The sequence below is a fragment of the Leeuwenhoekiella parthenopeia genome, assembly GCF_020782115.1.
Lineage (GTDB): Bacteria > Bacteroidota > Bacteroidia > Flavobacteriales > Flavobacteriaceae > Leeuwenhoekiella > Leeuwenhoekiella parthenopeia.
The window spans coordinates 1-57,671 of the sequence record NZ_JAJGMW010000001.1 but is presented as its reverse complement, the minus strand read 5'-3'; the positions used below and the strand labels follow the sequence as shown (position 1 = coordinate 57,671).

General features: G+C 41.2%; 53 protein-coding genes (1 of these 53 running past the window's edge). 30 read left to right on the top strand and 23 right to left on the bottom strand.

Annotation, left to right across the window (positions count from 1 at the left end):
* Window positions 1–1,045 carry the 3' portion of an aldose epimerase family protein gene (locus LLW17_RS00265; protein WP_228228261.1) on the top strand. The gene continues 140 nt to the left of window position 1, outside the view, so the window shows 1,045 of its 1,185 coding nt (coding positions 141–1,185); its start codon lies beyond the left edge, outside the window; the stop codon is at window positions 1,043–1,045.
* 71 nt (window positions 1,046–1,116) lie between these two features.
* On the opposite strand, the gene LLW17_RS00260 is transcribed toward LLW17_RS00265, so the two are convergent.
* The 7 genes from LLW17_RS00260 to LLW17_RS00230 form a co-directional block, all read right to left on the bottom strand.
* Window positions 1,117–2,346 (bottom strand): acyloxyacyl hydrolase, encoded by a 1,230-nt coding sequence (locus LLW17_RS00260; protein WP_228228260.1) that lies wholly within the window; start codon window positions 2,344–2,346, stop codon window positions 1,117–1,119.
* A 114-nt stretch (window positions 2,347–2,460) separates the two neighbouring features.
* Complete coding sequence (locus LLW17_RS00255; RefSeq protein WP_228228259.1) at window positions 2,461–3,030, bottom strand: YdeI/OmpD-associated family protein; 570 nt, start codon at window positions 3,028–3,030, stop codon at window positions 2,461–2,463.
* Between the two features lie 3 nt (window positions 3,031–3,033).
* Complete coding sequence (locus LLW17_RS00250; protein WP_228228258.1) at window positions 3,034–4,728, bottom strand: M1 family metallopeptidase; 1,695 nt, start codon at window positions 4,726–4,728, stop codon at window positions 3,034–3,036.
* Entirely contained in the window at window positions 4,664–5,122 is a 459-nt protein-coding gene (locus LLW17_RS00245) for an RES family NAD+ phosphorylase (RefSeq protein ID WP_228228257.1), read from the bottom strand. Before LLW17_RS00245 ends, LLW17_RS00250 begins: the two co-directional genes overlap by 65 nt.
* Window positions 5,122–5,610 carry an Xre family toxin-antitoxin system antitoxin gene (locus LLW17_RS00240; RefSeq protein WP_228228256.1) on the bottom strand — a complete coding sequence of 163 codons (489 nt, stop codon included), beginning with the start codon at window positions 5,608–5,610 and terminating at the stop codon, window positions 5,122–5,124. The genes LLW17_RS00245 and LLW17_RS00240 overlap by 1 nt, the downstream gene beginning before the upstream one ends.
* Window positions 5,611–5,661: 51 nt before the next feature.
* Entirely contained in the window at window positions 5,662–7,017 is a 1,356-nt protein-coding gene (locus tag LLW17_RS00235; protein ID WP_228228255.1) for a M28 family peptidase, read from the bottom strand.
* Between the two features lie 36 nt (window positions 7,018–7,053).
* Window positions 7,054–9,258: a bifunctional alpha,alpha-trehalose-phosphate synthase (UDP-forming)/trehalose-phosphatase gene (locus tag LLW17_RS00230; RefSeq protein ID WP_228228254.1), complete on the bottom strand. Its 2,205-nt coding sequence runs from the start codon at window positions 9,256–9,258 to the stop codon at window positions 7,054–7,056.
* 105 nt (window positions 9,259–9,363) lie between these two features.
* Between LLW17_RS00230 and LLW17_RS00225 the strand changes: the two genes are divergently transcribed.
* Window positions 9,364–11,166, top strand: coding sequence for a glycoside hydrolase family 15 protein (locus LLW17_RS00225; RefSeq protein WP_228228253.1), 1,803 nt, complete (start codon window positions 9,364–9,366; stop codon window positions 11,164–11,166).
* A 35-nt stretch (window positions 11,167–11,201) separates the two neighbouring features.
* On the opposite strand, the gene LLW17_RS00220 is transcribed toward LLW17_RS00225, so the two are convergent.
* Window positions 11,202–12,275 (bottom strand): hypothetical protein, encoded by a 1,074-nt coding sequence (locus LLW17_RS00220; RefSeq protein ID WP_228228252.1) that lies wholly within the window; start codon window positions 12,273–12,275, stop codon window positions 11,202–11,204.
* Between the two features lie 93 nt (window positions 12,276–12,368).
* On the opposite strand from LLW17_RS00220, the gene LLW17_RS00215 reads away from it, so the two are divergent.
* The 4 genes from LLW17_RS00215 (at window position 12,369) to uvrB (ending at window position 19,080) form a co-directional block, all read left to right on the top strand.
* Window positions 12,369–13,268 carry an ABC transporter ATP-binding protein gene (locus tag LLW17_RS00215; protein ID WP_228228251.1) on the top strand — a complete coding sequence of 300 codons (900 nt, stop codon included), beginning with the start codon at window positions 12,369–12,371 and terminating at the stop codon, window positions 13,266–13,268.
* Between the two features lie 8 nt (window positions 13,269–13,276).
* Complete coding sequence (locus tag LLW17_RS00210) at window positions 13,277–14,107, top strand: ABC transporter permease (protein ID WP_228228250.1); 831 nt, start codon at window positions 13,277–13,279, stop codon at window positions 14,105–14,107.
* 95 nt (window positions 14,108–14,202) lie between these two features.
* A complete protein-coding gene (locus tag LLW17_RS00205; protein WP_228228249.1) occupies window positions 14,203–16,935 on the top strand; it encodes a T9SS type B sorting domain-containing protein in 2,733 nt (910 codons plus the stop codon).
* A gap of 144 nt (window positions 16,936–17,079) precedes the next feature.
* Complete coding sequence (uvrB, locus tag LLW17_RS00200; RefSeq protein ID WP_228228248.1) at window positions 17,080–19,080, top strand: excinuclease ABC subunit UvrB; 2,001 nt, start codon at window positions 17,080–17,082, stop codon at window positions 19,078–19,080.
* Window positions 19,081–19,148: 68 nt separating this feature from the next.
* Here uvrB and LLW17_RS00195 read toward each other — a convergent pair whose 3' ends face one another.
* Together LLW17_RS00195 and LLW17_RS00190 are read right to left on the bottom strand one after the other, a co-directional pair.
* The gene (locus tag LLW17_RS00195) at window positions 19,149–19,871 is read right to left on the bottom strand and encodes a LytR/AlgR family response regulator transcription factor (RefSeq protein WP_228228247.1); all 723 of its coding nucleotides are present in this window, start codon (window positions 19,869–19,871) and stop codon (window positions 19,149–19,151) included.
* Window positions 19,864–20,919: a sensor histidine kinase gene (locus tag LLW17_RS00190; RefSeq protein WP_228228246.1), complete on the bottom strand. Its 1,056-nt coding sequence runs from the start codon at window positions 20,917–20,919 to the stop codon at window positions 19,864–19,866. Before LLW17_RS00190 ends, LLW17_RS00195 begins: the two co-directional genes overlap by 8 nt.
* 186 nt (window positions 20,920–21,105) lie before the next feature.
* Between LLW17_RS00190 and LLW17_RS00185 the strand changes: the two genes are divergently transcribed.
* A complete protein-coding gene (locus LLW17_RS00185) occupies window positions 21,106–21,453 on the top strand; it encodes a MotA/TolQ/ExbB proton channel family protein (RefSeq protein ID WP_228228245.1) in 348 nt (115 codons plus the stop codon).
* Window positions 21,454–21,569: 116 nt separating this feature from the next.
* Here the strand turns inward: LLW17_RS00185 and LLW17_RS00180 are convergent, their stop codons facing one another.
* From LLW17_RS00180 to LLW17_RS00160, 5 genes are all read right to left on the bottom strand, one after another.
* Window positions 21,570–22,628: a nucleoid-associated protein gene (locus LLW17_RS00180; RefSeq protein WP_228228244.1), complete on the bottom strand. Its 1,059-nt coding sequence runs from the start codon at window positions 22,626–22,628 to the stop codon at window positions 21,570–21,572.
* An 88-nt stretch (window positions 22,629–22,716) separates the two neighbouring features.
* Window positions 22,717–23,238, bottom strand: a complete 522-nt coding sequence (locus tag LLW17_RS00175; RefSeq protein ID WP_228228243.1) for a plasmid pRiA4b ORF-3 family protein — start codon at window positions 23,236–23,238, stop codon at window positions 22,717–22,719.
* Between the two features lie 32 nt (window positions 23,239–23,270).
* Window positions 23,271–24,302: a COX15/CtaA family protein gene (locus tag LLW17_RS00170; RefSeq protein WP_228228242.1), complete on the bottom strand. Its 1,032-nt coding sequence runs from the start codon at window positions 24,300–24,302 to the stop codon at window positions 23,271–23,273.
* Window positions 24,303–24,346: 44 nt separating this feature from the next.
* A complete protein-coding gene (locus tag LLW17_RS00165; protein ID WP_228228241.1) occupies window positions 24,347–25,774 on the bottom strand; it encodes a CCA tRNA nucleotidyltransferase in 1,428 nt (475 codons plus the stop codon).
* Between the two features lie 6 nt (window positions 25,775–25,780).
* Window positions 25,781–26,368 (bottom strand): L-threonylcarbamoyladenylate synthase, encoded by a 588-nt coding sequence (locus LLW17_RS00160; RefSeq protein ID WP_228228240.1) that lies wholly within the window; start codon window positions 26,366–26,368, stop codon window positions 25,781–25,783.
* Window positions 26,369–26,797: 429 nt separating this feature from the next.
* Between LLW17_RS00160 and LLW17_RS00155 the strand changes: the two genes are divergently transcribed.
* A complete protein-coding gene (locus LLW17_RS00155; RefSeq protein WP_228228239.1) occupies window positions 26,798–27,574 on the top strand; it encodes a glycosyltransferase family 2 protein in 777 nt (258 codons plus the stop codon).
* 2 nt (window positions 27,575–27,576) lie between these two features.
* Here LLW17_RS00155 and LLW17_RS00150 read toward each other — a convergent pair whose 3' ends face one another.
* Complete coding sequence (locus LLW17_RS00150) at window positions 27,577–28,524, bottom strand: WaaS/CpsH family glycosyltransferase (RefSeq protein ID WP_228228238.1); 948 nt, start codon at window positions 28,522–28,524, stop codon at window positions 27,577–27,579.
* Window positions 28,525–28,609: 85 nt separating this feature from the next.
* Between LLW17_RS00150 and LLW17_RS00145 the strand changes: the two genes are divergently transcribed.
* On the top strand, window positions 28,610–29,365 hold the full coding sequence (locus tag LLW17_RS00145; protein WP_228228237.1) for a lipopolysaccharide kinase InaA family protein: 756 nt from the start codon (window positions 28,610–28,612) through the stop codon (window positions 29,363–29,365).
* Here LLW17_RS00145 and LLW17_RS00140 read toward each other — a convergent pair.
* A complete protein-coding gene (locus tag LLW17_RS00140) occupies window positions 29,362–30,189 on the bottom strand; it encodes a glycosyltransferase family 2 protein (RefSeq protein ID WP_228228236.1) in 828 nt (275 codons plus the stop codon). The two genes, LLW17_RS00145 and LLW17_RS00140, sit on opposite strands and share 4 nt — an antisense overlap.
* On the opposite strand from LLW17_RS00140, the gene LLW17_RS00135 reads away from it, so the two are divergent.
* Window positions 30,180–30,992, top strand: a complete 813-nt coding sequence (locus LLW17_RS00135; protein ID WP_228228235.1) for a glycosyltransferase family 2 protein — start codon at window positions 30,180–30,182, stop codon at window positions 30,990–30,992. The genes LLW17_RS00140 and LLW17_RS00135 overlap by 10 nt on opposite strands.
* Window positions 30,993–30,995: 3 nt before the next feature.
* Entirely contained in the window at window positions 30,996–31,814 is an 819-nt protein-coding gene (locus LLW17_RS00130; RefSeq protein ID WP_228228234.1) for a hypothetical protein, read from the top strand.
* Here the strand turns inward: LLW17_RS00130 and LLW17_RS00125 are convergent.
* Entirely contained in the window at window positions 31,799–32,851 is a 1,053-nt protein-coding gene (locus tag LLW17_RS00125) for a glycosyltransferase family 9 protein (RefSeq protein WP_228228233.1), read from the bottom strand. The two genes, LLW17_RS00130 and LLW17_RS00125, sit on opposite strands and share 16 nt — an antisense overlap.
* A gap of 10 nt (window positions 32,852–32,861) precedes the next feature.
* Window positions 32,862–33,677 carry a 2,3,4,5-tetrahydropyridine-2,6-dicarboxylate N-succinyltransferase gene (locus LLW17_RS00120; protein ID WP_228228232.1) on the bottom strand — a complete coding sequence of 272 codons (816 nt, stop codon included), beginning with the start codon at window positions 33,675–33,677 and terminating at the stop codon, window positions 32,862–32,864.
* A gap of 283 nt (window positions 33,678–33,960) precedes the next feature.
* On the opposite strand from LLW17_RS00120, the gene ruvX reads away from it, so the two are divergent.
* From ruvX to LLW17_RS00095, 5 genes are all read left to right on the top strand, one after another.
* A complete protein-coding gene (gene ruvX / locus LLW17_RS00115; RefSeq protein WP_228228231.1) occupies window positions 33,961–34,368 on the top strand; it encodes a Holliday junction resolvase RuvX in 408 nt (135 codons plus the stop codon).
* Between the two features lie 44 nt (window positions 34,369–34,412).
* Window positions 34,413–35,000, top strand: a complete 588-nt coding sequence (gene def / locus LLW17_RS00110; protein WP_228228230.1) for a peptide deformylase — start codon at window positions 34,413–34,415, stop codon at window positions 34,998–35,000.
* Window positions 35,001–35,120: 120 nt separating this feature from the next.
* Window positions 35,121–35,666, top strand: a complete 546-nt coding sequence (locus LLW17_RS00105) for a DUF5606 family protein (RefSeq protein ID WP_228228229.1) — start codon at window positions 35,121–35,123, stop codon at window positions 35,664–35,666.
* 161 nt (window positions 35,667–35,827) lie between these two features.
* Entirely contained in the window at window positions 35,828–36,601 is a 774-nt protein-coding gene (gene mazG / locus LLW17_RS00100; RefSeq protein WP_228228228.1) for a nucleoside triphosphate pyrophosphohydrolase, read from the top strand.
* A 176-nt stretch (window positions 36,602–36,777) separates the two neighbouring features.
* The gene (locus LLW17_RS00095) at window positions 36,778–37,731 is read left to right on the top strand and encodes a sterol desaturase family protein (protein WP_228228227.1); all 954 of its coding nucleotides are present in this window, start codon (window positions 36,778–36,780) and stop codon (window positions 37,729–37,731) included.
* A 401-nt stretch (window positions 37,732–38,132) separates the two neighbouring features.
* On the opposite strand, the gene LLW17_RS00090 is transcribed toward LLW17_RS00095, so the two are convergent.
* Complete coding sequence (locus LLW17_RS00090; RefSeq protein WP_228228226.1) at window positions 38,133–38,888, bottom strand: helix-turn-helix domain-containing protein; 756 nt, start codon at window positions 38,886–38,888, stop codon at window positions 38,133–38,135.
* A gap of 270 nt (window positions 38,889–39,158) precedes the next feature.
* On the opposite strand from LLW17_RS00090, the gene LLW17_RS00085 reads away from it, so the two are divergent.
* From LLW17_RS00085 to LLW17_RS00060, 6 genes are all read left to right on the top strand, one after another.
* Complete coding sequence (locus LLW17_RS00085) at window positions 39,159–39,554, top strand: YbjN domain-containing protein (protein WP_228228225.1); 396 nt, start codon at window positions 39,159–39,161, stop codon at window positions 39,552–39,554.
* A gap of 12 nt (window positions 39,555–39,566) precedes the next feature.
* Window positions 39,567–40,286, top strand: a complete 720-nt coding sequence (locus LLW17_RS00080) for a PspA/IM30 family protein (RefSeq protein ID WP_228228224.1) — start codon at window positions 39,567–39,569, stop codon at window positions 40,284–40,286.
* 2 nt (window positions 40,287–40,288) lie between these two features.
* Window positions 40,289–41,002: an OB-fold-containig protein gene (locus LLW17_RS00075; protein WP_228228223.1), complete on the top strand. Its 714-nt coding sequence runs from the start codon at window positions 40,289–40,291 to the stop codon at window positions 41,000–41,002.
* A 15-nt stretch (window positions 41,003–41,017) separates the two neighbouring features.
* Window positions 41,018–43,084 carry a flotillin family protein gene (locus LLW17_RS00070; protein ID WP_228228222.1) on the top strand — a complete coding sequence of 689 codons (2,067 nt, stop codon included), beginning with the start codon at window positions 41,018–41,020 and terminating at the stop codon, window positions 43,082–43,084.
* Window positions 43,085–43,259: 175 nt separating this feature from the next.
* A complete protein-coding gene (locus LLW17_RS18905; protein WP_350355185.1) occupies window positions 43,260–43,403 on the top strand; it encodes a GIY-YIG nuclease family protein in 144 nt (47 codons plus the stop codon).
* Window positions 43,404–43,802: 399 nt separating this feature from the next.
* Window positions 43,803–48,713 (top strand): DNA repair ATPase, encoded by a 4,911-nt coding sequence (locus LLW17_RS00060; protein ID WP_228228221.1) that lies wholly within the window; start codon window positions 43,803–43,805, stop codon window positions 48,711–48,713.
* Here the strand turns inward: LLW17_RS00060 and LLW17_RS00055 are convergent, their stop codons facing one another.
* Window positions 48,714–48,878, bottom strand: a complete 165-nt coding sequence (locus LLW17_RS00055) for a hypothetical protein (protein WP_228228220.1) — start codon at window positions 48,876–48,878, stop codon at window positions 48,714–48,716.
* 117 nt (window positions 48,879–48,995) lie between these two features.
* On the opposite strand from LLW17_RS00055, the gene LLW17_RS00050 reads away from it, so the two are divergent.
* Window positions 48,996–49,505: a GyrI-like domain-containing protein gene (locus LLW17_RS00050; protein WP_228228219.1), complete on the top strand. Its 510-nt coding sequence runs from the start codon at window positions 48,996–48,998 to the stop codon at window positions 49,503–49,505.
* A 366-nt stretch (window positions 49,506–49,871) separates the two neighbouring features.
* On the opposite strand, the gene rlmH is transcribed toward LLW17_RS00050, so the two are convergent.
* On the bottom strand, window positions 49,872–50,345 hold the full coding sequence (rlmH, locus tag LLW17_RS00045; RefSeq protein WP_228228218.1) for a 23S rRNA (pseudouridine(1915)-N(3))-methyltransferase RlmH: 474 nt from the start codon (window positions 50,343–50,345) through the stop codon (window positions 49,872–49,874).
* A gap of 216 nt (window positions 50,346–50,561) precedes the next feature.
* On the opposite strand from rlmH, the gene nadC reads away from it, so the two are divergent.
* The 4 genes from nadC (at window position 50,562) to priA (ending at window position 55,431) form a co-directional block, all read left to right on the top strand.
* Window positions 50,562–51,419, top strand: a complete 858-nt coding sequence (gene nadC / locus LLW17_RS00040) for a carboxylating nicotinate-nucleotide diphosphorylase (protein ID WP_228228217.1) — start codon at window positions 50,562–50,564, stop codon at window positions 51,417–51,419.
* Window positions 51,420–52,418 carry a YihY/virulence factor BrkB family protein gene (locus tag LLW17_RS00035; RefSeq protein WP_228228216.1) on the top strand — a complete coding sequence of 333 codons (999 nt, stop codon included), beginning with the start codon at window positions 51,420–51,422 and terminating at the stop codon, window positions 52,416–52,418. It begins immediately after the preceding gene.
* A 61-nt stretch (window positions 52,419–52,479) separates the two neighbouring features.
* Entirely contained in the window at window positions 52,480–52,908 is a 429-nt protein-coding gene (locus LLW17_RS00030; protein WP_228228215.1) for a DUF2147 domain-containing protein, read from the top strand.
* 69 nt (window positions 52,909–52,977) lie between these two features.
* The gene (priA, locus tag LLW17_RS00025) at window positions 52,978–55,431 is read left to right on the top strand and encodes a replication restart helicase PriA (protein WP_228228214.1); all 2,454 of its coding nucleotides are present in this window, start codon (window positions 52,978–52,980) and stop codon (window positions 55,429–55,431) included.
* A 53-nt stretch (window positions 55,432–55,484) separates the two neighbouring features.
* Here the strand turns inward: priA and LLW17_RS00020 are convergent, their stop codons facing one another.
* The gene (locus LLW17_RS00020) at window positions 55,485–56,186 is read right to left on the bottom strand and encodes a LytR/AlgR family response regulator transcription factor (protein ID WP_228228213.1); all 702 of its coding nucleotides are present in this window, start codon (window positions 56,184–56,186) and stop codon (window positions 55,485–55,487) included.
* Window positions 56,187–56,392: 206 nt separating this feature from the next.
* Between LLW17_RS00020 and rpsF the strand changes: the two genes are divergently transcribed.
* The 3 genes from rpsF to rplI are packed head-to-tail and all read left to right on the top strand — an operon-like array spanning window position 56,393 to window position 57,497.
* Window positions 56,393–56,731 (top strand): 30S ribosomal protein S6, encoded by a 339-nt coding sequence (gene rpsF, locus LLW17_RS00015; protein WP_228228212.1) that lies wholly within the window; start codon window positions 56,393–56,395, stop codon window positions 56,729–56,731.
* A gap of 2 nt (window positions 56,732–56,733) precedes the next feature.
* The gene (gene rpsR / locus LLW17_RS00010; protein ID WP_009780627.1) at window positions 56,734–57,033 is read left to right on the top strand and encodes a 30S ribosomal protein S18; all 300 of its coding nucleotides are present in this window, start codon (window positions 56,734–56,736) and stop codon (window positions 57,031–57,033) included.
* A gap of 14 nt (window positions 57,034–57,047) precedes the next feature.
* Window positions 57,048–57,497: a 50S ribosomal protein L9 gene (gene rplI, locus LLW17_RS00005; RefSeq protein ID WP_228228211.1), complete on the top strand. Its 450-nt coding sequence runs from the start codon at window positions 57,048–57,050 to the stop codon at window positions 57,495–57,497.
* The last annotated feature ends 174 nt before the right edge of the window (window positions 57,498–57,671 follow it).

Genomic DNA, 57,671 nt, shown 5'->3' with positions numbered 1-57,671 from the left:
TTTCGGGATGTTTCAGGATAGTATTCCGGTAGCCAAATATGCTTTGGTTAACGCAAACGGAATGCAGGTAGATATCATTACCTACGGAGGGATCATCACCAGCTTAAAGGCTCCAAGTAAAGACAGCACTTTTCAGGATGTGGTTTTAGGATTTGACAGTCTGGATAAGTATGTGGAAGGTTCGCCTTATTTCGGCGCAATCATTGGCCGCTACGGAAACCGTATTGCCAAAGGTACTTTTGAACTTGAAGGTCAGACCTATCAGTTACCGGTGAATGATGGTGAAAACAGTCTTCACGGGGGTACTGCCGGTTTTGATAAAGTGGTTTGGAATGCCGAAGAAGTAAAAGACGGCGATAATGTAGGTTTAAAACTTACCTATTTAAGTCCTGACGGGGATATGGGATATCCCGGGAATCTGGAAACTACCGTAACCTATACCTTACAGGCAGACAATACCCTGATGGTGAAATACGAAGCAACGACTGATAAGCCAACTGTGGTAAATCTTACCCAGCATTCGTATTTCAATCTTTCCGGGGATTTTGACAAGACTATTTTGGATACCGAAGTGATGATCAATGCAGATCAGTACCTTCCGGTTGATGCCGGTTTAATCCCTACCGGAGAGCTTCGACCTGTTGCTGGGACTCCTTTCGATTTTAATACACCGAAGAAAATCGGAACCGAAATCAACGCCGAAGACGATCAGTTGAAAAAAGGCTTGGGCTATGACCATTGCTGGATTTTAAATGGAACCGGCGGAGAAATGACATTAGCAGCTACTGCTCTTGATCCCGAAAGCGGAAGATTTATGGAAATTATGACCACCGAGCCTGCGATTCAGTTCTACACGGGGAATTTCCTGGATGGAACCCTTACACAAAAAGACGGTGAAGGTACCTATGCCTACCGAAGTGGTTTTTGTTTAGAAACCCAACATTATCCTGATTCACCAAATCAGGCTGATTTTCCTTCAACGGTTTTAAAACCCGGAGAAAAATACGAGACTACCACTTCTTTTAAATTTTCGGTAAAAGAATAGCTGTAAATAATTTCAAAGCAAAAGCCCGCTTCAATTTAGAAGCGGGCTTTTTTATACTGAAGGTTTTCGTTTTACTTAAAATTGAAGTTATAAACGTAACCCAGACTGATTTCGGTAAAATCTGCCTGACCTAAATTGGCATTGATGTGTCCACCCAGGTACACATTATTCCTTCGCGGTTTTGCTGTTGACCATAGGTAGTATTTAAGGCCCATACGTGCCGAAACGGTACGTTTAAATTCGTAATACCAGTCCAGATTTTTATAGGCCAGTTCGGTTGGAGGCTCCTCATACTGAATGATATAAGAGTAGGATTTATTGATGCGGTAATCGAGCGCATAAAAAGGTTTGTAAATATTCAGGCCAACATTTACCTCAAAGCCCACGTGATTCATCAACAATTCACCGGACCCAAATACACCAAGATTGGTGGCATAACCGTAGGGATTATTCTTAAATTCGGGATAGTTTTCCTGAGTAAGCCTGTTATCAGATTCAATAAAATCCTGATAGTCTTTATAATATCTGTAGTAGGCACCCACGCCGATTTTAAAGGTGTTGTTAATGACTTTTCCGTATGCGAGATTAAGATTATACACCGGCTTTTGCGTATTGAATAGGGGAGCTAAAACGCGTATTCCCAGTCCGGTTTCGGCGTTCAGATAATTGTAGGTAGAGCGCTTAAAGCTTGTAGAATCTGTCTGTTTTTGGGACTCTTCAATCGTGGCATAATTAAGCTGTGCCGAAATTCCACCCATAAAAGAATTCAAACCCTGGTTTGGAAGGCGGGTATGGCCGTTTGAATTGTGGATGTATCCGAAGCCCAATCGCCAGTTTACTTTGCTGTTTGGCGTAAGCCCGTAATACATAAAAAGTTTGAAATTCCAGTTGAGGTGTGTACTGATCGCCCTATTGTATTTATTGGTTTCAAGGTCATAAGTTTCGGTAAAATAGGAGGCACCGGTACTTACCTGTACATTAAGATCATTAAATGTTTCCGGTAGCAATTGAAACTCAGCAAACGGAAGCACCGAAATCCCGTAGCCTAAAGCTTCGGGATTACCCAAGTCGATAAGCCCCAGACTGACGCCTGTTTTGGGTCGGTTGAGCCGGTATGCCCACTCGTCTTCGTTATCGGCGTTGGTATTACCCAGGCTGAGGTAAAGCGATTTTTGCAGATCGGTCTCCGGAAATTTATAATTGGAAGGAGAGGTGACGCCTGCGTTTAATTCGGTCGTAAAAAAACATGAATACAGGTGATTTTTTGATTGGTCTTGAGCTTTACCTGAGTTTTGGAACATCAGGTAAAGTACTAGTGGGAGTAAATGTCTGTAATACAAGGGACTATAATTTGTGCAAATAAGCAACTTTTAGAGTTTAGAAACAATCTAAAATGTTAAAAAGTCCCAATGGCTTTAGCCGCGCTGCTTTTTATTTTGAGCGCAAAGCATCACAATTTCTTCAACCCGTTTTTGACGGGTTTCCTCCCGCTTAGCCTGATTGAGCCAATACAGGTAATTTTTGCGATACCCTTTTGCAAACGAATTATAATTATATAGCGCCTCCGGGTTTTTATCAAAAGCTTCTCTTAAATCATCAGGAATAACACCGTTTTCGACATCGTCCAGTAAAGACCACGAACCGTTTTGTTTTGCAGTTTCAATAGCTTCAAGCCCACTGCTGTGCATAAATCCGGCTTCGGTAAGTTGGGTGACATAATCCTTATTAATCGCACTCCAGCCGCTATTTGGGTTGCGCTTGCAGAAATATTGCTTTCTGCGTTTATCGTCAATTTTTCTAACGGTACTATCTATCCAACCGTAGCAAATAGCAACCTGCACCGCTTCTTCCCAGCGCATACTTTCCTCTTCACTATCTACTTTATAAAAAATCAATTCAACACCCTCACTATTTGCATAATTTTCGTGCAACCAGGTTCTCCATTCAGTCGCGTTTTTAAAGTAATGTAAAGGCCTTTTAGACATGCATTAATTGACTTTTTTGCTTTTTATGTAAAAATTGCGGTCTACTGCTACCTCGTCAATAGGATTTTTGAATTCTTCAGTTTTCCATTCAGCAGTGGGATAAATCCAGCTTTCGCTATCATTTATCTGAATTTTTACAGGCATATCAAAACCATCAACGATATCTAGGTATCTGAATTTAAGTGTTTTGTTCTCTATTTCGTATTGCAATAAGGGTATTTGAGTCGTACGTAAATATTGATCCCAGAATTGGGTTAAATCAATCCCGCTTTGGTCACTGATGTATTTTTCAACCTGTGCTGAGGTCACGGTTTTGTGATAGAACTCCTTATTTAAACCGCGTAGAATTTCGCGCCATTTTTCATCATCTTCAATAAGCTGTCGTACGGTGTGTAAAACGTTTGCACCTTTATAATACATATCACCACTACCTTCATAATCTACGCCATAAATACCGATGGTGGGGCGGTCGTTGCGTATAGCATTGCGCGTACCTATAACATAATCAGCAGCAGCTTCTTTGCCGTAGTGATAATCCAGAAACAGATTTTCAGAATAAGCGGTAAAGCCTTCGTGCACCCACATATCGGCTACGTCTCTGTTGGTTATATTATTGGCAAACCACTCGTGTCCGCTTTCGTGAATGATGATAAAATCAAACTTCAATCCCCATCCGGATCCTGACAGATCACGGCCTAAATAACCATTTTCATATTTATTACCGTAGGTGACATTGCTCTGGTGTTCCATACCCAGATAAGGCACTTCAACCAGTTTGTAGCCATCCTCATAAAACGGGTAGGGGCCAAACCAATGCTCAAACGCCTGAAGCATACGAGGCACATCTTTAAAATGACTTTTTGCTTTCTCCAGATTTTCCTTCAGCACGTAAAAGTTGAGGTCAAGCGTTCCGTTTTCGCCTTCATAGGTATCTGAAAAATGCGCATAATCTGCAAGATCAGCGCTCACAGCGTAGTTGTTTATGGGGTTTTTCACTGCCCAGTGATAGGTAGATTCTATTTCAGTCGAAGAAGAATCAACCAAACGACCATTACCTACACCCATAATATCTTTTGGGACGGTAATGTAGAGGTCAAGACTGTCTGCCTCATCGTAAGGAATATCTTTGTTTGGCCACCAGATAGAAGCACCAATACCCTGATTGGCATTAGCGGCAAAGGTTTTGCCCTGAGCATCTTTTTGCCAGGTCCATCCACCATCCCAGGGCAAACGGGCTCCAACGCGGGGCTTACCTTCAAATTTTAAGAGTAACTCATACTGCTTGCCTTTCTTTTGTTTTTCTTTAAGCGAAATAAAATGTGCCAGACCCTGCTTATCAATTTCCAGCTCTTTACCATCTTGAGTTGCACTAAGAAGTTTCATAGGCTCCTGCAAATCGATTTGAATTTTTTCGTTAGGTTCTAAAACCGTGTAGGTAACGGTGTTGCTTCCGGAAATAAATTCGTCTTCAGGATTGATGTCAACCTTTAAATCATAATGATTCAGATCCCACCAGGCACGCTCCGGAGTTATACTTCCCTTTAAGGTGTCCTGCTTGTTGAATTCTTTTTTAAGGGATTGCGCTTCGGCACAGCTAAAGTTTAGCAGGCTGAAAATCAAAAGCCCTGCACAGCTAATGGAAGAGGCGTTTGTCAAGCGGAAAATGTGTTTGAGATTGAATTTTAATGTCTTTTGCATCGGGATGATTCAGATTGATTAAATAATTAAAGTCACCTTGTACGACTGCCGAAGGTACTTTTAAAATTGCAAATTTGCCATCAGAAATAAACTGATCGCCAAATTGCTGGGTGTTTAGGTTATAGGGAAAATCGTTCCAAAATTCCGGTAATTCAGAATCAGGAAGGGTTTTGATAGCCAGGGAGTCTGGAATATCAATTTCAAGCATTATGAAATCTTTTGGCAAAGCCGAAAGACTCAAATGCACGGCTATTTCTGCAAGCGCTAAAGCCCTGCTTTGGGCCGTGTAGAGGATTTCGACACCTTTGCTATTCCACCGTGCGCCGCGTAATGCAACCCCTTTACCCGAAAGGCTGTCTGCATATTTTTCACGGGATAAACGGTAAAGAATCATTAAGCAAAAATACCTTGGTCTATATGGTGTAGCTCGTCTAGAACCAGATTTTTGCCGAAAGAATTGCTTAGCAGATCTATGGGCTTAAAATTACCAAGCGCAAAGCTGGGCGTGTTGAGCCAGTCGTAAAATTGCTTACGGGAGTCAAATACCTGAGCTCCTAACTGGGTGACTTCTGCCAATTCAAAGATTTTCTCGGCATGTGCAGGTTTAAAAATGTGATCACCTGCGGCCTTAAAGCGATCTAAAGAGCGTTTTGAAATATTTAAAAAATTTGCCCAGTCCACATCATCAAAGGGAGACTCTTCCTGGATGAGTTTAAAAATACGATAGGGAACACCGCTGTTTATGGCGTGAACCACGCGCATAGGACTATCCAGAAAAGTACCATAAGCCATTGCCGACTCATTTACTGTGCCTTCCTGAGTATAAATCTCAGAATAGTAGGAATTTATTTCCTCGTCTAAACGTTTATGCAAATCGCTCATAAGTGACAAATTTCCGTAAAATTATGACATTTGTCCTTGTTTTGCAATTTTTTAGCGCATAATTTGATTCGGGAAAACAACCGGACTTTCGTGACCGTTTGCTTCAACAGCCGAAACTCCAAAGAAGTAATTATCAATAACAATCCCTTCTAAGCTGGTTTCTTCAACATCGCCTACATAGCGACTGTAATCCCAGGTAGGAGAGGTGGTATCTCTCCAGTACACTTTATACCCTACCGCGCCGTCTACTTTTGTCCATTTCAGCTTTACATCGGCTTCTACAATTCCACCAATTTGTACTGTTTCGGGAGCAGGTGGAGCCCAGGCCAGACTGGCCAGATTGATTGCGTTTACTGCGGTAAGTTTTGCAGCATACGTGAAATTTACGTGTTCTACCACGTCGCCATAATTTATACCATCTTCGGTACGAATATCCTGATGCTGCTGGGTATAGTTTTCGTGCGCTTCCATAATGCGTATTCCGGCGAAGCCGAGATCATTGAAAGGACGGTGATGTCCGCCGCGTCCAAAACGATCCAGACGATAGATCATCATCGGGTTCATCTCGGGCATATATTTTTTGACGTTGCCATAAACGTAACGCGCGAGTTGTCGTGAAATGCCATCGACCTCGCCTCCGTAAAAGCGACGGGCATTGCGTTCTCTATCGGTTTCTTCCTTAGCGGTTATAGCTTCCGAAAAAATTCTAAAATCGCGGTTGCTTATCACGCCGTCAACGCCTTCAATATTACCAATCATATCATTATTTAGAACCCCGATGATATCCCAGCCTTGTTTTACCGCATATTCGGCGAGTCCCTTACCTCCAAAGAGTCCCTGTTCCTCACCTGAAAGCCCCACGTAGATAATGCTGTTTTCAAATTTGTACTTTGAAAGTACGCGTGCTGCTTCCATCGTGCCGGCCATCCCGCTGGCATTATCATTAGCTCCGGGAGCATCGGTCTCAAAATCCATCGTATTGCTGGCGCGTGAATCAATATCCCCACTCATAATGATGTAGCGGTTGGGATATTTGGTTCCCTTCTGAATAGCCACTACGTTAACTACATAGGCTTCTTTTGGGATGCGATTGCCCATATCTGGGGTAACCAGATCCTTTTGATAAAAAACATCCAGACAGTCCCCACAGGCTTCTGAGGTCTTATCAAATTCAGCCTTAATGTAACGCCGTGCGGCGCCAATACCGCGCGTATCGCTCAAGGTATCACTAAAAGTGTTACGGGTTCCAAACCCGGCCAGCGCCCGTACATCTTTTTCTATACGATCTGCCGATACCGAATTGATAATTCCGTAGATGCGTAAATCGGTTTCCGAGGGAACATTGTTCTGAGCCTGGACACTGAAAATACCAAGTGCAACGAATACTAGGGGGAAAATCTTTTTCATATATTTTTTTAAAAGGAATATAAAGAACGTTGAAAATTAATTATCTGCAAAGCGTTTCAGGAGATCGCGTACGCGGTCTGTGTCATCCACATAAAAACGGGCTGCCGTTTTTTGAAGTCCCACTTTAATACTGTAGGTATCTTCCGGTAAATCCTGAAACATGTATTCATCGGTCCAGTCGTCGCCAATAGCGAATTTGAAATCGTAGTTTTTATCAAAAATATGCTTGGTCGCGGCCTTGCCTTTGTGAATGGTACTGTCTTTAATCTCCAACACTTTATTACCATCCAGCACACCGAGTTCGTTATTAGCCGAAAGTTCTTTTAAAACGGTTGAAAGTTCGCTGGCGCGTTTTTCACCCAAATCGGGGTCTGCATTGCGATAGTGCCAGGCCAGAGAGTAGTTTTTTTCTTCAATAAAAGTACCGGCGGTACGGTCTACAAACTTTTCCAAAATGGGTTTTACAGTTTCCATCCAGTCGTTTTTCAATGCTTCGGTAACTGCCCATTCTCCGCCAATAGGACGTTTCCAGACTCCGTGTTCGGCAATGAGCGTGATGGGCACATCCTGCCACCATTCGCCCAGTGTATGCCGGTCACGACCGCTGATGATAACCACTTCGGTGTTTTCCTGACTTTCTATTTTGCGCACCAATTCAATGAGTTCATCGTCCGGACTCGCATCATTCGGATTGTTTACAAAAGCTCTTAAAGTCCCGTCGTAATCGAGGAACAAAATACGTTTGTTGGCTTTTTTGTAGTCTTCCAGCATTTGATCTTCCCGCTCACGCTGCATACGTACCGCCTCGACGATATCAGACTTGTGTGTGGTCTCATAGAGTGCATTCATAAAGTCTTCGGCCCATTTTTCAACATTGTAGCGCTTCAGTCTTTTTTGGAGGAATTTATTACGCTTAATTTGTTCGTCTTCCGGCATTTCTATGGCCAGCTTCAGCGCATCGGCGATTTCTTCAAAATTATTCGGATTGATTATGACCGCCTCGCTCATTTCCTGTGCAGCTCCGGCCATTTCGCTTAAAATCAAAACCCCGGTTTTATTGGTCCGGGTAGCGATATATTCTTTGGCGACCAGATTCATTCCATCCCTAATAGGTGTAAGCAATGCCACTTCACAGGTGGTGTACAGGTCTATAAGATTTTCAAAAGGCATTGAGCGGTAAAAATACCAGATGGGCGTCCAGCTTACCGAAGCAAACTTTCCGTTGATACGCCCCACGAGTTCATCTACTTCCTTTTTAAGCAATTGATACTGCGGAACGTTAGAACGCGAAGGTACTGCAAGCATTACCAGGCGTACTTTTTCTTTAAACTGTGGGTATTTCTCCAGAAAGTATTCATAAGCCCTGATGCGGTTTGCGATTCCCTTACTGTAATCCAGACGGTCTATAGACAGGATCATCTTGGCATCGGGCGTTGAATCAATATGCAAATCCAGACGTCGCTGCAATTCGGACTGGTTTTTTGCCGTGTCGTGTTTTTCAGCTGCGTCTGCAAACTTTTTGTAGTCAATCCCCATTGGGAACGAGTTCACCGTGATCATTCGATCTTTTAGCGTAATCTCGTTAAAACTTACCTCGTGTCTGAGAATTCGGGAAACCGAACTCAAAAAGTGACGTTGATAATCGTAGGTATGAAAGCCTATAAGGTCTGAACCTAATAACCCTTTTAAAATTTCTTCCCGCCACGGAAGGATTCGGAATACCTCATAAGAAGGAAAGGGGATATGCAGGAAAAATCCAATCTGCACATCGGGCCGTTCTTTTTTAATCAATGCCGGCAAAAGCATCAGCTGGTAATCGTGAACCCACACCGTATCGCCTTCTTCAATATTGTCGAGTACCACCTCGGCATATTTCTCATTTACCCTTTTATAACTCTGCCAGCTCTCTTTTTCAAATTCGGCATATTCAATAAAATAGTGAAACAGCGGCCAGATGGTACGGTTGGAGAAGCCGTAGTAAAAGCCATCTATGTCATCCTGATTTAAGGAAACCGGAACGCACTGCTCCTGAATCGTGGCTTCAACCACATCGTCAACCAGATCTGCGGGAATTTCTTCTTCGGTAAGTCCGGTCCAGCCAATCCAAACGCCATTGCCATCGCGGTGTACCGATTTCATGCCGGTAGCAAGACCGCCCACACTGGGGGTGGCTTCTATTTTGTGGTTTTCGATTTTTAACTGGAGGGGAAGTCTGTTAGATATTATGATCGTTTTGCTCATAAAAAGAGTTAATGGCGGGTTAGATTTTTCGTTAATGCTTAAATTTCGGAAAAACTAAGCGGTTACGCCACCCGTTTAATAGAACTTTAGAATTTCAAACGTTATATGAATAATTTAAACTACGGTATTATAGGGAATTGCAGGAGTGCTGCCCTCATTTCTGATAAAGGCTCTATAGATTGGTGCTGTTTGCCCAAATTTGACGCTCCTTCGGTTTTTGCAAAATTACTGGATACCAAAAAAGGAGGCTCGCTGGGGTTTGAGGTTGATGACGACTATACCATCACGCAAAAGTATATGTGGCAGACTAACATCTTGCGTACGATGTTTGATGACGGAAGCAATGCTTTTGAAGTCTTTGATTTTATGCCGCGTTATGAGAAGCGGGGCGGAAAGTTCTATGCGCCACCTGATGTAATCCGTTTTATTAGATTGGTGAAAGGCAAGCCGGTATTTAAAATTATTTACGATCCTAAACTCGAGTATGCCGGTTGTGAAACGATTACGGAAGATAAAGGCGGGTATCTCGAAAGCTTTACGGAAGAAGGCAAGTACGACTCTGTTTATTTGTACAGCAATATTGAAAATCAAAAAATCCTGAATCGCGAATCGGTTGAGATGACGGGTAACGTGTATTTGCTGTTGTCGTATCACGAAAAGCTGGTTCCGCAAAGTCTGGATCGGGCCTATCTCAAATTTCAGCGTACCAAGGTGTACTGGATGAACTGGAGTGACGCGACTACCAAATACCCCAATTATCAAAATGAAATTATGCGTAGCGCTTTAGTCTTGAAAGCACTCACGTATGAAAAATCGGGTGCGGTGCTGGCTGCAGCAACAACCTCGTTGCCCGAAGCCATAGGCGAAGAGCGCAACTGGGATTACCGATTCTGTTGGGTGCGCGACGCCTCTATGGTGATTCGTGTAATTGCAGGACTGGGACACACCAAATCTGCCCGTAAATTTTTACAGTTTATTATTGATACCATTCCCGATAAGGATGAGAAAATACAGATTATGTATGGTATAAACGGCGAAAAAACCCTGACCGAACGCACGCTTGATCATCTGGAAGGCTATGAGGGATCAAAACCTGTGCGCGTGGGTAATGCGGCTTATACGCAGCGGCAGAACGACATTTACGGGATATTGATGGAAGTGATTTACCATCAGTTTGTGAAATTTGAAACCAGTCTTGAAAACAGTGAAGCGCTGTGGACCATCGTTCGCGGCATTGTCAAAATCGTAGAACAACACTGGAAAGAGCCTGATAAAGGCATCTGGGAATTGCGTACCGAAGACAAGCACTTTACATTTTCAAAATTACTCTGCTGGGTCGCGGTAAATCGTGCGGTCAAAATTGCCGATGTGATTTCAAATACCCGGGATACCGAGCATTGGAAAGACTTGCGTCAGGAGATTTTTGAAGACATCTGCGCTAACGCCTGGAATGAGGAAGTACAGGCCTATACGCAGGCCTACGGCTCAAAAGATCTCGACGCTTCAACCTTACTGATGGAGCAATATGGCTTTCTCGACGCTACAGATCACCGCTATGTATCAACGGTACGTGCAACCGAACGTGAATTGTGCAAAGACGGACTCATGTATCGTTATAAAAATAAGGACGATTTTGGGGAGCCCAGCAGTTCGTTTACCATCTGTACCTTCTGGCTTATTGATAGTTTGTATAAAATAGGGGAGTGTGATAAAGCCAAAGAATACTTTGATCAGTTGCTTTCGTACAGTAACCATCTGGGATTATTCAGTGAGGATATTGATTTTGAAACCAAGCATTTGCTGGGGAATTTCCCGCAAGCCTATTCGCATCTTGCGCTAATAAAAACCGCCGAAAACTTCTCTAAGACGACCACACTCGAAGAACCTTTTAAATCGATTTTCTACTAAATTAAAAAGGGAGGTTTTCAAACCTCCCTTTTTAATTAATATCTGGCGTCAATGATACGCTTCATACTCACATCTTCATAATTACGCTTGACGAAATCCAGAGCAGTCTTAACAATCTGACCCATGGAATCTGCGCGCTTAAATTTCATATCGTGCGTGTAATCGTACAGTTGTTTTTTTAACGATTTTAGATTCTCTTCGGTAGAAATCGTGTCTTTAGACATACATTTTAATAAGCGACGCAGGCGGTTTTTTGAAGTGATGATCCGTTTTGCGAGTACTGCACGTTCTTCTTCCCGGTATTGTTCTATTGAATTGTCCCGCAATCTGTTAGAAACCAATTCAACCATTTTAAAATTCTCTTTAAATATATGCGGTTTATATACTTTATAATTTCCCTCATAAGCCTGCTGATCAAAGTCTATCGCCCGTATTTTGTATTTGATATGGTCAAAGTCGTGCGTGGGGATGACGACATAATTGTATGAACGCATATCGCCCAGCAATAAGATCATACAACGCTCATTAAACTTTACAAACTCTTTAGCCAGCTGCGCTTTGCCCACATCATCACAATGCGGAAGGTATTCTGCTATAAAAACATCACCGGGAATACCGTGAATGTGTTCTTCAATAAGCGTGTCTTTGTAAACCAAAAAGTTAATACGGTTGGGAGATAGAATGTGCTCCAGATCAAGCCCGTAGATGCGACTGGCATCGGCTTTTTTCACATAGAAGTAGGTGTAATTGTCATTAAAAATATTGTTGATTTTTATGCGGAAGGGCTTTGAGTTCCCAAACGTACAATAGTCAATAGAGGCGACCTTGAGGAAGGGTAAAATGCTTTCGCTCCCGTCAGAATGCAGAATGGCATAAACCCGCTTCAGGCTTTCTTCAATCTCATCGCGCTCGTGTTCCGGATAGTACACACTAATCCATAACGTGTCGTTATCATTCTTATCGTAGATATTGATTCCGCCCGAAAAACGCAGTAAATCATCATAAAACACGGGGATTTTAATCTCCCGGTTGTATTTGGTCAAATATTCTTTAAGCTTCTCACTTATAGGGTAAGAAGGTTTTTTTTTGGACATTAATTTTTCTTCCATTGTGGTGCGATTTCGCATAAAGGTAAGAAGCTTATGTAACAAAACCAGCCACTCACCGTCTTGTTGATGTACGTTAATTCTAAAAATACGCTTTTGGAGACAATTCTTACTTTAAATAATCTTACAAAACATTACGGCAGGGTAAAGGCGGTAAACGATCTTAGTTTTACCATCGAAAAAGGTAATGTTTACGGTATTCTGGGACCTAATGGTAGTGGGAAATCAACCACGCTGGGTATGGTGCTCAATGTGGTAAATGCGACTTCGGGCGATTTTAAATGGTTTGACGGGAGTGATACCACGCACAACGCGCTTAAAAAGGTGGGTGCAATCATCGAGCGGCCTAATTTTTACCCGTATATGACCGCTGCCCAGAATCTAAAGCTGGTTTGCACAATTAAGGGAATTGATCCTTCAAAAATTGAAGAAAAGCTTGAGACCGTACATCTGCTCGATCGTAAGGACAGTAAGTTTAGCACATTTTCGCTGGGGATGAAGCAACGCCTCGCTATCGCTTCGGCGTTGTTAAATGATCCTGAAATACTCATTCTCGACGAACCCACAAACGGGCTAGACCCACAGGGAATTCATCAGATTCGGGAGATTATTAAGAAAATCGCATCAGGTGGTACAACGATTCTTCTGGCTTCTCACTTGCTTGATGAGGTTGAAAAAGTGTGTTCGCATGTGGTGATCATACGCAAAGGAGTGAAGTTGTATGCCGGTCCGGTAGATGAACTTAACGCCAGTCACGGTTTCTTTGAATTGCGTTGCGAAAAGCATCAGGAGCTTCTTCAGGCGCTTGAGGCCCATCCTGATTTTGCTTCCTTAAAGGATGAAAATGGTCTGGTTACGGCATTTCTTAAAAATCCGCTATCGGCCGAAGCATTAAACAGCTACCTTTTTGAGAAAGGAATTATTCTTTCTCATCTGGTGATGCGAAAAGAAAGCCTCGAAGAACAATTTTTACAACTTACCGCTAAACTTAACTAAGCAACCTTATGTTACGATTACTTACTATAGAATTCTATAAACTGAAACACAGCCGTTCTTCAAAGGTGCTTAGTATTGCGTATTTTGTAATTCTATCCTTTATCGCTTTGATCGCTTCGATCGAGTTCAATATTGGCGATATCCAGGTGCGTATTGCAGACCAGGGGATTTTTAATTTTCCATTTATCTGGCATTTTAATACCTGGATTGCTGCGACTTTAAAGTTTTTTCTGGCAATTGTGATTGTCTCAATGATTTCTAACGAATACAGCAACCGAACCTTAAAACAAAACCTTATTGACGGTCTTAGTAAAAAGGAATTTATTCTTTCCAAATTTTACACCGTTGTCGCTTTCTCCTTACTTTCTACGCTTTTCATTCTGATTATGACGCTGATTTTAGGCTATTCATTTTCAGATTATACCGAGTTTAGCATCGTCACCCGGGAAATGGAATTCCTGTTTGCCTATTTTTTAAAACTGGTAGGATTCTTTTCGTTCTGCCTGTTTCTAGGAGTCCTGGTTAAACGATCTGCTTTTGCGTTGGGCTTCTTGTTTGTATGGTGGATTTTTGAAAACATTACCTACGGTATTTTACGCTGGAAGATTTCTGAAAACCTTGCAGATGCTGTGGTGCAATTCTTTCCGCTGGAGTCTATGAAAAATCTGATTAATTTACCCTTTCAGCGCCTCAGCTTTATAGAAACAGCGGCCAATCAGCTTCAGGCAGATATCGCTATAGATTATGCGGTACACTGGTATGAAGTAGCCATTGTTTCGGTTTGGGTTTTTATTTTTATATATGGTTCTTATGCTTTATTGAAGAAGCGCGATCTGTAGTGTTTATTTGGTCTGAATTATAAGCAATTTCATCCAGAGGTTTTTAGGTTTAGATTCTTAAAACGTAACTTACCTGAAAATTGTAAAAATTGAAATTGAGAAGATTACCGTCGTGGTTTACCTTATTAGGCGTCTGTATCCTATTTGCGTGCGGAAATGTATTTTCTCAGGGACAAGCCAATAACTGGTATTTTGGTTATGGAGCAGGTTTAAACTTCAGCACCGGTAGTCCCAGACCGCTTACTGATGGTAGTCTTTATACGTTAGAAGGATGTGCCAGTATTTCTAGTGAAAACGGAAATCTGCTTTTTTATACCGATGGTATTACGGTTTACCGAGCCGATCACAGTATCATGCCTAACGGCAATGGCTTGTTGGGGGATCCTTCGAGTACACAATCTGCCATTATCATTTCCCAGCCCGATACTCCTGGGATTTATTACATTTTTACAGTAGATACCGTCACTCAGGAGGGAGAGGTAAACGAAGGTATAAATTATTCGGTAGTTGATTTCAATCAGGATCCCCAGGGTATAGTAATACAAAAAAATGTCAATCTTCTTGCTTATGGTGCCGAAAAGTTAAGCGCTGTAATCAAGAGTTGTACAGACAATAGCGTATGGATTGTTATGCTTTCTTCTTCTAACGGAAACCTAGGACTTTTAGACACATTTTATGCTTATGAGTTAAGTCAAAACGGACTCCGAACCACTCCGGTTCGATCTGCTGCCGGTTTTTCGGTGGGAGACCCCAGAGGAAACTTAAAGTTCTCACCAGACGGAACCAAACTTGCCTGTGCCAATAATGGGGAAGGTCTTTATCTGGCTGATTTCAATTCGCTAACCGGAAGGGTTTCGAACTCGAGAAGACTGGTCATAGATGGGTTTAACTATGCAGCCTATGGGATCGAATTTTCGCCTAACAACCGCTATCTATACTGCCACAGTTCAAATAATGAAAATCCCAGCGAACCACCTCAAAGTCATTTTTCTTCTTTAATTCAATATGACACTCAGGCCACTGATATCAGTGCAAGCCAGGTATTGCTTGATCAGCAAAATCTGTTTAGAGGTAGTTTACAACTTGCTCCGGATGGTAAAATTTACCGTACCCTGAGCAGGGGATATCAGGATGGTTCCTCGTATTTAGGAGTTATTGATGCTCCCAACGAGGCAGGTACCGCAGCTATTTACAGAGATCGTGCGATTTTTTTGGAAACAGGAGTGAGTCACCAGGGATTACCACCATTTAATCAGTCTTTATTCAATGAACTTGACATTATCCAAAATGATATCAGTTCCCGGCAGCTTCCACTTTGTGACGGGGATACCTATACGCTGCAATATCAGCCCGTAATGGGGGCGAGTTATTCCTGGTATCGTAACGATAATGAGCTACGCAGTGCAAATGATTACCGGTTGACAATTCGCCAGCCGGCTGGTGTAACCTTACCTTATACAGAAACCTATAAGTTTGTATTGGATTTAAATGACGGCAGCTGTGAAAAAGTAGGTATAGCTGAAGTAACCTATTACCCGTACCAGCGTGCCGTGCCTAATGTTAGGCTTGTGCAGTGTGAGGATTCTGAAACCGCTGATGGTTTGAGTATTTTCAATTTAGATCAGGCTCGTAATCAACTTACAGACGGTCTTGAAGGGTTTGATGTTACCTATCATTACACGCAGAGTGATGCGACTAATGACCTTAACCCCATTGACCCTTTTGGCTACGAGAATACTTCCCCAACTGAAGTATTATGGGCGCGCATTTTTAGTCCGGCGGGTTGTGCAACGGTAAATTCCTTTACTTTGGAAGTAAGCTCTACTCAGGCTTCGAGTGCCTCAATTGAGCAGTGTGATTTGGGAGATACCGGTTTTGCCGAGTTTGATTTAAGTCTGGCTGATGATCAGGTTTTGGGCACGAGTAGTGGAACCTTAGATGTCAACTACTATTTATCAGAGCGTGGAGCACTCCTCGAAGATGAGGACGAGCTTCTTCCTGATCTATACAGCAATATACAGGCTTACGAGCAGGAAATTTTCGCCCGTGTAGAGAATAACAATGCCTGTTTTGCTATTAGTCCGGTCAATCTTCGGGTATTGGCCAGACCTCAATTCAGCCTGCCTCAAAGTCAGTTTTACTGCGCTACAAATTTCCCGGCATTGCAAACCTTTAGTCCTGATTATTCTGAATTGGACCCCTCACAGAATTACAGCTACGAATGGATGCCGGAAGGGCAGACCACACCGGAGTTGTCAACGAATTTAACCGGTGAGCATACGCTGCGCGTGACCAATCTGGCTACAGGATGTTTTCGCGAGGAAAGCTTCTTAATTGAAGAAAAAGAACTCGCTACCATTGATAATATAGAGGTGACTGATGCTACCGAAAACAATATTGCCATTATCTCTTTCTCGGGGAATGGGGAGTACGAACTAGCTCTGGATGATCCGCTCGGGCCTTATCAGGAGGACGGTACTTTTGAAGGATTACAGCCCGGTTTTCATACGGTCTACATTCGGTCTAAAGAGGGCTGTGGCATCGTGGAGCAGGAATTCAGCATTATTGGTTTTCCCAAGTTTTTTACTCCGAATGGAGACGGTTACCACGATTACTGGAATGTAAAGGGGATTAGCGATCTCGTACAGCCGGGAACTTCGGTGCGGGTTTTTAACCGCTTTGGTAAACTGATTAAAGAACTGGACCCAACCTCTTCCGGATGGGATGGTACATTTGGCGGTGAGAATCTTCCGGCAGATGACTACTGGTTTCGGATTCTGCTTGAGGATGGCCGGGAATTCAAATCGCATTTTACCCTCAAGCGATAAGCGCCACATCATCTTTTAGTATTTCTTTTCGGCTTTAAAAAGCTAAAGTGCGTAATTTTAAACGGCTTGTAAAATACTATGTTTTTTCAGGTTTTATGTAAGGTTTTCGCCCTGCGGCTTACTAATTTTTAAAAATTCAGCATCTTGAAATTCAATATACAATCCGAATTTAAACCTACCGGCGATCAGCCTTCTGCCATCAAACAACTGGTGCAGGGCATTGATTCCGGCGAACGTTATCAAACGCTTTTGGGAGTTACCGGTAGCGGTAAGACTTTTACCGTTGCCAACGTTTTGCAGGAAGTGCAGAAACCCACTTTGGTACTGGCTCATAACAAAACGCTTGCTGCCCAATTATACAGTGAGTTCAAGGCTTTTTTTCCGAACAATGCGGTGGAGTATTTCGTTTCCTATTACGATTATTATCAGCCGGAAGCCTATATTCCCACTTCAGGAACGTATATCGAAAAAGATCTCTCGATCAATGAAGAGATCGAAAAACTGCGTTTGAGTACCACTTCCTCCCTTTTGAGCGGCCGTCGTGATATTATCGTAGTGGCTTCGGTGTCGTGTTTATACGGTATCGGAAACCCGGTGGAATTTCAGAAAAACGTGATTTCTATCGAAAAAGATATGGTGATTTCGCGTACGATGTTGCTCAAGCGCCTCGTACAAAGTCTCTACAGCCGTACTACCGGCGAATTCAATCGGGGAAATTTCCGCATAAAAGGAGATACGGTTGATATTTTTCCGGGATACGATGACCACGCGTTTCGCGTACATTTTTTTGGTGATGAGATCGAAGATATTGAAGCTTTTGATGTCACAACCAACGAGATTTTAGAGAAATACGACCGACTCAATATTTATCCTGCAAATATGTTTGTGACAAGTCCTGACAGATTGCAGAATGCGATTGATCAGATCGGTTTTGATATGGTAAAGCAGGTGGAGTATTTCAAGGAAATTGGGAAGCATTTGGAGGCCAAAAGACTTGAGGAACGCACCAACTTTGATCTGGAAATGATACGCGAACTGGGTTATTGCAGCGGAATTGAGAATTACTCGCGCTATCTGGACGGAAGGGAACCCGGTACCAGGCCGTTCTGTCTGCTTGATTATTTCCCTAATGATTATTTGATGGTCGTGGACGAAAGTCACGTGACCGTGTCTCAGGTGAGCGCGATGTACGGCGGTGACCGAAGCCGAAAGGAAAACCTGGTGGAATACGGATTCAGACTTCCTGCGGCGATGGATAACCGTCCATTGAAGTTTGAAGAATTTGAAGCTTTGCAAAATCAGGTGATTTATGTGAGTGCGACACCTGCGGATTACGAGTTGCAAAAGTCTGAAGGAACCTACGTGGAGCAAATCATACGTCCTACAGGATTGCTGGATCCAATCGTAGAGGTTCGCCCCAGTCTGAATCAGATAGATGATTTGATTGAAGAAATTCAGAAGCGGGTGGATAAAGACGAGCGTACGCTGGTCACGACTTTAACCAAGCGTATGGCGGAAGAATTAACGAAATACCTGACTCGTGTAGATATCAGAACCCGATATATTCACTCTGATGTTGATACCCTGGAGCGTGTTGAAATCATGTCTGACCTGCGGAAAGGTATTTTTGACGTGTTGGTAGGTGTTAACCTCCTGCGGGAAGGTCTGGATTTACCGGAAGTTTCCCTCGTAGCTATTTTAGATGCAGATAAAGAAGGGTTTCTGAGAAGTAACCGTTCGCTGACGCAGACCATTGGTCGGGCTGCGCGAAATATCAACGGTCTCGCCATAATGTATGCCGATAAGATTACGAAGAGTATGCAGGAAACCATTGACGATTCTGAGTATAGAAGGCAGAAACAAATCGCATACAACGAAAAACACGGACTGAAACCTGTGGCAATCAAAAAATCACTGGAAAGCGCTTTGGCCAAGAAAGAGAAATTCAAGTTTGAGGCCGAAGAGCTTACCAATGTGGCTGCCGAACCGGACACAGCTTATATGAGCAAACCCAATCTGGAAAAACTCATACGCGACACCCGTAAAAAAATGGAAGCAGCAGCCAAAGAACTGGATTTTATGGAAGCAGCTAAATTGCGCGACCGTATTAAAACCTATCAGGAGCAGATTAAGGAATTGGCTTAATTTAAGACCAAAGCTTTTAAGTCGTTTTCTAAACCTCACAGGTCTCCAAGACCTGTGAGGTTTATTATTTATTCGTATTTGGCTAAAAATTGAACCACCGTGTCGCGGTAACTGCGGCTTATGGGCAAGGTCTCACCTTCGATCTCGATGTGTTCTGCCGTATAGGCTTTAATAGCTGAAGCCGAAATAATAAAAGAGCGGTGAATGCGTAAAAACTGATCGGGAGGTAATTTAGACTCAAAATTGGAAATGGTCTCACGGGTGACGTGCGTTTCGGTTTGCGTATGGATTTTGATATAATCGCTGAGACTTTCCACATAGATGATTTCATCAAAATCAATCTTAATCATCTTACGATCAGATCGCACAAATACAAAAGGATTTGCAGTTTTATCAAGCACTAAAGGCTTTTCCGGGCTTTGTTTTTCAGATTGCCTGCCGGTGCATTTGTAAACGGCCTGAACCAAACGTTCAAACGAAATGGGTTTAAGCAGGTAATCTACGGCCTGCAATTCAAAGCCTTCAACTGCATATTCCCGATGGGCGGTGGTAAAAATAACCTGAAGTTCTTTTTGAACCAGTTTAGCAAACGAAAGACCGGTAACTTCGGGCATATTGATGTCAAGAAAAACCAGATCTGCTGGATTATTTTTTAAAAACGAGAGCGCGTCGATGGCATTTTTAAATTCCCCCTGTATCGCTACTTCAGGAATACGCTGCAAGTGCGTTCTCAGAATTTCACGTGCGGCTGGTTCGTCGTCAATAATTAATGCCAAAAGTTTTTCAGTCATGTAAGCTGATTTTTAAAGTTACCACATAGCTGTTTTTGGGCGTTTTTACCTGCAAATCATAGTGATTGGAATACAGCAATTCGAGTCGCTTCCGGATGTTTGTAAGGCCGATCCTGGCTGTTTCAATCTCGGTTTCCTCATTTCGCGTGGTGTTTTCAATGTGAAAGAGCAACTGTGTCTTAGTAACTTCAAATTTCATATGAATCTGAAGTTTTCCGTCTACAATAGCGCCGTGTTTAAAGGCATTTTCCACAAACGGGAGAAAAAGCATGGGCGGTACCCGAATGTTTTCGTCAAAATCATTTTTAGCGATAGTAACCTCAAGCGTATCCTGAAAACGGATCTGCTCCAGACTTATGTACTCTTCAATGTGATCGAGTTCCTGTTTGAGAAAAACTTCTTTCTCGGTGACCTGATACAGGATGTAATCGAGCAGATTTGACAGTTTTAGAATGATATCAGGGGTTTGCAAGGATTGTTTTAAAGCAAAACCGTAAATGGTATTGAGTGCATTAAACAAAAAATGGGGATGGATTTGTTTTTTCAGGTAGTGCAGTTCCTGATCTTTAAGATGCAGCTGCGCATCGAGGATTTTATTCTCCAGATTTTTATTTTGCGAAAGGGTGTTGAAATTGTGATTGAGGATATAGACAAAGCTTACCAAACCTACGACCAGATAGATCAGTATCAGGATAAACACCAGATTGCGGCTCATCACCGGCGTATTTTCGACCTGTAGATTGGAGATAAAAATGAAGCTGCCTATCATCGTCACCGTAGTGAGAAAAGCAGTGAAAATGACAACATAGGTACTGTACAAACCAAAAAGCCAGTATTTGCGATTCATCAAATACCTTGGGATTAGGTAATAAACCGTGGTGTAGGTGGTGAGCATCGTTATAGGTAATAGAATGCTTGAAAACCAGGTTACGTAAAGCGTGTTGGTAGTATTATAGCTAAAGAAATACACATAGAAAAACCAGACGCCTACCCACAACAAAAAGTGCGAGGCAAAGAGTTTAGTCTGGTTAAACTTCAGCAAATCCATAGCTGCAAGATGCTAAAAAAGCCCGAAACCCAAAGCGTTTTGAGACGAATGACTGTTTTTAAGGGGTTTTTGACCGGGTCATCTATAGTGTTGAATCCCGATAAAAACCCGTTAGCCGTCGCAAATAAAAATCGGCTACCTTTATTCGGGTTAGTTTTGAAAGATAATCTTTAAAAAAACCAAAGTATGTTACTAGACCGAATTCAGGAAGGTGGTCCGTTTTTTATGTGGCCAATTGTTATTGTATTTATCGTGATTGTCGCGCTGTTTGTGCGTCAATTGTTGAGCAAAGCTGATAAAGCCCAAACCATTGTTTTAATCAGCAACACCAGTCTGTTTATCCTAAGCTGGGGAATTTTGGGCAGTGTCATAGGCCTTATAGAAGCCTTTGATGCGGTTGAAAGTATGGGCGATGTGTCTCAGGGTATGATGGCCGGCGGATTGAAAGTGGCTTTCCTGACTACGGTTTTTGGTCTGGTAACCTTTATTTTTGCCCGCTTGTTTATTCTGATTTTAAACCTTCTGAAGGGCTGAAAGCTCCAAAATACTTGAATAAAAAAATGTCAAACTGAGCCTGTCGAAGTTTTTTTGTGAATGGTCTTCGACAGGCTCAGACTGACAAATAACTCAGAATGAGTGTGTATTAAGTTTTAAGATTTTTGCTCTTTATTGAAATACACCAGGTAATAATACATCTGGCGCTCTTCATCCCAGCCTTTTTCCACAAATTTCTCAGCGCTTTCGGGATTGATAAAATCGAGTTTTATCTGAATATTGGTATCGAGTTCGATCACGCTTTTGATTTTCTTTCGCGCAGCGGTAACAGCTGTGTTTGAAATAGGGAAGGAGGTGAGGTCCTCAATTTTATATTTAGGAGCTTTCTCCAGCTTGTAATTGTTGAATTCTGGAATCAGCGCCGGGTTTTCCATCACCTCATTCATAAAGTTTTGCTCAATAAACTCGTCATTTTTGGCGAAATGATTCACCGCGCGGTTCATAAACATCACTTCTTCTTTTTTGTCTTCCGCCGGTAACACCACATCTTTAGCAAAGTCCTGACAGAATTTTAAATACTTTTTGGTGTGAAAGTTTTCATCGGCCAAAATATCAACACCCAGGAAACTATCAAGCCAATATTTAGCGTCGTAACGGTTAGAATCGATGGAAAGAATTTTATAACCTTCTTCAGCATTTTTATTGAAGATTAAGCAGCCTTTGTCCAGTTTGTTCAGGCTTACTCCCTGCTCCAAATGCATGTTCAGGTTGCTTTCGCCTTCCTTAAATTGCAGGAAATCCTGTTTCAATTCCGATTTAAAAACGCCAACAGCATCCACTTTTTCATTGTCGAGCATCACATTTTCAATATGCGCAACATAAACCTCACCCGGTTTGATGTGTGGATGTTCAGACTGCTCGTAAAGTAGTTTTGCGATATCGACAGAAACCTCGTGAGAGCGCGATGGATTCTCAAAAATAGATTTTACAAGGTTAGACAACTCGTGAAACTCCAGATCGCTCTCGTGTACAAATTGATAGTAGTTTTCTTCTTTATCACGGAATGGCTTAAAGAAAAACTCTTTGATAAGCGGGGTAATCTCATCGTTAAGCTGGTAGCGTTCTTTAGATAGAAATGCGCCTTCAGAACGACTTTTATTACCTACGCGATGTATAGAAAGAGACTCAATCTGAGCCGAATATAAGTTGATCATTTTTTAGATGTAAGATTTGAGATTTTAGAAGTGAGACGGGAGATATAAGATTAAGTCTAAAATCTTATATCTAGAGTCTAAAATCTATTTAATTCCAGTTTTCGTCAAAGTCAAGGCCTTCATAATCCTCGATGTCATAGTCATCGTCATCATCAGCAAAAGGATCATCATTAAAATCATCCTCATCACCTGAAAAATCAGCTTCCGGGGCCTGTGCAGGAATTTGCCCGTGCGCAAACATCAGATTAGGATAGGACTGTCCGTCATTTGCTTCGGTTATTTCTGCGAGTTCTACGAAAAACGTCCACAGATTAAAGAAGTCATAGACGTAAATCATACGGGTTTGATCTTCAGAAAATACATCCTGCAACAGGGTTTCACTCATCGCCCGAAGCGGATTTTCAGATTCGCTCATATCAAAAAGAGCGATTTCTTCTCCCTGGCGCCATTCGTCGTCACTGATGTAAAAGGATGCCATTTCGGTGCCGTCAAACCCAAAACTCTGGGTTATGGTGTTGTGAAAATCCTCACAGGTAGCAGTTTGTTCAATTTCAATATCTCTGAAAATATCTTCCTGAGTGTCTAAGATGACTCGAAAACGGTAAATCATGGTCTCAATTTTTAGGCCGACAAAGATACAATTTACTGTAAAGATGTGCTTGAGAGCGCTTCTTTTTCTTTAAATGCTGTGAGCAATATATAAAACTGAAAACCAAATAATATAGAGGCGATTACCAGATGTAGCGGTTGTGTTAAAAATGGAAATTCAAAATAGTTCATTAGCACACCGGTAAAAACCTCGGCCAGAATTAAGAGTATAACCCATTTTAGGTTTTTATGTCCCAAAATGAAGCGCTTGTTGCGAATGAATAACCATGCATTTAGCAGTAAAACCAAAATGGAAAAAGATCGGTGTATGTAAAAGGTAACAACCGGGTTTTGGAGCCAAAGTTCTTTAACCTCATAGCCCACCACATCGATGGTTTCATCAATATGTTGTCTGACCTGTGTACCTAAAACGATCTGAATCAGAGTTAAAATCACCGCGACAAGCATCCCGTTTTTAAACGCCTTATCAAACTTGAAGCTTTTGCTATATGGACTCGCTTCAATAAGCATATAAATCAACAAGGCAACGATGAGCAGCGCAATTACCATATGAATGGTGATGCGAACGGGTGAGAGTACCGAGTAAACTACGGTGGCACCAATCCATCCCTGAAAACCGATGAGTCCTACGGCTAGAAGCGATAGAAAAATACGCTTGAATTTGCGCTCCTTAAATAGGGCGATACCTAAAGTTACCAGAAATGAAAGTCCGGCAAGTGCTCCCAGAAGGCGGTTTATATATTCAATCCACGTATGCCAGGGATTGAAAATGGCATAGCTGTGTTTGTCGTAACCATTCCAGTTTTGAGGATTAAATTCGTTACCGGTGGTGAAATCACTTTTTGCGACGCGCAGGGTTTCATCAACAATAATAACCTGACCTTTTTGATAGGATTTTTCGGGAGTCCAGATTAATTCGGCTTCATTAGTAGGAGGAATGATGTAGCCGAAACACTTTGGCCAGTCGGGGCAACCCATTCCGCTGCCGGTCATACGCACCACAGCGCCAGCAATAATTACCAGGTAAATGAGAACAAGCGAGATGAAAATCGATTTTTTGTACACTGGATTTATTGTTATTACTATTGTTATTTTTTATTGGTTATTTTCTAACCATTAACCATAAGACCAAGCTCCGCACCCTTTTCAAGCATAAAGGCGTATGCTGCATCGTATTCATTGGGTATTTCTCCTTCTAAAATAGCTTCCTTAATCGCTTCTTTGATAATACCAATTTCGCGGGAGGGCTTCAGATTAAAAGTTTCCATAATTTCCTCACCACTTACCGGCGGCTGAAAATTACGCACGTGATCACGCTCTTCAACTTCTTCAATTTTATTACGAACGGTTTTAAAATTATTATGGTATCGCTTATACCGTTTTGGGTTTTTTGTGGTGATGTCTGCTTCGCAAAGCGTCATTAAATCTTCCAGATACTCTCCTGCATCAAAGATAAGACGTCGCACCGCGCTATCGGTCACAAAATCTTCAGCAATTACGATGGGTCGCGAGCTCATCAAAACCATCTTCTGAACGAATTTCATTTTTTCGTTCAGGGGCATTTTCAGTCTCTTAAACAGTTTAAAGACCATTTTTGAACCTACAAATTCGTGTCCGTGAAACGTCCAGCCCACTTTTTTATCAAAACGCTTGGTTGGGGCTTTACCGATGTCGTGCAGCAAGGCGGCCCAACGCAGCCAGAGATCCTCTGTGTTTTCAGAAATATTGTCAACGACTTCAAGCGTGTGGTAAAAGTTGTCTTTATGCTTTTGACCTTCCTTTTCTTCAATACCTTTTAAAGCCGTGAGTTCGGGTAGGATGTACCGAAGCAAACCGGTTTTTTCTAGCAACAAAAAGCCCGTTGAAGGCTTATCGCTAAGCATAATTTTATGTAATTCATCAACAATGCGCTCATTGGTGATGATTTCGATACGTTGGTTGTTTGCACTTATGGCCTCAAGCGACTTGCGCTCGATAGTAAAGTTAAGCTGAGAAGCAAAACGAATGGCGCGCATCATACGCAAAGGATCGTCGCTGTAAGTAATATCAGGGTCTAAAGGTGTCCTGATGATTTCACGCTCTAAATCAATAATCCCATTAAATGGGTCAAGCAGGTTGCCGAAGCTTTCTTTATTTAAGCTTAGTGCCAAAGCGTTAATGGTAAAGTCTCTTCGGTTTTGATCGTCTTCAAGGCTTCCGTTTTCTACGGTAGGATTGCGGCTGTCCTCAGAATAGGATTCTTTACGGGCACCAACAAATTCAATTTCGGTATCCCCATTACGCAACATTGCGGTTCCGTAGGTCTTAAATACCTGTACTTTGGGTTTATGCGGAAGCAGGGAAGCCACTTTTTGAGCCAGCTCAATTCCGCTTCCTACCGCGACAATATCTATGTCTTTGGCATCGCCGCGTTTCAACAGAAAATCGCGAACGTAACCACCAATAACGTAGGATTCCAGATTGAGCTCTTCCGAAGCCTGAGCAATTACCTCAAAGATGTTTAACTCTAGAGCTTCCGGAAATTTTAAAAGGGCCATGTACTTCTATTTGCGTAAAATCTTCACCTGACCATCGCTGCTTAGGCGTATTACGGTCGAAGATTTGGTCGATTTGTGTTTGCGCTGCAAATTTACGACATAGTCCACTCCTTCCAAAACCGCGGGGCTTATTTCAGGATAGCGCATTGGGGTGGGTTCACCGCTTATGTTTGCAGAGGTAGAAACTAGCGGTTTACCCAGTTTACGAATCAAGGCCTGGCAAAACTCATCCTGCACGATACGAATTCCCAGGGTATTGTCTTCGGCAACCAAATTCTCTGCTATGCGAATGGGATTGTCATAAACAATTGTGGTGGGCTGGTCTGCGTATTTTAAAATGTTATAGGCCACCTCCGGGATATCTTCTACATATTGTCTGAGCATTTTGAGATCGCTAACCAGACAGATTAAAGCTTTGCTTTCCGGACGCTTTTTAAGCTCGTAAACCTTATCTACAGCCTCGGCATTGGTGGCGTCACAACCTATTCCCCAGACGGTATCGGTAGGATAGAGCAGGAGTCCGCCCCGTTTAAGAACCGTGAGTGATTCATTGACTTCGTCAAGAATGCGCTGATCGTATTTTTTTTTAGGCATAGCTCAATTTTTCTTTACATTGCATAGACAAAAATACATCCTTTTGAAGATAACAGTTCTTGCTTCCTGTACTTTTGGGTATATCGATGCTTTAGTAGATAAGCTTAGAGAAGATACGTCTGGTTCACACATAAATCAATTAAATGAATCTGCGCTTTGAATATCCCACTTTTATAAAAAGCATTTATAATTTTTTCTGAAAACCATTACTCGTGTTAATCTCAAAGATCGATACAGAACTACAGAAATCAAAAAAGTGTTAAAAACCGTGATGATGAGGATAATATTTTGATTGTTGATATGGAAAATCCTGTAACACTTAAAAAAATCTGACAAACCCCTACGACTTACTGTAGGAAGTATTTATTAATAAGTACAGGAGATTGGGAAGGTTACCGCAGGTTTTTGGTTTAAAAATCTTACAATAGAATGACGATTTCATTATTATTAACGACATATAATTGGCCTGAAGCATTAGAACTCGTTTTACTAAGTGTGTTAAAGCAGTCTCATTTACCCGATGAGGTTCTTATTGCAGATGATGGTTCTGAGACAGCAACCAGCATTGTAATTGAAAAATTTAAACAGGATTTTCCAAATAACGTTCAGCACTTGTGGCACGAAGATAAAGGTTTCAGAAAGTCTAAAATCTTAAACCGAGCCCTTCTAGCTAGTACTGGCGATTATGTAATACAAATTGATGGGGATTGTATTTTACATAGCGATTTCATCAAAGATCATAAAGAAAATGCGGTAGAGAATGTATTTTTATTTGGAAGCAGGGTTAATATCAGGCAGAGCTTTCTTCCGCATTTACTTAAAACTAAAAGGATAACATTTCATTCTTGGTCAACCGGAATAAAGAAAAGAAGCCGCGCTCTGCATCTACCGTTTTTAAGTAAGTATTACAAAGCGTCATCAAACTTATCTTCTAAAATTAGGGGCTGTAATATATCATACTGGAAGAAAAATGCACTGGACATACAAGGATATGATGAAAGTTATGAAGGTTGGGGCAGAGAAGATTCAGATTTTGCGGCTCGATTGCTTCATAGCGGAGTAAAGGGGAAACGTATCCGCTATGCGGGAATAATTTTTCATATTTGGCATCCTGAAAATTCACGAAAATCATTAGAATTTAATAATTCTCATTTTGAGCTAGTCCTTAAGAATAAATCAACGCTGCCTAGAAAAGGAATTGAATAACTCTAAGGATTAAAAATTTTACTTATCCATCCGGAAGTCTCATATTTTTGGAGTACAGCTGATGGTATATCTACGTAGTCGCTCTCAATAAAATGAATGGGTATTTCGACGTTTTTTGGATCGACAATCAGAATATTGTTTTCATTGTAAAAATCATAATTCACAACATCTGCATTGGTTGTAATTAACTTTTTACGATAACCTAAACTTTCAAAAACCCGGAAACTTAAACCCTGCTGGTCAGCTCTTTGTATATCAACCAGTCCACGTGTTTGACTTAATTTTTGACGTACAGATGCACCCTCAAGTTTTTTAGAAATAAATTTAATGTAAGAAGAGTTTTTTGATTTTTTTGAAAAAACCAAAAATTCATAATTCAGATTTTTTTCCTCCAAAGCCTTAGCAATTGCTTCCAGATTTTTAAAACGGGAATCTAAAGAACAAATATTGAAGAAATCTAACGTAGTGTCTAAAGGTGAATAATTGTTTGATGAAGAAACCGGAATGAAATTGGTTATAAATTCAAATCCGTATTGCTTACAATCTCTTTTTTCATAAGAGAAAACCGTGTCAAAATGCTTCAATACAGGTTTTTGACGAGGCATTTTTGCCATACTGTCGAAAAGGAATGTCACATAGCGGTTCGTTATAGAACGGAGTAAAATATGAGTTTTGTGGGGGAGGTATTGGGGATGTATTACCAGAATCTGGTCGTATTTCTTGCCTCTTACAAAATCATAAATGGCCTTGTGCCGAAATTGCATCTTGGTGTTTATACCTACAGCTTTCTTTAAAAATGCCCATAAGTGATGCGCTTTACTTTTGTATTTAAAATCCAAAGGAGGCTTACCTAAGTAAAGAAACTCCGCATCTATGTTCTGTGCAGTAAAAGCAGGTTTGAGATGCTCAATGTATCCGAAAATGTAACTAGAAACCAGAAGTACTTTCATAATAAACACGATGTGTTTTTACATAACTATTTCATTTGGTAGTTTAAGAATATTTAAAACTTAATTTTGCCACCTACTTTAAAGCATGAAAATTATTACTCATACTTCCGCCAAAAATAGCCTTTTAAAAATAAAAGACTTGATTCTTCATTTTGATAAAAAGGGCAAAATGCTTTCAGATGGATCGCGCAATCAAATCAAGATTTTTGAACTTGAAGGTAAGCCTGTTGCCATCAAAGCATTTGGTTTGCCTAATTTAATCAACCGGGTTGCTTATAAATATTTAAGAAGATCAAAAGCCCAGCGTTCATTTGATTTTGCTCAGGAATTATTAAACAGAGGGATTGGTACTCCACATCCTGTTGCTTATGCAATTCAGGAAGGAGTATTTTTTGGAAAAAGTTATTATGTGTCGAATCATTTAGAGGCAGATATCACTTACAGGACATTAGTTCAAGACCCGAATTATCCAGAATGGGAAGAAATTTTGAAAGCTTTCACACGATTTACGTTTGAAATGCACGAAAAAGGAATTCATTTTTTAGACCATTCTCCAGGTAATACCCTGATTGTAAAAAATGGTGCGAATTATGAGTTCTACCTAGTTGATTTAAATAGAATGGAATTTAAAGCAATGGATTTTGAAACGCGTATGAAAAATTTTAGCCGTCTAACGCCGCATCGTGATATGGTTCACATTATGGCGAAGGAATACGCTCGCCTTGGGAATTACGATCCCATTAAAACCAATGAAACTATGTGGCAGAAAACCCAGGATTTTCAGGAACGCTTTAGAAAAAAAAGAGCTTTGAAGAAGAAACTAAAATTCTGGAAAAACTAGTTTTTTTTTCTCAAGAGATAGAGATTAGCATACCGCATGACCACAGCATATGCCTGCAGAAAACAAATCACCGTTCCGGCGACTCCATCTTTATAGCCTTTTTGAATTATAAAATGTTTTAAAAAGCGCCATAATGGTTTTAAAAGCAAGTGATAGGCTGTGATTTTATCGGTAATCTTATCGTAATCTATAGCTTGTAAGGCAGCATATCGATTGAGTTTCTCTACATATTGCCTTAAGGACTTATAGGTAAAATGATCAATCTTTGAGTTAAGGAAACCTAAATCCCCCGAAGTAATTATTTCTGCATGAACCCTTTTGTCCTCATACCTGCATAAATCGCGCTGAAAAAGACGTACAACCTTATCATTTTGCCAACCAGAGTATTTGATAGCCTGGTTCATAAAATGATTGTTGCGGTAAATCCAATAACCAGTCTTAGTCGACTTTTTATTCAAAATAGATTGAATTTCTTCTCTTAAAGAAGAACCTATAACTTCATCTGCATCCAGGATTAAGATCCAGTTATTTGAAGCTTGGGGAATAGCCCAGTTCTTCTGGGAAGCAGAATACTCATAATCCCGCTGAATGATTTTGACATCGTATTTCTCTGCAATTGATAACGTAAGATCTGTACTAAAGGAGTCTACAATTAAGATTTCATCTGCAAATAATACACTTACAATAGCCCTCTCAATAGTATCTTGCTCATTAAAAACCGGGATTATGGCTGTAAGTTTTTCCATATATTGTAAGAAACCAAATCTATAAACTTTTTGATTAATTAAGTGTAACTTTGCTTTTATAGTTGAATATGCCTGCAATTTCTGTAATTATAAGTACCTACAATTCTGTTGAATGGTTAAAAAAAACCCTTTGGGGTTATGCTGTTCAAGATTTCCTTGATTTTGAGATTGTTGTTGCAGACGATGGTTCAAATTCAGAAACACGTGACACACTTCAGGCATTTCAAAATTGGTTTCCGGCTCCTATTCAACACATCTGGCAAGAAGATGACGGTTTTCAAAAGTCCAGAATACTCAATAAGGCTATCCTCGCCTGCGAGTCAGATTATATCTTGATGAGCGACGGCGATTGCATTCCGAAGAGCGATTTTATCAGTACACATTTAGCTTATAGAGAAGAAGGCTATTTCTTGAGTGGCGGCTACTCAAAACTACCTCTGTCTATTTCAAAGGCAATCACACAAAAAGATATTGAACAACAATGGTGTTTTGATATTAAATGGTTAAAATCCCAGGGGTTAAAATCCCAATTCAAAAATATCAAGTTTAAGGCTAGTGGTTCTTTTTCGAGTTTATTGAACTATTTGACTCCTACTAAAGCAACCTGGAATGGTCATAACAGCAGTGGCTGGAAAAAGGATATACTTGCTGTTAACGGTTTTGATGAACGCATGCAATATGGCGGTCAGGATCGGGAATTGGGAGAACGCCTTATAAACTCAGGTATTAAGTCAAAACAAATACGTTATTCTGCCATTTGTCTTCATCTCGATCACCCAAGGGGTTATAAAACACCCGAATCTTTAAGCAAAAACGCTAATATTCGGAAAAAGACCCGAGAGGAGAAGCTTACTTTCACGCCTTATGGTATTGAACAATAGTCTATGAAGATCAAAGAATTACCAGTTTCAATTGGTTCTAGTTTGTACTTAAAATCGTTGTCCAAAAAGAAATTGAAGGAGCCTGATGCCAATAGTTTACCATTGGTAGTTTCCTTAACGGCAATACCGTCACGTTTTAAAACGCTGGATATCGTTATTCGTAGTGTTTTGAGACAGAAAAGAAAGCCCGAGAAAATTGTTTTATGGATAGCCAAGGAACATAGAAAGGAGCTTCCCGATAATTTGAAAAATCTCACCGGCAGTATTTTTGAGATCAGAGATACGCATTTATACTGCTCACATAAAAAACTGATTCATAGTTTAGAAGCTTTTCCAGATAAGCCTGTTGTAACCTGCGATGATGATGTGATTTACAGGCAGGAATGGCTGGATGCACTTTATGAGTCTCATTTAGAAAATCCACAACAGATTGTAGCTCACCGCATACGTTGCATTAAAACAAATAAGGTTGGAAATGCATTGCCCTATAAAAAATGGAATCTTGATGCGGCTTGCAATCCCGAGCGATTTTTACCTATTGGTGCGGAAGGGGTATTGTATCCTCCCCAAGTTTTTTCGGAGCAGGTGCAGAATGAAGACTTGTTTTTAGAATTGGCTCCCAAAGCCGATGATTTATGGTTTAAAGCGATAGCCTTGAAAGAAGGCCGGTCTGTAAGGCAGGCTTTACCAAAGGTGAAAGGAGCAATACCTATTATTGGAACTCAAAAGATTTCCTTAAAATCGGAAAATGTAGATCAAGACCGAAATCGGAAGCAGTGGGATGCGTTATCTCAATATTTTGGGCTTCAATTTAAAAACTGAAGTAACTCGTCCTCAAACAATTCGGGTTTAAACTCTAGATAAAGCGTTCGGATATTTTCTTTAATTTCTTTGGTTTTCTTTCCTTCAAAAAGTTCTGGTGCGTAGCGAGATAGATGAGTATAACCATCTCGTTTACTCGATTGATGAGCCCAGGAACTCGTTTTAATCGACGGACTGAAAATTGCATAGGTTTTTAGGTTTAATGCTTTACCAATATTTATGGCACCACCTTCATTACCCATTACTGCTTCACAAAATGAGGTAAGTGTAATAAAACTACGTAAGTCCTTGGCATAGAAATCCATTACCTGTTCTAAAGTCTCAGGGCGACAATAGGATTTGAGCGTTTTTACCTCCTCTTCCTGACTGGGAATGTAATTGAGAAACAATTTTAAATTGGCATTTTCGCTTACGATTTTGTCCAGTAAGCTTGCCATGTACGATAAAGGGTAAGTCTTTGCAGGACCACTGCCCAAACAGTTAACCATAATATACCTTCCTTGAGAAAGGTCAATTCCTTCTTTTAATAATTGAGACTGGATTATCGTTTTTTCCTGGGGTGATAGATAAATTTTTGGTTTTAAGCTGAAATCAGGATTTATGCCCATTGGTTCCAAAAATTCTAATCTATTGTAATACGCCATTGGAATAGAATGTGAATTCGTAGAAGAAGGCTTGATTAAGCAATTGTAGGCAATTTTTGTATAGGATTTTTTGAGACCCACTCTGCGTGGAGCTCCACTTAATAAGCTTAGCAAGGCGCTGCCTAACTTAGAATATACATCAAGCATCCAATCGTAGTTCTCATTTCGAATTCTAGTAGCAAATTTTAAAAAGGAAATGGAATCTCCATTCGCGTCTGTTTGATCAAAAATAATTTGGTCAATATTGGGATTGTTTTGAACCACAGCAAACGTATGTGGTTTGATAAGGTAATGTAATTCTGCATCTGGGTGTACTTTACGAATAGCCTCAAAAAGGATAGATGACGTTAAAACGTCACCTATCATCTTTTGCTGAATTACCAAAATTTTCATCTAAACGAAATTACACCGCCACATCATACTCACGTAACGCGTCGTTAAGTGAGGTTTTCTTATCGGTACTTTCTTTACGGGTACCAATGATCAGCGCACAAGGCACCTGATACTCACCGGCAGCAAATTTCTTAGTATAGCTTCCGGGTATTACCACAGAGCGTGGTGGAACATACCCTTTGGTTTCTTTAGGCTCGTCGCCGGTTACGTCGATGATTTTAGTTGAAGCGGTAAGCACCACATTAGCACCCAAAACGGCTTCTTTGCCTACGCGTACACCTTCAACGACGATACAACGCGATCCAATAAATGCATTGTCACCTATAATGACGGGGGCAGCCTGTAAAGGCTCTAAAACTCCGCCTATACCCACACCACCCGAGAGGTGCACATTTTTACCTATTTGTGCACAACTACCTACTGTCGCCCAGGTGTCAACCATCGTACCTTCATCTACATAAGCCCCGATGTTTACATAACTGGGCATTAAGATCACTCCTTTAGAGATGTAGGCTCCGTGACGGGCTACAGCGTGAGGTACCACGCGTATTCCTTTATCCTGGTACCCGCGTTTAAGCGGCATTTTATCGTGGTATTCAAAAATACCCACTTCCAGTTTTTCCATTTTTTGAATGGGGAAGTAGAGTACTACGGCTTTCTTAACCCATTCGTTTACCTTCCAGTCATCACCATCGGGTTCTGCAACGCGCAGGGTACCTCCGTCTAAAAGTTCAATCACTTCGCGTATTGCATCCTGAGTGACTTTGTCCTGTAATAACGAGCGATCATCCCACGCTGCTTCAATAAGATTTTTTACCTGTTGCATGTTGTAAGGTTGGTTTACTTTTTATTGGCAACGCCAAAGGTATACTTCCTCTGGGGCTTGCCTCGAAATTAAAAATTTAGTTTTAAAGAATGCCTCGTGGTCTTGCCCCGAGGTAGATTACTTTGCGGGGCTAAAGATAACCCAGCAGTTTTGAAAAACCCAAGATAGCCTCCAGAAGTTTAAATACATTAAATGAACACGGCAGTTCTATTTAATTTTGGCTCATAGCAGCCGAGTTTTTGGTTCATCTTAGTTGAATACCTTACTTTTGCCAAAAAATTAGATGGCTCGCATTCTGGCATTAGATTATGGTACCAAACGCACCGGCATTGCCGTGACCGATGAGTTACAGCTTATCGCTTCGGGTTTGACCACTGTAAATACGTCAGAATTGCTTCCGTTTTTAAAAAAGTATTTAGAAGCTGAAGATGTGGCCTTGATTATTTTAGGGGAACCAAAACGCCTCAACAATGTAGCTTCTGATGTGGAAGCAAACATTCAGAAATTTCGCGAAAGCTTAGAAAAAATAACCAGCATTCCAATCAAACGTGTGGATGAGCGGTTTACTTCTAAAATGGCAGCACAGTCGATGCTCGATGGCGGGATGAAAAAGAAACAACGTAAAAACAAAGCACTTCTTGACGAAATAAGTGCGACCATTATACTTCAATCTTATTTGTACAATCAATAAGCCTGAAGCGCCCTTTTTTGGGTTTTAAAAAGTAACCAGTAGATATGATTTTACCTATAGTGGCTTACGGAGATCCCGTACTTAGAAAAAAAGCAGAGCCCATAACACCAGATTATCCCGGTCTTGATGCGTTGATCGAAAATATGTTTGAGACCATGTATGGTGCCAGCGGTGTAGGCCTGGCAGCACCGCAAATTGGGCGTTCGATACGATTGTTTGTAGTAGATGCCACCCCGTTTGCTGATGATGAAGATTTAAGCGAGACCGAGCAACAACGATTAAAAAGCTTTAAGCAAGCCTTTATCAATCCGGAGATTTTAGAAGAAACCGGTGATGAATGGGCTTTTAATGAAGGTTGCCTGAGTATTCCCGGTGTCAATGAAGAGGTCTTCAGATGCCCGAATATCAAGATCAAATACCAGGATGCCGATTTTAATGAGCACGTAGAAGAATTTGATGGTTTGCTGGCCCGCGTGATTCAGCACGAGTACGATCATATTGAAGGTGTACTGTTTACAGACAAACTTAGCAGCCTTAAAAAACGCATTATCAAAAATAAACTGGGTAACATCAGCAAGGGTAAGGTCAATGCAGATTACCGTATGCGTTTCCCAGACATTAAGCTGCGATAGTTAAAATCAGACAGGGGTGCTTTATTTATTTTGAAAATTAAAAAAGACCCTAGATATTTGCCCCCTTATTAAAAATAGCATTAACATAGTAATCCCGATTTTAACGGCTAAATAAAACGTATGAGTTTAGATAAAATAGTTTCAATTTCTGGTAAACCCGGTTTATACCATTTGCGTGCACAAACCCGCACCGGTTTCATTGCAGAATCCCTTACAGACGGTAAGAAAATGCCGGTAGGCCTGCGTCACAACGTGAGTGTGCTTTCAGAAATTTCTATTTATACTTTAGATGGTGAAACTCCATTGCGTGAGGTTTTTGCTAAAATAGCTGAAAAAGAAAACGGTGGTAAAGCCATTGATCATAAGGGGTCTAAGGATGACCTGGAGGCGTATTTCTTCCAAATTCTTCCAAATTTTGATGAAGACCGCGTGTACGCAAGTGACATCAAGAAAGTGATTCAATGGTATAATTTACTACAGGAAAACGATTTGCTTCCTGCTCAGAAAGCAGAAGAGCCGGTAGCCGAAGAACCAAAAGAAAAGCCAGCGGCTAAAGCAGCTCCTAAAGGTGAAAAGGCAAAGCCTGCAGCAACCAAGGCTGCACCCAAATCCTCTTCCGCTAAAAAAGGGGGCACTGCAAAAAGCACCGCAGCCCGCAAGAAATAAGCGTTTGAAACGCACAAAAAACCACAATTTGAATATTCAGATTGTGGTTTTTTTTTGAAATCAAATCAGGATTTAAATTGATTTGCTAAGGATCAGTGTTAATGTGGCAGGATGCCTAACTTTATAGTTTAATAGGTGTTTAGGCCTTAATTTTCCAAAAAATGAATACAAGAGAAGACCAACTGCAAGCGATAGACCGCCTGCTCACCATAATGAATGAATTGCGCGAGCAGTGCCCCTGGGATCGCAAACAAACCATGCAGACTTTACGGCATCTCACTATTGAAGAAACCTACGAGCTGGGAGATGCGATTCTGGATAATGATCTCGATGAGGTTAAAAAGGAGTTGGGTGACTTGCTGTTGCACATTGTGTTTTATGCTAAAATAGGCAGCGAGACCGGCGATTTTGATATCGCAGATGTTGCTAACGGAATCTGCGAAAAACTTATTTCGAGACATCCGCATATTTACGGCGATGTAGAGGTAGAAAATGAAGAAGATGTAAAGCGCAATTGGGAAAATTTAAAGCTGAAAGAAGGAAAGAAATCGGTGCTCGAAGGCGTGCCAAAATCGCTGCCGGCACTGGTTAAGGCCAGTCGCATTCAGGATAAAGTGGCCGGTGTAGGCTTTGACTGGGAAGAACCCCAACAGGTTTTTGAAAAGTTACAGGAAGAACTCGCCGAACTGCAGGAAGAAGTAAACGCTCAGGATCCGGAAAAAATTGAGGCCGAATTTGGCGATGTTTTATTCTCGATGATTAACTACGCCCGCTTTTTAAAAGTAGATCCCGAGAGCGCGCTCGAGCGTACAAATAAAAAGTTTATAAAACGTTTTCAATATCTGGAATCTAAGGCAAAAGAAAACAATAAAGATTTACGGGATATGACACTGGGCGAGATGGATGTATTCTGGGAAGAAGCTAAGAAGCTTTAGTTTAGTAAAAACACTAATTATCAAACAGGGTTATTATTTTCTGAGTAATGTATTTCAAAGCTGTTTCAGGATTTGTTAAATAGGAGTATTAATTTTTCACAAAATTTTAAGATTTCTGGCTTAATACGATGGGATTGTGCTGCGTATTCGGTAAGTTTAGGGTCTAAGCCCACTTTATGGATTTCACAAACCCGTTAATTTACGGAGTTCCCTGTTTTTTAGGATTAATTTTAGTCGAGCTCACCTACAGTAAACATAGCGATCACGACCACATTTACAACTGGAAGGATCTTGCAGCGAGCCTTACTATGGGCGTGGGATCAACGCTAATTGCGCCGCTTATAAAAACCATAACCGTTATTCTGCTTTTTAGCTGGGTGTATGAATTGTTCAACCCAATGGTTGATGGCGTTCGGCAAAATATTATGGGCTGGGAATCCTTTGGCTATGCCTGGTATGTATGGATTCTCTGTCAGCTTGCAGATGATTTTTCGTATTACTGGTTTCACCGGCAGAATCATATGGTCCGTTTTTTCTGGGCCGCACATATCGTACACCACTCGTCAGACAATTTCAATTTAGGAACCGCCGTGCGTAACGGTTGGTTTACCATTTTCTACAAACCTTTATTTTATGTGTGGATTGTCGCTATCGGTTTTCCGCCCGAAATGTTAGTGGTCTGCCTGGGGATTGAGGCGTTGTGGCAGTTTCAGCTGCATTCGCAATATGTGCCAAAACTGGGTATCATTGATAAAGTATTTAATACCCATACGATGCATCAGGTGCATCACGCCCGCAATTTGGAGTATATGGATAAAAATCACGGTGGATTCCTCAATATTTTCGACCGGGTTTTTGGGACCTTTAAGGAACTCGACGAGGACATTGATATCGAATACGGGGTTACGCACGCTCCAAACAGCTATAATCCGTTAATTATTCTTACCCACGAGTATAAAGACATTTGGAATGATACCAAAAAGACATCCAAATTCAGAGACAAATGGATGTATATTTTTGGACCTCCGGGATGGAGTCACGACGGGAGTACACTTACCATAAAACAACAGCGCCGACAATTGCGTGAAGCGTACATGCTTGAACAGCTCGAATTGGAGTTGGCGGAGTGATCTAAATTTGGCCGGAGTTAGAAAATATGCTTCAGGAAACCATTAGTATACTTTTTGTTTTAGGATTTCTACTCCTGCTACTCTATATGGGCGTTCGGTTTTTTGGCGCTCTTTATTTTTATTATTCTGATCATTTACTGGATGCTATAAAATACTGTGAATCACAAAATTTAATTCTAATCGAATTAAGTACGCCAGATTCAATGAGTATGAAAAGAAATCCTTTTAAAATGAGTAATAGACCTCCCATTCCTTTTCTCGCTTGGCCTCGAACTGTTTTTCTAGATCATAAAGTTCTTATCTGTAAATCAATGGATGACAGAGATGTCCTGATCTGGAGACAAACCTATGCTTCCATCTTTTGCAAGAATCAGTTTAAGTATAAGATCGAAGATGGATTTTCAAATTCTCCCGCGTAGCTTAGCAAATTCCTCTTCAAGCTTCAGTAGTTTTTCTTCGATACCATTTGTGACTTCCGGTACTCGTTTTTGAAAAACCGCTATTATGCGCCACAGCTCGCATACATCAGTGCGGTTAATCGTGATTTCCTGCACGTTTTTATGATCGGCTTTGAGGACCAATACATCACCCTGTACGTAGAGGCGTCTTAAAATCAGTTGACTTTTGGTCACTACAAGCACCATTTCACCACGTCTTAATTTATCAAGCTTGGTAAGTTTAACCCGCTCTCCTATAACCAGATCTTTAGGAAACAAGCCCTGATCCTGATTGCTCATTTCAAGACTTTGAATAACATATCCCCGCAATTCAGCTTCCGATTCTACAGGCAGGGCCAAACTAACCATATCCTGAATAAAGCTTTCTTTTTCACAAAACTGCACATAATCTGAAGCATTGGTATCTGTTATACAGGGTATTGAAGGAAAACGTTCTGTAGCAACGACTTCAAACTGTTCAGTCAACGAACTTTTAAATTTGAGCAATTCGTTTACCGTAAGTTCCCGCGTTAGCAAATCATCTATGGGGATGCTAAAATAATTAGCAATAGTGATGATGGTTTCGATTTTTGGTTCGCTTCGGCCTTCTTCATAAGCCCCCAAAGTGCCTCTTTTTAAGTCAAATAGCTCTGCAAATGCCTGCTGGCTTAAGGTTTTTACGCTACGAATCTTTCTGATGTTTTTTCCGAAAAATGACATATATTGCTAATATTATTTGCAAATAAGATTTTTATTTGTAAATTTATCTAACAAAATTAGCGAAACGAATTCAATTCAGCTAATTTTTTTAGTAGACACCCTGATCACGTGTTGTAGTTCAAACAAAACATCAATTTAAAAACAAACAATTATGGTAGTATTAATTCACGCATTATTGACGCTAATATTTCCTGTAGTTTAAACATTTATTGTTTAGATTTTGTATTATTAAACTTTAGAAAATTTTAACACCTCGCTAACCAAAAGCCGATGAAAGATCATTTTTCAATTACCAAGAACTTTTTACTGGAGTTGGACTTTAATATAACCTTCGAGAATCCGCAGGATGGTATTCTGGTCGTACAGAAAGAATCTTCGGGTATCAAAAATCTCATATTGGGTGTTGCTCCGCCCATTTTAATTATGGAACAGTTCATCTTTAAGATCAACAACCAGTCAGAAAAAATCTTTAAAAGTCTGCTTCAAAAGAATCGCGATGTCATTCATGGGGCTTTTGTACTCAACGAGACGGGCGAAAAAGTCATTTTTAGAGACACCTTACAGATTGAAAATATGGATTTGAATGAACTCGAAGGTTCGCTAAACTCCTTAAGTCTGCTGATGAGTGAATACTCAGATAAAATCATTGAATTTTCAAAATATTAAAACCTAGAACTCATGAACATTTTTAGACGCTTATTTAAAATAGGAGAGGCAGAAGCCAATGCTGCAATTGATAATATGGAAGACCCGATCAAATTAACCGAACAGGGTATTCGTGACATGAAGCACGACCTCGATAAAAGCCTGGAGGCTTTAGCTCAGGTAAAGGCTTTGGCCATACGTGCCAAAAACGACCAGGAAGAATTTCAAAACAAGGCCGAAGATTATCAAAGCAAAGCCATTGTGATTCTTAAAAAGGCGCACAATAAACAAATGGATGCCGCAGAGGCCGACCGTCTTGCTAAAGAAGCCCTCCTTAAAAAGGAAGAGTCCGAAAAGCAGGTCGCTCAGGCTAAAACCGAATCGGAGAAATTTGACAACAATGTGGCTCAGTTGCAGAAGAACATTCAGAATATCAAAGCAAACATCAGCAAATGGGAAAATGAGCTTAAAACGCTTAAGGCCCGGGTAAAAGTGAGCAACGCTACTAAAAGCCTGAATAAACAAATGGCCGAGCTGGACAGCACCGGCACCGTCTCCATGCTGGAGCGAATGAAAGAAAAAGTTGCACAGGAAGAAGCACTTGCCGAAGCTTACGGCGATATTGCCAATGCGTCGAAGTCAATCGATGATGAGCTGGAAAAGGCAGCTGATACCAGCACAGCAAAGGCTGAAGACGAACTCGAAAAATTAAAAGCACAATTGGGTCTTAATGACTCAGAAAAACAGGGATAAACGTGAACGCAACGCTTACAGAAGTACTTTTTTCGGAGGTAAATATCGTCCTCACCATCTTACTCATCATTTTGATCCTGTACTGGATTGTCACGATGATAGGAGGTATCGACTTTGACCTTGACATTGATGTGGATGTCGATGTGGACGTTGATGCAGATTTTGAGCCTAACATTGAAGGGGGTACTATGGACTTTGAAGATGTTTCAAATGTCGAAGTAAACAAAGAACATGTAGTAGGAAAACGCCGTAAGCCTTTAAAAGCCTGGCAGATTTTTCTGATCTATTTCAACTTTGTAGGGCTTCCGTTTATGTTCACCTTTACCTGCTGGATTTTCATCTGGTGGTTAATGACCACGCTGACGACCGCTCTTACATTTACGTATGACAATGTACTTGGCTTTGTCATTATGCTTGTGGCTTTGTTTCCGGCATTAATCGTCAACAAGCTATTTACCGCTCCGTTTAAAGGCTTCTTTAGGCATTTAAATAAAGATGGTGATGTGGCGATAGACTTTTTGGGCCGAAAAGCAACATTGCTTTCCTCTATTGCTGGTGAAAAAATGGGCAATGCCGAAGTACTGGCAGACGGTAACGCGATGTCTGTTTACGTAAAATCCCTAACCGGCGAACCTCTTGCTTACGGCAGCACGGTGTTGATCATCAAACAATCTGCAGATCATAATTATTACCTAGTAGAGAATTATAACGACTAAATAAATCAATCAAAAATGAATCAAGTTTTACCAATTATTGGAATTGGATTAGGAGTACTCTTGTTCCTGATCATCGTTTATTTCGCGATCATCGCGATGTTTTACAAAAAAGTACATCAGGGACAGGCGCTTATTCGTACCGGTTTTGGGGGTACAAAAGTGGCTACAGACAAAGGACTCTACGTGGTTCCGGTCTTCCACAGAGTGGAAATAATGGACGTTTCGGTTAAGAAAATCCAGATTGAACGCCTGGGCGTTGAAGGCCTTATTTGTAAAGACAATATGCGGGCAGATATTAAGGTGGCATTCTTCGTTCGTGTTAACAACGATGTGGCCTATATCAAAAAAGTGGCGCAGACCATCGGTGTTGCCCGTGCTTCCCGCATAGAAACCCTTGAGGATCTTTTTGAGGCTAAATTTTCCGAAGCCCTGAAAACGGTAGGTAAAAAGTTTCAGTTTATTGAATTGTATGAGGCCCGCCGTGAATTCCGCGATGAGATCGTTGATATCATTGGTACAGACCTTAACGGCTATACCCTCGAAGATTGTGCGATCGACTTTCTGGAACAGACTCCGGTCACTCATCTAAAACCCGATAATATTCTGGATGCGGAAGGGATCAAGAAAATTACAGAACTCACCGCAGCTCAGAATGTAAAAGCAAACCTGATTAAGCGCGATGAGGAAAAAACCATTCGCAAGCAGGATGTGGAAGCCCGCGAAGCTATTTTAGAGCTCGACAAGCAATTGGCTGAGAAAGAAGAGCAGCAAAAACGGGAGATTGCCAACATCAAAGCCCGTGAAGAGGCTGAAACGCTGAAAGTAGCTGAAGAAGAGCGCTTAAAGTCAGAGACTGCGCGTATTGCCACACAGGAAAAAGTTAAGGTAGCTGAAGAAAATATGGAACGTCAGATTATTGTGGCTGCCAAGAACAAGATGCGTACCGATGTGGTAGAAACCGAGCGTGTTGAAAAAGACCGTTTACTCGAGGCTACCGAAAGAGAGCGCGTGGTAACTCTGGCTCAGATTGAGAAAGAGAAGGTGGTTGAAGTAGAGAAGAAAAATATTCAGGATGTGATTCGCGACCGCGTAATGCTCGAAAAAGGCGTGGTAGAAGAGCAGGAGAGTATGAAAGATATTCAGGCCTTTAAAACCGCAGACCGGGAGAAGCAGGTTAAAATCACGATTGCCGAAGCCAATGCTCAGGAAGATCTGATCAAAACCATAAAAGCCGCAGAGGCCCAAAAAGAAGCCGCAAAACAGAAGGCTGAAGAAATCAACATCGAGGCACTTGCTCATAAGGAAGCTTCAGAAAAAGAAGCTCAGGCACGTAAGATTTTAGCCGAAGCACAGGCGAAAGAAGAAGCGACAGTAGGTATGTCTGAAGCGCAGGTAATGCACGCTAAGGCAGATGCTAACGAGCGCCAGGGAATCGTAGAAGCTTCAATCATCGAGAAGAAAATGAAGGCCGAAGCTGCCGGTATGGAAGCTAAAGCTGAAGCCAAACGCAAAGACGGTCTTGCAGAAGCAGCGGTGATCAAAGAGAAAGCGATGGCTGATGCTGCCGGAATCGAAGAGAAAGCCAATGCGATGAAGAAACTGGATGGTGTAGGTAAAGAACATGAAGAGTTCAAACTGCGTCTGGATAAAGAACTTCAGGTAGATTTGGCACACATCAACATTCAAAAAGATATTGCCGATGCTCAGGCACAGGTGATAGGTGATGCGCTTAAAGCCGCGAAGATTGATATTGTAGGTGGTGAGACTATGTTCTTTGATCAGATTATTGGTCAGATTACCAGAGCCAAAGGCTATGATCGACTGGTTGCAAACAGCACCAATATTCAGGATGTGAAAAATGCAATTCTGGGCAGTGACGACGTCAAAGGCAACCTGCTTGAAAAAGTAAAGGAGTTTGCTGACAAATACGGTGTTTCTTCGGAAGATATCAAGAACCTGACCATTGCCAACCTCTTGATGCATCTCAAAGAGCAATCACACGACAGCGAGGAGCAAACTTTGTTCAGCAATTTGTTCAACCTGGCAAAAGGGCTGGGTATTGACAGCAAGAAGTTGAAGTAACGCTTCGACAGGCTCAGCGTGACTCAATTGTCAGTCTGAGCTTGTCGAAGACTTGAAAAATGCGAACTCATTGTAATGTCAGTCTGCCCCGAAGCTTCGGGGGGCGTAGAGTCAAAAAAGGAAATCAAATGTCAGTCTGAGCTTGTCGAAGACCTATAGAACCACTAGACATCAAATGAAAACCTATTTCGTTTATATCTTGAAATGTAGCGATGATAGCTTTTACACCGGTGTGTCCAGTAATTTGGATTTACGTGTCGATCAGCATAACTCGGGGCTCAGATCTGATTCCTATACATTTAAACGCAGATCTGTCTAGTTAGTTTGGAGTGAAAGCTTTAATCAGGCAGATCAGGCTATTTTATGGGAGAAGAAAATAAAGGGCTGGAGTAGGAGAAAGAAAATAGCTCTCATTGAAGGTAATTGGGAAAATTTGATTTTGTTTTCGAAGAATTACACCCAGTTCGGTAATAGAATTGAAAAGTAGAAATAGGCTTTGTTTTAGACGGAAGCGCTTCGACAGGCTCAGCGTGACACAACACTTCAACAAGTTCAGCATCACAAGATGACTCGTTAGGTTAAGTTTGAAATTGCACTTCGACAAGCTCAGTGTGACAATGTTCGTCAGTTTGCCCCGATGCGTCGGGGGTCGAAGACCTATTTAGTTAGTTACTCTATTTAAGAGTACTATTAATTACTTAAAAAAGTGAGATTTAAAATGGCAGAAACGTCAAAATCTATAAATAACCCTACAGAAACTCCCAATCAGGACACCCTTGACGGCGGAACCTACGCCATCATTCGTGGGCGTTTGCAAAAGCAAAAGGAAGAGCTTCAGCAGAAACTCACGGCTTTAAACGAGTCCCGAAAAACGGTTTTCGGTTCGCTTGAAACCAAGCTGATTGCCAACGACCGTATCAGTACCGAAAATAACTGTATCGCACGTGATATTGTATCGCTGGGGAACACCTGTATTTTTGGGTATAACGTGCATTTTGGCCTGCGTACAGAGATCAAACTTTCAGACGTGTTCAGTATATACACCTTTACTGAAAACCGCTTTGATCCCATAAGCCTCGAGTTGCTGGAGGATGATACCTTTAAAACCGATTTCGCAAACCTCTATAAGTATTATCGCAATACCATTTTTTCGCGCTTCGCGATCATAGGGAACTATTTGCATATGGTTTTTCAGCTGAGCGAAAGCGTAAGTGATATCAAAACTTTTAAATGGCTGATCAATGAAAATCAGCTGGAATATGTAGATAACCGCAGCGATCACGAGTATCGTTTTCCGCCGCAGCACGAGTTTAAATGGCAGGAAGTTACCCGCGATATGCACCGCTATGGTGTGCATTCACACGTTTCGATTTTGGATCGGGTTTTTGTGGAAACAATTGGCGGCGATCTCACCATAAAAATTGAAGACAACACCGAAGACGGAAAAGGCATTTTCTCAGAGCCGGTAGAGCATTTTGACCAGACGCTTGATGACGGGCAATACCGTTATGCAAATTTGGGGAATCTTATCGCCATAGAAATCAAGCCTTTTCAGGAAGCTTCACGCTATTTTGTGTACAACCACAAGATAAAAGCCGTACACAAGATACAGAGCATTGGCGTCGCAGCTGTTTTGCTTCCGGACGATCAGGGAATCATTTTCCCCGATGGCTATTACCTGCAAACCGGCGAATACAAAGTCTTTGATGACGGATTGATCAATTTAAAGTTTCAGCAGAAAATAAGTTCGCCCAATGGCGAAGACTTTATGTACGTGTTTTACGAACCCGGAAAAGGGCTCTACAAACTGATGTCCTATAACATCATCAGTCAGGAAATTAAAACACCTATCGTCTGCAGTGGGTTTACGATTTTGGAAGATGGTGAACTCTGCTATTTTACTGCCGAAGAAAACCAAACGAAGCACCATATTGTTCAGATCTGGCAAACACCTTTTCTGAAAGGCGATTATATGCCCTCACAGCATACTGATACGCTTCTTTACAAAATCGGGAACAAAGATATTGTAAAGGCAATGGCCGAGTCTCAGGCGCTGATTACCTTACTCAATAAAGAAGATAATTACGATGGTTTGTACGCTGATATCGCCAAGTCTGCCAAAGACATTCAGGATGCGTATTACTGGCTCAATGAAGACGAAACGCAGCGCTTAGACCTTCCGCTTCGCGAAATCAATAAAGCGGCAAATGCGGCTATTGATGAGTTTGAAAAAGTAACCGAATTGCGCCGGCATGCTGCGCAGCAAACTCAGGAAATACGCAAGGAGGCCGAAGCTTTATTTGGTAAAATCAAGAGCACTTCGTTTAAATCGATTAACGAGTTTGTGGCCTTGCTCACCCAGTTGCGCAGTTTGCGCGGTAAGGTCATCAGTCTGCGGGAGGTGCGTTATGTAGATCTCGATTTTCTCAATACGCTGGAAACCGAAATCGGCGAGCAAACCCAGAAAATTTCGCGGCGTTGCGTCCAGTTTTTACTGGATGATAAAGCCCTGCAGCCCTATCACAATCAGGTTGCTGAAAAGCAGCAAAAGCTTGATTCGGTTAAAAAAGTTATTGAGGCTAAAGGTCTGGAAGACGAAGTCAATCAGATTGCAGCAGACCTCGAGTTGCTCATCGATATCGTTACCAATCTCGAAATTGAAGACACCGCACACGCCACGCAGATCATCGATAACATTTCGCTGATTTTTGCCACGATCAATCAGCTTAAAGCGGCCTTAAAGAACAAAAAGAAAAGCCTCGGAAGCGCTGAGGCACAGGCTGATTTTGCAGCACAGCTAAAGTTGATTGACCAAAGTATCATCAACTATCTGGATATTGCCAATACTCCCGAGAAATGCGACGAGTTTCAGAATAAAATTTCGATTCAGCTTGAAGAGCTTGAAGGCAAATTTGCTGACTTTGAAGAATTTGTAACGCGTATCATCGAGAAGCGCGAAGAAGTTTATGCCGCTTTTGAAGCCCGCAAAAATGCTTTGGTTGAAAAGCGTAATAAGAAAGCGCTTGCGTTGCAAAATGCTTCAGAACGCATTCTGAAAGGAGTGGTGAAACGTGCCCAAAGTCTGGGTTCGGCAGATGAGATTAACGGGTATTTTGCTTCCGACCTGATGATTAACAAAGTGCGCGATATCATTGTACAGCTTAATGATCTTGAAGACAGCGGTAAAGCCGAAGAACTCGAGACGGCGCTTAAAGTGGCTCGCGAAGATGCCCTGCGGAAACTCAAAGATAAATTGGATCTGTATGAAGATGGTGAAAACATCATCAAGCTGGGGAAACACAAATTTGGCGTAAACCGGCAGCCGTTAGATCTTACCATAGTTCTCAAAGATGGAATTTTGGCCTATCACCTTACGGGTACCGACTTTTACCAGCAACTGGATAACCCTGTGTTGCTCAACTCCCGCCAGATATGGGATCAGGAATATGTTTCTGAAAATGAAAACGTGTATCGTGCAGCTTATTTAGCTTATAAATTATTTAAGACCGAAGCTTTCGACATGTTGTATAATGCGAGTGACGCAGAGCTTTTAGCGTACGTGCAGCGCGTGAGCAATTCCAATTACAGCGAGGGTTACGTGAAGGGCGTTCACGACCAGGATGCCGCACAGATTCTGAAGGTTTTGGTACACAAGCATAAGAATTTAGGTTTGTTGATCTACAATCCGCAAATACGGGCAAATGCTCAGTATTTTTGGAATAGTCTGGAAGCTGAAGAGCAAAAAAGGATCAATTTAAAGCTGAAAGCTTCCGGGGAAGTCCTGCAGTATTTTCCAGACAATCCGGAGTCTAATTTTGTTCTCGATTATCTGATCAACAAACTGAATCATTTCGCAGAAACCAGCCTGCTTTTTGATCCTGAACAGAGTGCTACGACCGCTTCCTACCTGTTTGCAGAACTTCAAAGTGACGATTTATTTACTCAAAGTGCGGTTGCTGTTGATCTAAAGGAAGCTTTTCTAAATGATCTGAAAAACAGACAGGCCGATATTCGGTTTAAAAACAGCTATGAGAATCAGGCGGATTTTGAATCTAAAATTGCCCTGATACGTCAGTGGGTGACGGCTTTTGTGCGTGCCAAAACGGAAGCATCGGTGATCGAGCAGAAGAATAAACTTTCGTACGTGGATGAGGTCGTGTGCCTCATTCTTTTTGAAGACGATTCGGTTTCAGAAATCAATGCGATTTCAGCTTTTGAAGAAATCAGTGGTTTAAAAGGCGATCACCAGACCATTTCTGAAGGTAGTTTTAGCTTTAATTATCATCAGTTTACGGCGACTTTAGCGCGTTTTGTTGATGAGGATGTGGCAGCCTTTGAAGCTTTTCGCAAAGCGAAACACGAAGTGACCGAGCGTCTTAAGGAAGAACTGAAACTGGAGGAATTTAAACCGAAGGTCCTCACTTCTTTCGTACGCAATAAATTAATCGATCAGGTGTATTTTCCATTGTTTGGGGATAATCTGGCCAAGCAATTGGGAACGGTGGGCGATACCACACGAACCGATAGAATGGGGATGCTGTTGCTTATTTCGCCACCGGGATATGGTAAAACCACGCTGATGGAGTATATCGCAAACCGGCTCGGACTCGTATTTATGAAAATTAACGGTCCGGCAATAGGGCACGAGGTGACTTCGGTAGATCCGGCTGCTGCGACCAATTCGGCTTCGCGCGAGGAACTTAAAAAACTTAATCTGGCTTTTGAAATGGGAAATAATGTGATGCTGTATCTGGATGATATTCAGCATTGCAATCCGGAGTTTTTACAGAAATTTATTTCGCTTTCTGACGGAACCCGTAAAATAGAAGGGGTGTATCGCGAAAAGCCAAAAACTTACGATTTACGCGGAAAGAAATTTTGTGTAATTATGGCGGGTAACCCCTATACCGAAAGCGGCGCAAAGTTCCAGATTCCTGATATGCTTGCAAACCGGGCAGATATTTACAACCTGGGAGACATCATTGGGGATACCGAAGATTTATTCAAATTGAGTCTGATCGAAAATTCGCTTACCGCAAACCCGATTTTGCAACAACTGAGCAGTAAGAATTTTGATGATGTATATACGCTGCTTCAACGCCTGGAAACCGGAAATGAAGAGCTTCAGCTTAAAGGAAACCACAGCAATCGCGAACTTGAAGAATACAATTCGATACTTGAAAAAGTTTTAAAAATTCGGGATACGGTGCTCAAAGTGAATGCTGCCTACATCAAATCTGCAGCGATGGAAGATGCGTACCGTACTGAGCCGCCCTTTAAACTTCAAGGCTCGTACCGGGATATGAATAAGCTGGTGGCCAAAGTGGTACCAATTATGAATGAGAACGAATTGCAGACTTTATTGCTGTCCCATTACGAGAGTGAGTCGCAGACGCTTACCGCTTCGGCAGAAGCTAATTTGTTAAAGTATAAAGAATTGATCGGGTCAATCTCTGCGGAAGAGCTTGCGCGCTGGTCTTCGATCAAAGAAACTTTTGTAAAAAATAACAAGCTCAAAGGCTTTGGGAATGCTAATGAAATGGCGCAGGTTTTAGCCCAAATGATGCAGTTTTCAGAGAATCTGGAAGGGATTAAACAAGTGCTGGAGCACGGGATTAAAAAGATGTAATTAAGCTTTCTTAGACTTCAGTTCCTGATATTTCTTCTTGATCACGTCTTTGTTTTTATCAGCATATCTCACGGCATAATAGCCTATTTGCATAGCTGTGGTAAAAAGAAAAAAGCGTTTGATGAGTTTGTGGCCTTCCATAGTATTGATTTTTTGTTCAATCAATATTAGGGGTTTAGAATCAGTCTTTAGGTTAAAGAAAGGCCAAGTTTTAGATTAGTTCTTCTTTGCATGCGCAATCGGGCAACTTGAAAATTGACAGAAAATCAGTATTTTACAACTATGACCAATCCTTCTAAAAAATTAACTCCTGAACTAGTCGAAGTCGAATCTCGCAAGCTCATTGGAAAATGCGTTACCACCACGCTTTCCTTTGATGATACCGCAGCTTTGTGGAAGGATTTTATGAGCAGACATAAAGAAATCGTCAATCGCGTAGATTCCGGGTTTTACTCGATGCAGGTGTATCCATTCGGGTTTAAAGTGGAAGAATTTACCCGGGAAACTGAGTTTGAGCGCTGGGCAGCTGTAGAGGTTGAGAATTTCAACTTGGTGCCTGAAGGAATGCAGACTAAGGTTTTGGCCGGCGGACTTTACGCTGTTTTTACCCACGTGGGGCCGGTTAAACAATTTGTAGAAACTTCCAATTACATCTACGGCATCTGGCTTCCACAATCGGGTTACCAGCTTGACGATCGCGCGCATTTTGAACGCCTGGGCGAAAAGTACTACGGTCCCGAACATCCCGAGTCTGAGGAGGAAATCTGGGTTCCCGTTGAGCGGAAAGGTTGATTTTTAATGTTATAAGTTAATTGGGTTATTGAGTTATTGAGTTATTGGGTTATTGAGTTATTGAGTTATTGGGTTATTGAGTTATTGAGTTATTGGGTTATTGAGTTATTGAGTTATTGAGTTATTGGGTTATTGAGTTATTGAGTTATTGAGTTATTTTAAGGTTAAACCACTGGAATCTGATTTTTGCTAATTGCCTACTTAGACTGCCAACTGCGACTGCCCACTGATACTTCCCAGTGAGACCCCCAACTTTTACCAGATCTTTTCCGATTGCGCTGAAATTGTTTTAAATAACCTAATAATCAATAACTGTTTTGCCTGCAAAGCTTTTGGCTTCAATAACAATAGTAATAGAAATAGCAATTACTGGTGATGGTAAGGTTCATTCCGTAAAATCGTAAACGCCCTATACACCTGCTCGGTCATAAAAAGCCGAATCATTTGATGGGAAAACGTCATTTTTGACAGAGATACTTTTCCGCGGGCTGCGGCATAAACCTGAGGAGAGAAACCATAAGGTCCGCCGATTACAAAGACCAGAGTTTTAATCCCGCTGTTCATTTTTTTCTGAAGATAATCGGCAAACTTTACACTGCTAAAGTCCTTTCCGTTTTCATCAAGCAAAACGAGTTCGTCCTGCGATTGCAGTTTATTCAGAATAAGTTCGCCTTCCTTTTCTTTTTGTTGTTCTTCCGAAAGGTTTTTGGTCTTTTTAAGATCGGGAATGATTTCAAATTCAAAATTCACGTAAAACTTCAGCCGTTTGGTATAAACAGCGATGAGTTCTTCCAGATTGCGGTCGTCGGTTTTACCGATGCAAAGCAGTTTAATGTTCATTGGGTAAAAATACTATTTTTCAATTTTGGGAGGCCAAGTAAACTTTCTCGGGCAAGGCTGCGCGGCATCAAAAGCAAACAAAGCCTTTATCAAGACAATCCTCGAGGTATTTTAGCTTTTGGCGTAGCTAATAAAAGCGAGAGCAGGCTAAATTAGAAAGCGGAGTTGTAAATTGAGGACTCGTTTCCCTAACTTAGCACAAATAGAATACCGGTAATGATTACAGCAGCTCAACTTGATTTAGAGATAGATAGAATAATTGAAAACGCCATCCGTGAAGATGTAGGCCCCGGTGATTACAGTTCGCTCGCCTGCATTCCTGAAGACGCCACCGGCAAAGCCAAGTTGTTGGTTAAAGAAGCCGGGGTGATTGCCGGGGTTGCTTTCGCCCAAAAGGTATTTGCTTACGTAGATTCAGACTTAAAAACAGAAATTCATATTGAAGATGGTAGTCTGGTAAACGTAGGTGATATCGTTTTACACGTAAGTGGAAGTTCTCAGAGTATTTTAAAGGCCGAACGTTTAGTTTTAAACGCGATGCAGCGTATGAGTGCCATTGCCACTAAAACCAGGCATTACGCTGATTTGTTGAAAGACACAGGAACCAAAATCTTAGATACCCGAAAAACCACTCCGGGATTCAGGGCATTAGAAAAAATGGCAGTTAAGATAGGAGGAGGGGAGAATCATCGTTTTGCGCTGTACGATATGGTGATGCTGAAGGATAATCATATTGATTTTGCAGGTGGAATTACCAAAGCGATTCATAAAACGCAAACGTATCTAAAGACCCACAATCTGGATCTTAAAATTATTGTGGAAGCCCGCGATCTTGAAGAAGTACAGGAAATCCTTAAAGCAGGAGGGGTTTACCGCATTTTGCTCGATAACTTTAACTATGAAGCTACCCGTAAGGCAGTTGAGCTTATAGGTGATCAATGCCTCACCGAATCAAGTGGCGGGATCAATGAAGAAACCCTGGTTGAGTACGCAAAATGTGGGGTAGACTATATCTCAAGCGGAGCCCTCACCCATTCGGTTTACAATATGGATTTAAGTCTTAAAGCAGTCTAGATGAGTGACGAGTTTGATGACAAGCTGCTTACCATAAAATTTTTATTGCCCGTTGTGAAATGGGCGAAAACGGTCATCATTCCCGGCTTTGAAGGTTTATCGCTCTATGATTTTTGGGAGTTGTACGCGGTAGGTATACTTAAAGGCACTTTTGCAACTCGCGCCAGTGCGATTGCCTACAGCTTTTTTATGGCGCTTTTCCCTTTTTTCTTATTTATCCTGAACCTCATTCCTTATGTACCCATCGACGGATTTCAAACAGAGTTGTTGAGTTTTATAGACCGACTGCTGCCTCCTCAGACTCAGGATTTTTTCGAACCCATTTTGCTTGATATCGCGGCAAACCCAAGGGCAGGTCTGTTATCATTCACCCTGGTGTTTGCCATCTTCCTTATGGCAAATGGGGTAAATGCTATTTTTACCGGTTTTGAATATAGCTTTCATACCGTAGTGAAGCGGGATTTGTTTAAGCAATATGTTGTGGCCTTAGGGGTTTCTATAATGTTGGCACTGTTGTTGTTAATTGTAGTAATAGGAATATTGTATTTCCAATTTTATTTGCAGGAGCTTTTCTCTATGGAAGAACTTAAAAACAGGGATAAAGCAGCAGATACGAGTTCATTGACGTTAATTTCTCAGTTGGGAAGTTTTTTAGGATTGCTCATTTTAATCTATGGCGTGGTAGCCAATCTGTACTATTTCGGAACCAAAGAAGGAAAGCACTGGAATTTTTTCTCAATAGGAGCCACAGTGACCACGTTTTTATTTATACTGACGACCTATTTATTTGGCTTGTACATCAATAACTTTTCAACCTATAACGAACTCTACGGTTCGCTGGGTGCCCTGCTTATTTTGATGGTTTACATTTGGCTCAACTCCAATTTGCTTTTACTGGGTTTTGAACTCAATGCAGCAATGTACAGACTCAAAAGGCGAAGAGATTCAAAAAAATCTTTGTCAAAGCAAAATGAAGCCACTGAGAATAATTTAAAATAGTGTATAATTGTTATACAGAATATAAAACTTTAGAATTTTCTTTAACTCTTAATTATTAAATATGAAAAAAATAACTGCTTTTTTAATGTTTGCTTTGTTTGCTACAGCCGGGCTTTTTGCCCAGGAGGTAACCGGTAAGTGGAAGTCAATTGATGATGAGACCGGAGAAGCAAAATCAATCATCGAGATCTACAAAAAAGACGGAAAAGTATACGGAAAGATCGTAGAAATCCTCAACAAGGATCGTCAGGATGCTAAATGTACCGAGTGTGACGGCGCAAACAAGAACAAGCCGATTATGGGTATGGTCATCATGAATGGATTAGAAAAGGATGGCGATGAGTATAACGGAGGTACGATCTTAGATCCACAGAGTGGAAAAGAATACAAGTGTCTTATCGAACTCGAAAATGCAAACAAACTTAAAGTACGTGGCTATATTGGGTTCTCTCTTTTAGGAAGAACTCAGTACTGGACGCGCGTTCAGTAAGCTTATAAAATACATTAAAGAGAAGGCTGTTTTCAATCCTGAAGACAGCCTTTTTTTTATCTTTACCCGGTGTATTTTGTAGACGTAATTTTACCAATTCCTGTAGAGAAAGCATTTACTTATAGTATAAGCGAGGCTGAATACAGTTTTATTAAGCCGGGAATGCGCCTGGCTGTTCCTTTTGGTAAAAATAAAATCTATACCTCGCTTGCTATTCGCGTACATCAGGAAGAGCCCCGCATTTATGAGGCTAAAGAAATCGAGCAAATCCTCGATGAGACCCCGGTAATTAATCCTGAGCAGCTCAATTACTGGAAGTGGATGGCTACCTATTATATGGCTACTCTGGGGGAGGTGATGCGTGCAGCATTGCCGGGAGCTTTTCTCCTCGAAAGCGAGACTATCATCAAGCGATTGGTTCAAACTATTCCCGAGGACATCGAGCTGGAAGATGAGGAGGCCCTTGCAATTCTTCAGGCATTTGAGGGTCGTACCGTATTGCGCATCAGCGAAGTGATGCAGTTACTCGACAGAAAAAAAGTTCTGCCCATCATCAATACCCTTATTGATAAAGGTCTGGTAGCCCTCGATCAGGAGATTTATGAAGCTTACAGACCCAAACTGGTCAAGTATGTTCGTTTAGCAGATTCCTATAAAGCCGAGGATAAAATGCACGAGGCTCTAGATGAACTAGATCGGGCGCCGAAGCAGCGGGAATTACTACTTACTTATTTTTCGTTGCAGGCAAGGTCTAAAAAGCCTTTAAAGGCCAAAGAATTACAGGCTCAGGCTCAGGCTTCTTCCGCGCAATTAAAAGCACTTGTAGATAAAGGTATTTTTGAGCTCTTCGAACTGCGACAGGATCGCATATCCTATAAAGGTTCAGATGATACTCAGGTAAAAAATCTTAACGATGCGCAGAGCGCTGCATTAGCAACTATCAATGCTTCCTTTGAGCAGCATGAAGTATGTCTGCTGCACGGTGTAACAGCTTCAGGCAAGACTGAAGTTTACGTTAATCTCATAAAGTCTTATCTCGATGAAGGAAAACAGGTACTTTATTTATTGCCTGAGATTGCTCTTACAACCCAATTGGTTTCGAGGCTCCAGGAATATTTTGTTAATAAATTATCGGTTTATCATTCAAAATATACCGTTCACGAGCGCGTAGAGGTTTGGAATAATGTTTTAAATAAACAGGATAAAGCCCAGCTTATTCTGGGTGCCCGTAGCGCATTGTTTTTGCCTTTCAGCAATCTTGGGCTGGTTGTAGTAGATGAGGAGCATGAGAATAGCTACAAGCAATACGATCCTGCACCCCGTTATCAGGCGCGGGATGCCGCTATTGTGCTGGCATATCAGCAAGGCGCGAAGGTGTTGTTGGGTTCGGCTACGCCCTCTCTTGAAACCTATTATAATGCATCTGTAGGCAAGTACGCTTTGGTAGAACTTAAGCAGCGTTACGGTAATATTTTAATGCCTGAAAATACCATCATTGATATTCAGGATCGTCATCGTAAGAAAAAAATGAACGGTCATTTTAGTGAAGATTTGATTTTGGCTATTCGGGAAGCTCTTCAGGAAGGAGAGCAGGTTATTTTATTTCAGAATAGAAGGGGCTATTCTCCGGTACTCGAATGTAAGACCTGTGGTCACGCGCCCCAGTGTCCCAATTGTGATGTGAGCCTTACCTATCACAAGCACCGCGGGCAGTTGCGCTGTCATTATTGTGGGTATCACATCGCCATGCTCGAGAAGTGTATGGCCTGCGGAAGCATTGAACTGGATACTAAGGGTTTTGGGACAGAGCAGGTAGAAGGCGAATTGCGTCAATTGTTTCCGGATCATAATATTGGCAGGATGGATTCTGATACCACCCGGGGAAAATTTGGCTTTGAAAAGATAATAACCGCATTTGAACAGGGAGAAATAGACATCCTTGTAGGAACACAAATGCTTACCAAGGGCCTCGATTTTAGGAATGTTACCCTGGTGGGAATTTTAAATGCAGATAATATGCTTAACATCCCGGACTTTAGAGCGCACGAGCGCAGTTTTCAATTGATTCAGCAGGTGTCGGGACGGGCAGGGCGTACCCAAAAGCGCGGCAAAGTGTTGATACAGAGTTACAATCCACATCATCAGATTTTGCAGCAGGTTTCTGTTAATGATTATGAGGCTATGTACCACGAGCAGCTCGAAGAGCGGCACATTTATAAGTATCCGCCGTTTTGTCGTTTGATAAAAATTACCCTTAAACATCGTGATTTTCAAAAAATAGAAGAGGCTTCAGTCTGGATGGGTCAGGCTCTTAAGAATGTATTTCAGGAACAGATTCTTGGCCCCGAACCACCACCTATTTCACGTATACGCAACGAATACCATCGCAACATTCTGGTAAAAATACCCCGAAAGCAAAGCCTGGAAAAAACCAAAAAAGCAATCCTGAAAGTGCGAACTACGTTTTCGAGCATAGCTCAATTCCGCAGTGTAAAAATCGTACTAAACGTAGATAACTACTAGGCATAAAAAAATCCCGCAATAAACGGGATTTTAAGTTTTTACGGGAGAATCTTTTAGTTAGAAAGAGCTTCCATGAGTTTGGTTTTCTTATGTCTGCTTAAAGGAATTTTATCTCCTTCAATCTCTATGTTTCGGCTGTTGTATTTTTCAACCTTATCCAGATTAATGATATACGATTTGTGTATACGCATAAATCGCTCAGCGGGTAACTGAGATTCAAAAGCTTTCATGGTAGAAAGAACGATGATGGGTTCATTATAAGTAACCAGTTTCACATAATCGCCCAAAGCTTCAATAAACTTCAGGTCATTGAGGAACACTTTCTTTTTCTTAAGATTACTCTTTACGAAGATATAATCATCATCCTCCACATTTCCTTCGGTTTTAAGACGGTGCAGATTTATGGCTTTGTGCACAGCGTTTAAAAAACGATCTTTGGTAAGCGGCTTCCTTAAATAGTCTATCGCATTGTAATTAAATGCTTTATAGGCATATTTAGTCTTTCCGGTAACAAATATAATTTGTGGTTTATGTACTAAATCATCCAGAAGATCAAAGCCTGTAAGTATAGGCATCTCAATATCGAGAAAGATCAGATCTACCTTGGTTTCCAAAAGACCATTTTTGGTCTCAATAGCATTGTTGTATTGAGCCGCCAGTCTCAGGTTAGGATGATCTTTAATCATCTTGACGATGGCAAGCCGTTGCAGGCTGGAATCATCAACTACAGCGCAGTCAAGTATAAGTTCTTCCAATGTTGTTATTTAAAAAAATGTTAATACAGACAAATCTAATTAGAAATACCATACAAACCAACTTTTTTGTGTAGTTCATCGATTATTTTGCATTTATGATAATTCGTACGTCAAAAGAGGAGGTTAGTGGTCGAATTATATGAACTAACTTTTGTATTTTCTATAAATTAGACTACTTTTGCACTCCTTTTAAATAAACTATAAATATGAATCATTACGAAGCTGTTTTCATTTTGAATCCCGTTTTATCTGATGATCAGGTAAAGGAAACAGTAAAGAAGTTTGAAGATTTACTTGTTTCTAACGGTGCCAAGATGATTTCTAAAGAAGATTGGGGGCTTAAAAAATTAGCCTACACAATCCAAAACAAGAAAAGTGGTTTTTACCATCTTTTCGAATTCCAGGTGCCCGGTGAGGCAGTTGCAACATTTGAGCTTGAGCTTAGACGTGACGAGCGCATTATGCGTTTCTTAACTGTTAAGCTTGACAAATATGCCGTAGAGTGGGCCGAAAAACGTAGAAAAAGAAACAAAGAAAAAGCATAGTTATGGCATCATCTATTGAGCAACAAGCAAAAGCTAAAAAAGATGGGGAAATCAGATATTTAACTCCGTTAAATATTGAAACCTCTAAAACTAAAAAATACTGTCGTTTTAAGCGTTCAGGTATTAAGTATGTTGATTATAAAGATGCAGACTGGTTGGCGTCATTTGTAAATGAGCAGGGTAAATTGTTACCTCGTCGTCTTACCGGTACTTCTTTGAAGTATCAGCGTAAAGTGAGTGTTGCTGTTAAACGCGCACGTCACCTGGCTCTTATGCCTTACGTAACTGACTTGTACAAATAAAAACTAGATAAGAGATGGAAGTTATTCTTAAAAAAGACGTCGACAATCTAGGATTTGTTGATGATTTAGTAACTGTTAAGAACGGTTACGGTAGAAACTATCTAATACCTCAGGGTTTTGCTATTTTGGCAACTCCTTCTGCAAAAAAGGTATTGGAAGAAAACCTAAAGCAACGCGCTTATAAGGAGAAGAAAGCTGTCGATGCTGCAAAAGCACAGGCTGAAAAAGCAAACGGTCTTGAAATTAAACTTACTGCTAAAGCAGGTGAGGCTGATAAACTTTTCGGTTCTGTTACAGATGCAGACCTTGCTGAGGCTTTGGCTAAAGAAGGAGTACAAATCGATAGAAAATACATCACTATCGCTGGTGGTAACATCAAGCGTTTAGGTCAATACGAGGCCAGTCTTCGTTTTCACCGTGATGTAATCACAAATCTTACTTTTGACGTTGTAGCAGAAGCTTAAGACTTTTGAATTATATTAAAAAGCTTCCGCTATCGCGGGAGCTTTTTTTATTGGTCTCAGGTAAGGGTTTAAAACCCTGCAATTTATTGCAGAACTTTAGTATTGCGAAAAAATCTATAATTTGGCACTATGAGCAATACTTTAATAAGAGGCTCTCATACTGTGAGCAGGTTG

Coding starts and splice junctions, on each gene's coding strand:
- LLW17_RS00230 (WP_228228254.1), bottom strand. CDS start 9,258: ATGAGCAAAACGATCATAATATCTAACAGACTTCCCCTCCAGTTAAAA.
- LLW17_RS00165 (WP_228228241.1), bottom strand. CDS start 25,774: ATGGCCCTTTTAAAATTTCCGGAAGCTCTAGAGTTAAACATCTTTGAG.
- LLW17_RS00220 (WP_228228252.1), bottom strand. CDS start 12,275: ATGGAAGAAAAATTAATGTCCAAAAAAAAACCTTCTTACCCTATAAGT.
- mazG (WP_228228228.1), top strand. CDS start 35,828: ATGAATACAAGAGAAGACCAACTGCAAGCGATAGACCGCCTGCTCACC.
- LLW17_RS00095 (WP_228228227.1), top strand. CDS start 36,778: ATGGATTTCACAAACCCGTTAATTTACGGAGTTCCCTGTTTTTTAGGA.
- def (WP_228228230.1), top strand. CDS start 34,413: ATGATTTTACCTATAGTGGCTTACGGAGATCCCGTACTTAGAAAAAAA.
- LLW17_RS00180 (WP_228228244.1), bottom strand. CDS start 22,628: ATGATCAACTTATATTCGGCTCAGATTGAGTCTCTTTCTATACATCGC.
- rpsR (WP_009780627.1), top strand. CDS start 56,734: ATGGCATCATCTATTGAGCAACAAGCAAAAGCTAAAAAAGATGGGGAA.
- LLW17_RS18905 (WP_350355185.1), top strand. CDS start 43,260: ATGAAAACCTATTTCGTTTATATCTTGAAATGTAGCGATGATAGCTTT.
- LLW17_RS00255 (WP_228228259.1), bottom strand. CDS start 3,030: ATGTCTAAAAGGCCTTTACATTACTTTAAAAACGCGACTGAATGGAGA.
- LLW17_RS00175 (WP_228228243.1), bottom strand. CDS start 23,238: ATGATTTACCGTTTTCGAGTCATCTTAGACACTCAGGAAGATATTTTC.
- rlmH (WP_228228218.1), bottom strand. CDS start 50,345: ATGAACATTAAACTGCTTTGCATCGGTAAAACCGACGACCGCAATCTG.
- nadC (WP_228228217.1), top strand. CDS start 50,562: ATGATTACAGCAGCTCAACTTGATTTAGAGATAGATAGAATAATTGAA.
- LLW17_RS00125 (WP_228228233.1), bottom strand. CDS start 32,851: ATGAAAATTTTGGTAATTCAGCAAAAGATGATAGGTGACGTTTTAACG.
- LLW17_RS00195 (WP_228228247.1), bottom strand. CDS start 19,871: ATGACTGAAAAACTTTTGGCATTAATTATTGACGACGAACCAGCCGCA.
- LLW17_RS00150 (WP_228228238.1), bottom strand. CDS start 28,524: ATGAAAGTACTTCTGGTTTCTAGTTACATTTTCGGATACATTGAGCAT.
- LLW17_RS00155 (WP_228228239.1), top strand. CDS start 26,798: ATGACGATTTCATTATTATTAACGACATATAATTGGCCTGAAGCATTA.
- LLW17_RS00245 (WP_228228257.1), bottom strand. CDS start 5,122: ATGATTCTTTACCGTTTATCCCGTGAAAAATATGCAGACAGCCTTTCG.
- LLW17_RS00190 (WP_228228246.1), bottom strand. CDS start 20,919: ATGGATTTGCTGAAGTTTAACCAGACTAAACTCTTTGCCTCGCACTTT.
- LLW17_RS00185 (WP_228228245.1), top strand. CDS start 21,106: ATGTTACTAGACCGAATTCAGGAAGGTGGTCCGTTTTTTATGTGGCCA.
- LLW17_RS00105 (WP_228228229.1), top strand. CDS start 35,121: ATGAGTTTAGATAAAATAGTTTCAATTTCTGGTAAACCCGGTTTATAC.
- LLW17_RS00235 (WP_228228255.1), bottom strand. CDS start 7,017: ATGAAAAAGATTTTCCCCCTAGTATTCGTTGCACTTGGTATTTTCAGT.
- LLW17_RS00030 (WP_228228215.1), top strand. CDS start 52,480: ATGAAAAAAATAACTGCTTTTTTAATGTTTGCTTTGTTTGCTACAGCC.
- LLW17_RS00145 (WP_228228237.1), top strand. CDS start 28,610: ATGAAAATTATTACTCATACTTCCGCCAAAAATAGCCTTTTAAAAATA.
- LLW17_RS00090 (WP_228228226.1), bottom strand. CDS start 38,888: ATGTCATTTTTCGGAAAAAACATCAGAAAGATTCGTAGCGTAAAAACC.
- rpsF (WP_228228212.1), top strand. CDS start 56,393: ATGAATCATTACGAAGCTGTTTTCATTTTGAATCCCGTTTTATCTGAT.
- LLW17_RS00130 (WP_228228234.1), top strand. CDS start 30,996: ATGAAGATCAAAGAATTACCAGTTTCAATTGGTTCTAGTTTGTACTTA.
- rplI (WP_228228211.1), top strand. CDS start 57,048: ATGGAAGTTATTCTTAAAAAAGACGTCGACAATCTAGGATTTGTTGAT.
- ruvX (WP_228228231.1), top strand. CDS start 33,961: ATGGCTCGCATTCTGGCATTAGATTATGGTACCAAACGCACCGGCATT.
- LLW17_RS00120 (WP_228228232.1), bottom strand. CDS start 33,677: ATGCAACAGGTAAAAAATCTTATTGAAGCAGCGTGGGATGATCGCTCG.
- LLW17_RS00060 (WP_228228221.1), top strand. CDS start 43,803: ATGGCAGAAACGTCAAAATCTATAAATAACCCTACAGAAACTCCCAAT.
- LLW17_RS00070 (WP_228228222.1), top strand. CDS start 41,018: ATGAATCAAGTTTTACCAATTATTGGAATTGGATTAGGAGTACTCTTG.
- LLW17_RS00085 (WP_228228225.1), top strand. CDS start 39,159: ATGAAAGATCATTTTTCAATTACCAAGAACTTTTTACTGGAGTTGGAC.
- LLW17_RS00135 (WP_228228235.1), top strand. CDS start 30,180: ATGCCTGCAATTTCTGTAATTATAAGTACCTACAATTCTGTTGAATGG.
- LLW17_RS00050 (WP_228228219.1), top strand. CDS start 48,996: ATGACCAATCCTTCTAAAAAATTAACTCCTGAACTAGTCGAAGTCGAA.
- LLW17_RS00080 (WP_228228224.1), top strand. CDS start 39,567: ATGAACATTTTTAGACGCTTATTTAAAATAGGAGAGGCAGAAGCCAAT.
- LLW17_RS00240 (WP_228228256.1), bottom strand. CDS start 5,610: ATGAGCGATTTGCATAAACGTTTAGACGAGGAAATAAATTCCTACTAT.
- LLW17_RS00260 (WP_228228260.1), bottom strand. CDS start 2,346: ATGTTCCAAAACTCAGGTAAAGCTCAAGACCAATCAAAAAATCACCTG.
- LLW17_RS00250 (WP_228228258.1), bottom strand. CDS start 4,728: ATGCAAAAGACATTAAAATTCAATCTCAAACACATTTTCCGCTTGACA.
- LLW17_RS00035 (WP_228228216.1), top strand. CDS start 51,420: ATGAGTGACGAGTTTGATGACAAGCTGCTTACCATAAAATTTTTATTG.
- LLW17_RS00225 (WP_228228253.1), top strand. CDS start 9,364: ATGAATAATTTAAACTACGGTATTATAGGGAATTGCAGGAGTGCTGCC.
- LLW17_RS00160 (WP_228228240.1), bottom strand. CDS start 26,368: ATGCCTAAAAAAAAATACGATCAGCGCATTCTTGACGAAGTCAATGAA.
- LLW17_RS00210 (WP_228228250.1), top strand. CDS start 13,277: ATGTTACGATTACTTACTATAGAATTCTATAAACTGAAACACAGCCGT.